At 67.8% G+C, this 41,985-nt stretch carries 50 protein-coding genes; 18 read left to right on the plus strand and 32 right to left on the minus strand.

The window, feature by feature from the left end:
* Positions 1-18: 18 nt before the first annotated feature.
* From KZI27_RS00835 to KZI27_RS00845, 3 genes are read left to right on the plus strand one after another with little or no spacing between them, the layout of a single operon-like run.
* Positions 19-945, plus strand: coding sequence for a ParA family protein (locus tag KZI27_RS00835; protein ID WP_261783855.1), 927 nt, complete (start codon positions 19-21; stop codon positions 943-945).
* Positions 942-1,331, plus strand: coding sequence for a ParB family protein (locus KZI27_RS00840; protein ID WP_222657575.1), 390 nt, complete (start codon positions 942-944; stop codon positions 1,329-1,331). The genes KZI27_RS00835 and KZI27_RS00840 overlap by 4 nt, the downstream gene beginning before the upstream one ends.
* Positions 1,331-2,179, plus strand: coding sequence for a TetR/AcrR family transcriptional regulator (locus tag KZI27_RS00845; RefSeq protein WP_222657576.1), 849 nt, complete (start codon positions 1,331-1,333; stop codon positions 2,177-2,179). Before KZI27_RS00840 ends, KZI27_RS00845 begins: the two co-directional genes overlap by 1 nt.
* An 86-nt stretch (positions 2,180-2,265) precedes the next feature.
* Here KZI27_RS00845 and KZI27_RS00850 read toward each other — a convergent pair whose 3' ends face one another.
* Together KZI27_RS00850 and KZI27_RS00855 are read right to left on the minus strand one after the other, a co-directional pair.
* Positions 2,266-2,460 carry a hypothetical protein gene (locus KZI27_RS00850; RefSeq protein WP_222657577.1) on the minus strand — a complete coding sequence of 65 codons (195 nt, stop codon included), beginning with the start codon at positions 2,458-2,460 and terminating at the stop codon, positions 2,266-2,268.
* A 22-nt stretch (positions 2,461-2,482) separates the two neighbouring features.
* Complete coding sequence (locus tag KZI27_RS00855; RefSeq protein WP_222657578.1) at positions 2,483-2,626, minus strand: hypothetical protein; 144 nt, start codon at positions 2,624-2,626, stop codon at positions 2,483-2,485.
* Between the two features lie 47 nt (positions 2,627-2,673).
* On the opposite strand from KZI27_RS00855, the gene KZI27_RS00860 reads away from it, so the two are divergent.
* Entirely contained in the window at positions 2,674-2,826 is a 153-nt protein-coding gene (locus KZI27_RS00860) for a hypothetical protein (protein ID WP_222657579.1), read from the plus strand.
* Between the two features lie 185 nt (positions 2,827-3,011).
* Here KZI27_RS00860 and KZI27_RS00865 read toward each other — a convergent pair whose 3' ends face one another.
* A complete protein-coding gene (locus tag KZI27_RS00865) occupies positions 3,012-3,269 on the minus strand; it encodes a hypothetical protein (protein WP_222657580.1) in 258 nt (85 codons plus the stop codon).
* A gap of 22 nt (positions 3,270-3,291) precedes the next feature.
* Positions 3,292-3,891, minus strand: coding sequence for a hypothetical protein (locus KZI27_RS00870; protein WP_222657581.1), 600 nt, complete (start codon positions 3,889-3,891; stop codon positions 3,292-3,294).
* A 491-nt stretch (positions 3,892-4,382) separates the two neighbouring features.
* On the opposite strand from KZI27_RS00870, the gene KZI27_RS00875 reads away from it, so the two are divergent.
* The gene (locus KZI27_RS00875) at positions 4,383-4,952 is read left to right on the plus strand and encodes a recombinase family protein (RefSeq protein WP_222657582.1); all 570 of its coding nucleotides are present in this window, start codon (positions 4,383-4,385) and stop codon (positions 4,950-4,952) included.
* 28 nt (positions 4,953-4,980) lie between these two features.
* Positions 4,981-5,604 carry a hypothetical protein gene (locus KZI27_RS00880; protein ID WP_222657583.1) on the plus strand — a complete coding sequence of 208 codons (624 nt, stop codon included), beginning with the start codon at positions 4,981-4,983 and terminating at the stop codon, positions 5,602-5,604.
* 542 nt (positions 5,605-6,146) lie between these two features.
* Here the strand turns inward: KZI27_RS00880 and KZI27_RS00885 are convergent.
* The 3 genes from KZI27_RS00885 to KZI27_RS00895 all read right to left on the minus strand — a co-directional run bounded on the left by KZI27_RS00885 (position 6,147) and on the right by KZI27_RS00895 (position 9,927).
* Positions 6,147-7,913 (minus strand): hypothetical protein, encoded by a 1,767-nt coding sequence (locus KZI27_RS00885; RefSeq protein ID WP_222657584.1) that lies wholly within the window; start codon positions 7,911-7,913, stop codon positions 6,147-6,149.
* A gap of 196 nt (positions 7,914-8,109) precedes the next feature.
* Positions 8,110-9,063 (minus strand): manganese catalase family protein, encoded by a 954-nt coding sequence (locus tag KZI27_RS00890; RefSeq protein ID WP_222657585.1) that lies wholly within the window; start codon positions 9,061-9,063, stop codon positions 8,110-8,112.
* A gap of 423 nt (positions 9,064-9,486) precedes the next feature.
* The gene (locus KZI27_RS00895) at positions 9,487-9,927 is read right to left on the minus strand and encodes a hypothetical protein (RefSeq protein ID WP_222657586.1); all 441 of its coding nucleotides are present in this window, start codon (positions 9,925-9,927) and stop codon (positions 9,487-9,489) included.
* Positions 9,928-10,184: 257 nt separating this feature from the next.
* Here KZI27_RS00895 and KZI27_RS00900 point away from each other — a divergent pair, with 257 nt between their 5' ends.
* The 6 genes from KZI27_RS00900 to KZI27_RS00925 all read left to right on the plus strand — a co-directional run bounded on the left by KZI27_RS00900 (position 10,185) and on the right by KZI27_RS00925 (position 12,843).
* Positions 10,185-10,373: a hypothetical protein gene (locus tag KZI27_RS00900; RefSeq protein ID WP_222657587.1), complete on the plus strand. Its 189-nt coding sequence runs from the start codon at positions 10,185-10,187 to the stop codon at positions 10,371-10,373.
* The gene (locus KZI27_RS00905; protein ID WP_222657588.1) at positions 10,373-10,816 is read left to right on the plus strand and encodes a hypothetical protein; all 444 of its coding nucleotides are present in this window, start codon (positions 10,373-10,375) and stop codon (positions 10,814-10,816) included. The genes KZI27_RS00900 and KZI27_RS00905 overlap by 1 nt, the downstream gene beginning before the upstream one ends.
* Before the next feature lie 79 nt (positions 10,817-10,895).
* Positions 10,896-11,432, plus strand: coding sequence for a hypothetical protein (locus KZI27_RS00910; RefSeq protein ID WP_222657589.1), 537 nt, complete (start codon positions 10,896-10,898; stop codon positions 11,430-11,432).
* Positions 11,433-11,717 (plus strand): hypothetical protein, encoded by a 285-nt coding sequence (locus KZI27_RS00915; RefSeq protein WP_222657590.1) that lies wholly within the window; start codon positions 11,433-11,435, stop codon positions 11,715-11,717.
* A 94-nt stretch (positions 11,718-11,811) separates the two neighbouring features.
* Positions 11,812-12,015, plus strand: coding sequence for a hypothetical protein (locus KZI27_RS00920; protein ID WP_222657591.1), 204 nt, complete (start codon positions 11,812-11,814; stop codon positions 12,013-12,015).
* A 3-nt stretch (positions 12,016-12,018) separates the two neighbouring features.
* Positions 12,019-12,843 (plus strand): Fic/DOC family protein, encoded by an 825-nt coding sequence (locus tag KZI27_RS00925; RefSeq protein WP_222657592.1) that lies wholly within the window; start codon positions 12,019-12,021, stop codon positions 12,841-12,843.
* 5 nt (positions 12,844-12,848) lie between these two features.
* On the opposite strand, the gene KZI27_RS00930 is transcribed toward KZI27_RS00925, so the two are convergent.
* Positions 12,849-13,241: a hypothetical protein gene (locus KZI27_RS00930; RefSeq protein ID WP_222657593.1), complete on the minus strand. Its 393-nt coding sequence runs from the start codon at positions 13,239-13,241 to the stop codon at positions 12,849-12,851.
* 29 nt (positions 13,242-13,270) lie between these two features.
* Here KZI27_RS00930 and KZI27_RS00935 point away from each other — a divergent pair, with 29 nt between their 5' ends.
* Positions 13,271-13,771, plus strand: coding sequence for a hypothetical protein (locus KZI27_RS00935; RefSeq protein WP_222657594.1), 501 nt, complete (start codon positions 13,271-13,273; stop codon positions 13,769-13,771).
* Between the two features lie 22 nt (positions 13,772-13,793).
* Here the strand turns inward: KZI27_RS00935 and KZI27_RS00940 are convergent, their stop codons facing one another.
* Both KZI27_RS00940 and KZI27_RS00945 read right to left on the minus strand, forming a co-directional pair.
* A complete protein-coding gene (locus tag KZI27_RS00940; protein ID WP_222657595.1) occupies positions 13,794-13,997 on the minus strand; it encodes a hypothetical protein in 204 nt (67 codons plus the stop codon).
* A gap of 34 nt (positions 13,998-14,031) precedes the next feature.
* Positions 14,032-14,487: a hypothetical protein gene (locus tag KZI27_RS00945; RefSeq protein WP_222657596.1), complete on the minus strand. Its 456-nt coding sequence runs from the start codon at positions 14,485-14,487 to the stop codon at positions 14,032-14,034.
* A 365-nt stretch (positions 14,488-14,852) separates the two neighbouring features.
* Between KZI27_RS00945 and mobF the strand changes: the two genes are divergently transcribed.
* Complete coding sequence (mobF, locus tag KZI27_RS00950; RefSeq protein WP_222657597.1) at positions 14,853-18,638, plus strand: MobF family relaxase; 3,786 nt, start codon at positions 14,853-14,855, stop codon at positions 18,636-18,638.
* Between the two features lie 45 nt (positions 18,639-18,683).
* On the opposite strand, the gene KZI27_RS00955 is transcribed toward mobF, so the two are convergent.
* From KZI27_RS00955 to KZI27_RS01050, 20 genes are all read right to left on the minus strand, one after another.
* Positions 18,684-19,841 carry a hypothetical protein gene (locus KZI27_RS00955; RefSeq protein WP_222657598.1) on the minus strand — a complete coding sequence of 386 codons (1,158 nt, stop codon included), beginning with the start codon at positions 19,839-19,841 and terminating at the stop codon, positions 18,684-18,686.
* Between the two features lie 102 nt (positions 19,842-19,943).
* A complete protein-coding gene (locus KZI27_RS00960) occupies positions 19,944-20,462 on the minus strand; it encodes a hypothetical protein (protein WP_222657599.1) in 519 nt (172 codons plus the stop codon).
* Complete coding sequence (locus KZI27_RS00965; RefSeq protein WP_222657600.1) at positions 20,459-22,156, minus strand: type IV secretory system conjugative DNA transfer family protein; 1,698 nt, start codon at positions 22,154-22,156, stop codon at positions 20,459-20,461. The genes KZI27_RS00960 and KZI27_RS00965 overlap by 4 nt, the downstream gene beginning before the upstream one ends.
* Before the next feature lie 13 nt (positions 22,157-22,169).
* Positions 22,170-23,726, minus strand: coding sequence for a hypothetical protein (locus tag KZI27_RS00970; protein WP_222657551.1), 1,557 nt, complete (start codon positions 23,724-23,726; stop codon positions 22,170-22,172).
* A gap of 124 nt (positions 23,727-23,850) precedes the next feature.
* A complete protein-coding gene (locus KZI27_RS00975; RefSeq protein ID WP_222657552.1) occupies positions 23,851-24,354 on the minus strand; it encodes a hypothetical protein in 504 nt (167 codons plus the stop codon).
* A gap of 2 nt (positions 24,355-24,356) precedes the next feature.
* Entirely contained in the window at positions 24,357-25,751 is a 1,395-nt protein-coding gene (locus KZI27_RS00980; RefSeq protein ID WP_222657553.1) for a hypothetical protein, read from the minus strand.
* On the minus strand, positions 25,744-26,046 hold the full coding sequence (locus KZI27_RS00985) for a hypothetical protein (RefSeq protein ID WP_222657554.1): 303 nt from the start codon (positions 26,044-26,046) through the stop codon (positions 25,744-25,746). The genes KZI27_RS00980 and KZI27_RS00985 overlap by 8 nt, the downstream gene beginning before the upstream one ends.
* Before the next feature lie 121 nt (positions 26,047-26,167).
* Positions 26,168-26,500 (minus strand): hypothetical protein, encoded by a 333-nt coding sequence (locus tag KZI27_RS00990; protein ID WP_222657555.1) that lies wholly within the window; start codon positions 26,498-26,500, stop codon positions 26,168-26,170.
* Positions 26,493-26,957 (minus strand): hypothetical protein, encoded by a 465-nt coding sequence (locus tag KZI27_RS00995; protein WP_222657556.1) that lies wholly within the window; start codon positions 26,955-26,957, stop codon positions 26,493-26,495. Before KZI27_RS00995 ends, KZI27_RS00990 begins: the two co-directional genes overlap by 8 nt.
* Positions 26,954-27,175, minus strand: a complete 222-nt coding sequence (locus tag KZI27_RS01000; RefSeq protein ID WP_222657557.1) for a hypothetical protein — start codon at positions 27,173-27,175, stop codon at positions 26,954-26,956. Before KZI27_RS01000 ends, KZI27_RS00995 begins: the two co-directional genes overlap by 4 nt.
* Entirely contained in the window at positions 27,172-28,284 is a 1,113-nt protein-coding gene (locus tag KZI27_RS01005; RefSeq protein WP_222657558.1) for a hypothetical protein, read from the minus strand. The genes KZI27_RS01000 and KZI27_RS01005 overlap by 4 nt, the downstream gene beginning before the upstream one ends.
* A gap of 13 nt (positions 28,285-28,297) precedes the next feature.
* Positions 28,298-28,849, minus strand: a complete 552-nt coding sequence (locus KZI27_RS01010) for a hypothetical protein (RefSeq protein WP_222657559.1) — start codon at positions 28,847-28,849, stop codon at positions 28,298-28,300.
* Positions 28,846-30,705 carry a hypothetical protein gene (locus KZI27_RS01015; RefSeq protein ID WP_222657560.1) on the minus strand — a complete coding sequence of 620 codons (1,860 nt, stop codon included), beginning with the start codon at positions 30,703-30,705 and terminating at the stop codon, positions 28,846-28,848. The genes KZI27_RS01010 and KZI27_RS01015 overlap by 4 nt, the downstream gene beginning before the upstream one ends.
* Positions 30,702-30,980, minus strand: coding sequence for a hypothetical protein (locus KZI27_RS01020; protein ID WP_222657561.1), 279 nt, complete (start codon positions 30,978-30,980; stop codon positions 30,702-30,704). The genes KZI27_RS01015 and KZI27_RS01020 overlap by 4 nt, the downstream gene beginning before the upstream one ends.
* A complete protein-coding gene (locus KZI27_RS01025) occupies positions 30,977-32,593 on the minus strand; it encodes a hypothetical protein (protein ID WP_222657562.1) in 1,617 nt (538 codons plus the stop codon). The genes KZI27_RS01020 and KZI27_RS01025 overlap by 4 nt, the downstream gene beginning before the upstream one ends.
* On the minus strand, positions 32,593-33,000 hold the full coding sequence (locus KZI27_RS01030) for a hypothetical protein (RefSeq protein WP_222657563.1): 408 nt from the start codon (positions 32,998-33,000) through the stop codon (positions 32,593-32,595). Before KZI27_RS01030 ends, KZI27_RS01025 begins: the two co-directional genes overlap by 1 nt.
* Before the next feature lie 30 nt (positions 33,001-33,030).
* Positions 33,031-34,449 carry a hypothetical protein gene (locus KZI27_RS01035; RefSeq protein WP_222657564.1) on the minus strand — a complete coding sequence of 473 codons (1,419 nt, stop codon included), beginning with the start codon at positions 34,447-34,449 and terminating at the stop codon, positions 33,031-33,033.
* Complete coding sequence (locus KZI27_RS01040; protein ID WP_222657565.1) at positions 34,449-35,186, minus strand: hypothetical protein; 738 nt, start codon at positions 35,184-35,186, stop codon at positions 34,449-34,451. The genes KZI27_RS01035 and KZI27_RS01040 overlap by 1 nt, the downstream gene beginning before the upstream one ends.
* Positions 35,186-35,542: a hypothetical protein gene (locus tag KZI27_RS01045; protein ID WP_222657566.1), complete on the minus strand. Its 357-nt coding sequence runs from the start codon at positions 35,540-35,542 to the stop codon at positions 35,186-35,188. Before KZI27_RS01045 ends, KZI27_RS01040 begins: the two co-directional genes overlap by 1 nt.
* An 18-nt stretch (positions 35,543-35,560) precedes the next feature.
* Positions 35,561-36,961, minus strand: a complete 1,401-nt coding sequence (locus tag KZI27_RS01050) for a MinD/ParA family protein (RefSeq protein WP_222657567.1) — start codon at positions 36,959-36,961, stop codon at positions 35,561-35,563.
* Between the two features lie 156 nt (positions 36,962-37,117).
* On the opposite strand from KZI27_RS01050, the gene KZI27_RS01055 reads away from it, so the two are divergent.
* Positions 37,118-37,450: an ArsR/SmtB family transcription factor gene (locus tag KZI27_RS01055; protein WP_222657568.1), complete on the plus strand. Its 333-nt coding sequence runs from the start codon at positions 37,118-37,120 to the stop codon at positions 37,448-37,450.
* Here the strand turns inward: KZI27_RS01055 and KZI27_RS01060 are convergent.
* Positions 37,447-38,184: a hypothetical protein gene (locus KZI27_RS01060; RefSeq protein WP_222657569.1), complete on the minus strand. Its 738-nt coding sequence runs from the start codon at positions 38,182-38,184 to the stop codon at positions 37,447-37,449. The genes KZI27_RS01055 and KZI27_RS01060 overlap by 4 nt on opposite strands.
* A gap of 4 nt (positions 38,185-38,188) precedes the next feature.
* A complete protein-coding gene (locus KZI27_RS01065; RefSeq protein ID WP_222657570.1) occupies positions 38,189-38,908 on the minus strand; it encodes a hypothetical protein in 720 nt (239 codons plus the stop codon).
* A 265-nt stretch (positions 38,909-39,173) separates the two neighbouring features.
* On the opposite strand from KZI27_RS01065, the gene KZI27_RS01070 reads away from it, so the two are divergent.
* The 3 genes from KZI27_RS01070 to KZI27_RS01080 all read left to right on the plus strand — a co-directional run bounded on the left by KZI27_RS01070 (position 39,174) and on the right by KZI27_RS01080 (position 41,794).
* Entirely contained in the window at positions 39,174-39,473 is a 300-nt protein-coding gene (locus KZI27_RS01070) for a hypothetical protein (RefSeq protein WP_222657571.1), read from the plus strand.
* A 240-nt stretch (positions 39,474-39,713) separates the two neighbouring features.
* Entirely contained in the window at positions 39,714-41,609 is a 1,896-nt protein-coding gene (locus tag KZI27_RS01075) for a hypothetical protein (protein WP_222657572.1), read from the plus strand.
* 20 nt (positions 41,610-41,629) lie between these two features.
* Positions 41,630-41,794, plus strand: a complete 165-nt coding sequence (locus tag KZI27_RS01080; protein WP_222657573.1) for a hypothetical protein — start codon at positions 41,630-41,632, stop codon at positions 41,792-41,794.
* The last annotated feature ends 191 nt before the right edge of the window (positions 41,795-41,985 follow it).

Raw genomic sequence — 41,985 nt, forward strand, 5'->3', positions numbered from 1 at the left:
ATGGAAGTAGGAGGCATCGTGAAACTGACAGACGAAGAGCGCTCGTCGCTCGACCGAGTCATCGTTTGCATCAACGGCAAGGGGGGAGTGTTGAAGACCACCCTGGTCGCCAACATCTCGGGGCTGCTCGCCGCAAGCGGGTACCGCGTTCTTGCGGTCGACCTCGACCCGCAAGGCAACCTTGCGGAGGACTTCGGCTACACGGGTGACGCTCGGGACGATGACGGACGCTCACTGGCGCAGACTCTGTTGTTCGGTGGTGTCGCTCAGCCGGTGCGCGACGTGCGCCCGGGGCTCGACGTCCTGGTCGGTGGAAGCGCACTGGATCAGGCCACGGCCGGCCTTGCTGCGCGAGCGAACAAGGACCCGAACGGGGCAAAGCTCGCGCTAGCGAACGTGCTGGCCTCTATAGCGAGCGACTACGACATGATCCTGCTGGACTGCCCGCCGGGTGACGAGATGCTGCAGACGGCCGCTGTCGCGGCTGCCCGGTGGGCGCTGGTGCCGGTGAAGACGGACAAGTCGAGTCGGAAAGGACTATCCGCGGTCGCAGCCCGCTTGGATGCTGTCCTCGACATCAATCCAACGCTCGATCTCCTCGGCGTTGTCCTCACCGCGGTCGGTTCGGGATCCACCAATGTGGAGCGCCGAGCACGTGGTCTTGTCGCGGAGATGCTCAACTCCGAGGAGGACATCGTCTTTGAGCCGACGGTGCGGCACTCGGAGGCCACGGCTCAGGCGACCCGCGAGCGGGGCCTCCTGGTGCACGAGCTCGACGCGCAGGTCCAGGACGGGCCGAAGTGGTACGAGATCCGCCGTGGCACCGCAGAGGCGCAGGTACTCGCCCCACAGACCGCCTCGTCTGTTGCCGATGACCTGCACGCCCTCACCACGGCGCTGGTAGAGCGCATCAGTCAGTCCGAACACGAAGGAGCCGACGCATGACCGAGACACCCGAGCGGAAGGTGACGGGCCTCGCCCCCCGCGGCACCAGCACACCAGACGTCTCTCGGCTGATAGCGCGAAACCGGCCTCCGGCTCCGGACGATGAGGCCGCCAACTCGTCTGCGAAACCTCCGGCGGTTCCCGCAACGGAGCGAGCCGACGTCGACGACACCACGGTGTCCGTCACGTTCTACATGCGCCGCGCTGTCCGAGCGCGAGCGAAAGCAGTCTTCCGCGCGACCCGGTACATCGAGCAGGACGACTCGTGGTCTGCCTTCCTCGAAGGCGCAATCTTGGCGGAGGTACGAAGAAGAGAAGGGGTGTACAACGAGGGACGCCCCTACCCCGGCGACGACCGCCGACTCTCGCCCGGACGGAGCATCTGATGTTGGACGAAGCTGCATCGGCGCCGGAGCTCTCGCCGATGCTGTTGCGCGTCGTCACAGCTCACTCCGAGGCGGCGCGCGAGGCCGCCAACGGCAACACCAAGCGATTGCACGTGGATGCGCGCGACGCGGCGCTCCGTCGAGCCGCCGAGGTCCACCCGGCCGAGACGCTTAGCGACGTGGCCGGCCTCAGCTCCGGTGAGCTTGCTACTGCACTCCGCCGAGACACCCGGCGACCGAAGCCCCCACCCTCGACCGACCCGCTGCTCCGAGACATCCCCGCCGCGGAGCGTCGGCTCTTGGAGACCGTGGAACTGCTGTTCTACACGCACGGGATCCGTGCCGTTGGCGTCGACCAGATCATCTCGAAAGCGTCCGTGACCAAGGCCACGTTCTACAAGTATTTCGCCGGCCGCTTCTGGCTGGAGGCGACCTACGCCCACTTCCAGCACCGCCGCCGGGTAGAAGCGCTGCTCGACGCCGCGTCATGCGCGAGCACACCACTGGACACCATTGAGGCAGCCGCCGGGGTCTTCGTCGTCGCCGTTCGCACCCCAGGGTTCCGCGGTGACGCTCTGATGCTCGCCGCGGCCGAGTTCCCGGACCCTGAGCACCCCGTGCGTCAGGTCGTCAGCGACCACCACACCTGGGAGCGGAAGTGGTTCACTTCTCTGTTCGCTGCCGCCAGCATCGATGAGCCCGAAGCTGCGGCGATACAGCTCGAGCTCGCCGCTGCCGGCCTAGCGGCGCACGCGGCCCTCGCCCCGGCCGAACCAGCCGTTGCAGCGTTCAACCGCGCGGTCCGCACGCTAACTGAACCCAGCTCACTCGTCGCGACGAGGAGGTGACCCCGGGCCGTTCATGCCGTTCCTCCTAAACTGGGCCGTGGAACGTCAAGTGGCAGGGCTGCCTGCGCCTGGACCCGGAGCGGCGGCTAGGAGTCGAGTGCTGCTTGCGCTGCGCGATAGGTGGGGCGCCAGTCGACGTCGTCTGTTGAGCAGTCCCACCCGTACGATTCCGTATGGCCGCGGGCGCCGTGGTAGCTGACCGCGTTGGTGCCGATCAGGGCGAGCTTTTCGCCGCACTGGTGGCCATCGCAGGTGAGCACGATCGCGGGGTGGATTGTCATGCCGTCTCGTCTCTCGCCGGCGTCAGGCGTCGACCGTGATGCCCAGGCTGATCCACCCGCCGGGGATCGGCTGCCGGTACGCCGCCAGCGTGGCGTCGTAGTTCGGCCCGGACGCTTCGTGCTGTTGGATCTCGGTCGACCTGGCGACGGCCGGTGCCGTTGCCAACGAGCAGCGCTCCGCCGGCACCGCGCCGTGGTTGCCCTCGGCGTGAGGTGACGGTCCCGTTCAGCACCCGCCGCGCACTCGATGTACAGGACCTGATCGACGCCGCGGTCGACGACGGCGAGGGAACGATCCAGAACGTGGTGGAAGCGGCGATCCGCGAAAAGTGGGGACAGCAGTACGGCACAGGGGATCAGCGCTGATCCCCTGACGCGACTGAGCAGAGCGGATGGCGGTACCCCGCTCCCAGGTATCCCCGCCTCGGCTCCCGCTTAATAAAGCGGTTCGACCCATTAGCGTTGTGGTGTCGGCGAGCGGAGGGGAGCGCGTAGAAAAACAAGTGGACGGGTGAACCTCATCAGAGGCGACCCGCCCACTTGTCTCCGGATTATGCTCTGGGATTACGCCGACTACTTGCAAATTCCCAGGCCCACATCGCTGCGAATCCGAAAGTGAAAACAAATCCGATCCCCGCCGCCGCTCCAAGAATGAGGAACGCCTTGTTTCCGCCGAGGGTTGCGAGTTGAGAGCCGGATAGTGAATCAACAAGTGACATAACTAGTGTCCACCATATAGCCAGGCCAATGACGCCGAACACTGCACCGATGATGCGGCTGATGGCGGAATGCTCCGGCGTTTTGGTCATGGACTAAGTATACCGATTTTTCTCAGCTGTAGCTAGCGAGGGTTGAGTTGACGTTACACAGGGGCGTCTTGTCCTGCTTCTTGGCAGTCGCGCTAGACCAGATCTTCGTGTTCAGGTTCGCCTTAGCGGTCGTGCCGCTCAAGGAGGTAGAGCTGGTCTGCTGGATGACTTGTCCCACCTTCATCGCAGGGCACCCCTTCTTGCCCAGGTCGAACGCGTCCGCGAACGAGCTGTAGATGCCCCAGCCGAGCGCTGTGCGGCCAACGATCTTGAGGACACGCGATGAGGGAGCGAACGACAGTACGACCGCCGGGACCTTGGAGGCGATGACGTTCGCGGCAAGGAGCTTCTTCGTCACGGTGATGGTGTTCGTGTGTGAACCCGGCGCGACGAGGCGGTAGTAGTTGTGCGTCTCGTAATTCTGGGGCACGTTGAGGGTGAATGCGACGCGTACCGGCATGATGTTTGTAGGCACGCCAGTGAACTTGACGGTCGTTTTCCCCTTGCCGCCAGAGATGTACTTCTTCTGGTGTGCCGTATTGTCGCGTGATGCTTTTGGCAGGTACCACGCAATCGCCAGGTTCGCCTGGCTTGGAACTGTCTTTTTCTTAGTGTAGGTCACGCTGACTGATTGGTCGCTATTGACCGTTACTGCGTTCACGGTTACGTAGCCATCGATGATTGGCGATGAGCTCGCAGCGGACGCGGCTGATGCGTTGCTGACCCCGAGACCGACGGCAAGTGCAACCGCAATGGTTCCGGCCGCGAGCCGAGTGACGAGTGTTCCACGTTGAGTGCGCATTTCTCCCCATTCTGAGCGAATGTTATCGCTCAGGGGAAACGTAGCCGCCCGGCATAGTGATCGAAAACAATGCATATTCACACGAAGTTCGCATCCGCTTAGGGATGTATTTATGTTCGCGTGTTGCTGTAGAAGATCGATCTTGAGGTGGTTGCCGCTTGCTGGGGCAGTGTGCACGGTTGGGGTACACCCCAACTGGGCGTCAGACGTGACGTCGGAAAAGTGTCCGATTAGGGTCTTATTTCGGTTTGTCTGACACCTGCTCTCGGAGGTCTTAGACTCCAACTGGACAAATAGGGGTCGGAGGCGTCGTGTCGGGTCAGCGGGTCGGGTACGTGCGGGTGAGCACGTTGGATCAGAGCACAGTCCGTCAGCTCGACGGCGTCGCGCTGGATCGGGTGTTCGAGGACAAGGCGTCGGGGAAGGACGTGGACCGTCCGCAGCTCGAGGCGATGATCGGGTTCGTCCGTGACGGTGACACGGTGTTGGTGCACTCGATGGACCGGCTCGCGCGGAACCTCGAAGATCTCCGCCGGCTCGTGCGCCGGCTGACGGATAAGAAGGTCCGGGTGGAGTTCGTCAAGGAGCAGCTGGCCTTCACGGGGGAGGACAGCGCGATGGCGAACCTGCTGCTGAACATGATGGGTGCGTTCGCGGAGTTCGAACGCGAGCTGATCCGAGAACGCCAACGCGAGGGGATCGCGTTGGCGAAGCAGCGTGGCGTGTACCGCGGTAGGGCGCGATCGCTTGGTGCAGTGCAGATCGCGGAGTTGATCGGTCGCGCCGGTGCCGGCGTTCCGAAGACGGTGTTGGCGAGGGAGTACGGCGTCAGCCGGGAGACGGTCTACGCGTACATCCGCGCAGCGGGTGCTCCGGAGTGAGGCGCAGCCGGTCTCCTACGCTGAGGCGATGGTGACGAAAATCGTCGGGCGTGTGGAGCGTGTTGGTGTGATCGGGATCGCGGCAGCGTTCGTGCTGGCTCTGGCTGCTTGCTCCAGTCAGAGCCTCGACACGGCGGTACCGTCCGTGCCAACTTCGTCGCGCCCGAGCACTCCGGTGCCTCGCCCCTCGAGCACCCCGACGTCTCCTGAGATCTGGACAGGCGTTACGGACGGCACATGGGACTGGGGTGACGCGAGCTTTGACCAGCCGGTCGGAGCTCCATCCCAGCAGTACACCGTCGCGGTCACCGGCCCTCCGACGCTGACCGCGTACAACGGGCGCACCGTCCAGATGACGAGCCCGCTGTTCGTCGCGCACGTAAAGGATGGCGGTTTCGGCGGCCCAATCCCGGAGGCTGTCAGTGTCTTTTTCTCTCCGGGCCCCGGAGACACGACCCACACGATGGACGAGTCGTACGGGACGCAGACGACCATCGTGTGCGAGGACGACGAACCACGAGTCGGCGAGGCAGCGGACTGCATCGTGTCGTTCGTCGCCGACGTTGCCGGCGTGCAGGACTCCTACTGGGACGTACAGGGCAAGCGGGCTGCTGCGTGGCCAAGCCAGAAGGCCACCCGGGGCGCGAGCTGACCGCAGCGTCCCCCACGGGTGTGTCAAGAAGCGTGAACAAATCCGTGCAACCGAGCTTGACTAGTCGCACCGGGGATCTCGACGACGTCTGCAGGCGTCTGCAGTGCGTGCGGTAGCCGACCTCATCTGCTCTTGAGCGGTGTTGATCGCGGCGCCGCTCTGCGGTGTCGTCGCGGTGCAAGCTCCGTCGAGCAGCGCCGAGGTCGGGAAGGGGGCGAATTTCAGCGGAGCCTCTTGCCGCCGTGCCCGGAGGGTGCGGCGCGGCCCACGGACACCAGGACGACCCGATGGGACACCCGCGGGCCGAGGTGAGACGGCGTGGGGGCCTGCTGACTGCGGCCCCCACGCGGGTGCAGCTACTCGGTAGCCGTGTCCGCTTCGGCGTTCTCGGTGGCCTCAGTGGCTCGTCGTCGGTGGGGCTGCGTCGTCAGCGGATGCCACATGTCCGGCCTTCTCGGGTCGCTTCCGCGCCCACTCGGCCGCGGTTGATGATCCGTGCACGATGGGAGCCGGGCGATCCCCAGTTCCCATCGGTGTCTTCCTCAGTTGTACGACGCGAGTCGGTTTGGTGCGGTGTTGCCCGCCGGTGTGGGAACCGCGCCGCCGACCCCGTTGATGATGCTCGAGATGGTGCCCGTGTCGCCGAGCGAGACCGTGACGAGCCCCTGGGCGCGGACGCCGGCGGTCTGCGGGACCTCGAACGCCCGGTCGGCGTGCACGGACGGGTTTGTTTTGAATAAGGCGTAGACGCCGCCGCCCCAGATCTCGTGCTTCGTGACCGAGGACGTCACCTTGTAGGCGGCGTAGCCCGCGCCGGTCGGGCTCTGCCAGGATGCGTTGTCGGGGACGTCGTACGGCATCTCGTTCTGGAAGAAGATCGTCCTGCCGTTCTCACCGTTCCAGAGCACTTCGTACTTCTGGTAGTGCTCGACGAAGAGCCCGGTGGCGAGCACGTCGTTGCCGTTCACCTCGACGCCGGTCGCGCCGGTGTTGACGTTCCAGCCCGTCGGCGCGCCGCCGTGGTCGGCCCGCCAGGCCCAGATGTGGTCGATGAGCGTGTCGTCGGCGTTCACCTGCAGGGTGGTCGTCGCCTTGCCCTGCACGCTCGATCCGACGCGGAAGAAGACGTCCTGGATGCTCTGCGGGTCGCCGGCGTGGTCGACGTGCGACCCGGACGCGCCGAGGCGGACCAACTGCGCGCTGTTCTGCGTGCCCGCATCGACCACGAGGTTCGAGACGTTCACCCCCGCGACGTCGGTCGAGGTCAGGACGGCGTTGCCCTTGGTCGGCACGAGCGTCGGGAAGCCGATGCCCGTCACGACGGTGTCCGCGCGGGTGACGTTGATCGCCGCGTCGAGCTGGTAGGTGCCCGGTGTGAAGAACAGGTTCAGCCCCTGGGCCAGCGCGCTGTTGATGGTCGCCGCCGAGTCGCCCGGGTGGGCGACGTAGAAGTTCCGCATCGGGATGTCGGTGCCGCCGGTGTTCGGCCACGTGACACCGCTCGAGTTCTGCCGCAGCGACGGGACGAACACGTGGTACTTGTTCGACGAGTCGACGTACAGGTACGGCTTCTCCCGCGTCGTCGGGGTCGTGGCGAGCGTGGTGTAGCTCTTCGAGAAGTCGTTCGCCGGGGCGCCGTTCACCCCTGAGAACGTCATGTTCCAGTTGCCGCCCTGCCACGAGCCGATCGTGGAGTTCCGGGTGTACCACTGCTGCTGCGACCCGGAGGTCACCGTGCCGTCGACCTTGGTGTCGGCGATGTAGCCGCCCGACGAGTACCCCTGGCCGCCGTCCTGGTTGGACGGCCCCATCGTCAGGTTCCCCTTGATGTGCACCCGACGCATCGGCGCGGCCTGGGACACCGCCCACCGGTCGGTGCCGCCTTCGGGGACGATCGCCACGTTCTCGACCGACCGCCAGAAGTTCTGCGTCGCGTTCTTCTCGTCGCCGGCGTTCCACCCGGAGTCGACGTTGACCGCGCCGTTGATCGTGACGTCGTCGGGGTTCTTGCCGAGCCCGGCGACCGACGTGTAGAAGCCGAGGTTCGCCCAGACCCGGCCGTAGTTGCCGGGCTTGAACAGGAAGACGTGCCGCTGCGTGCCGAACTGCGCCGTCGTGCTGCGGAGTTGGCTGGTGAACGCCGCGTCGACGTCGGCCTGGATGGTCGACGCCGGCACCGTGGGGTCGTAGATCTTCACGTTGCTGCCGAAGTCCGGGGTGTCGCTCGTGGCGACTGCCTGGGCCGAGATCGCCGGAGCCAGTGCCCCCACGACACCGACGCTCAGGGCGAGCGCGAGGATTCGCTTCATCCGTCGTTGCATGATGCTCGATTCGTCATCGTGCGGCGTCGTTGCCGCACGGGACAGACCGTAGACCCGTTGCCGCGCTCGGACAGTCGGGACAAAGGGGACAAGTACTGTCTGCGCACAGATACCCGCCCTGCACGAGACACTAGGAGGACAGTGTGAGCATCTTCGCCCGGTGTCGCGTCTTCAAGCTTCGCGTCTACTTGGTGGGTCCGTAGAGCGGTGTCTCCGCCTGGTCGAGCTCGAGCTCGGCGGTCTGCTGGATGAGGGCGAGCAGGTCGGCGTCGAGCCCCGGTGCGAACTCCTCGAGTCGCTCCGGAGCGATGAACGACGGCACGCCGGCGGGGGCCTGCTCGGTAGCGGACAGGTCGGTGCCGTCCTTCGACGGAGACGCTCCACGGAAGATCTTGCCCGCCTCGGACGCCCCGTCGAGATCGAAGCTGTACTGCTTGCTCTGCAGTCCGAGGTCGACGAGTTCCTTCACCTCGGGGAAGCGCTCGGCGTTCGTCTTCGGGATCGGCAGCAGGGTCTTCCAGTCGACGCCGAGGGTCTCGAGCGCCTTCGCGTAGGCGTTCTCGTGCGCCTGGTCGCGGACGATCAGGTACGCGATCGTGCTGCGCGCGGTCGGGTTGTCGGTCATCTCGTAGATCCGGCACTTCTGCAGCCGGCCGGTGGACTCGAGCATCAGGTTGTAGAGCAGGTCGAGCGGCAGGTTGCCGGAGTTGTAGACGTAGCTGCCACTCCACGGGTTGCCGGCCGCATCGACGGGCAGGGCACCCTGCGCACCGACCAGGTAGTGGTGGATGTTGCTCGTGTCGAGCGCGATGTTGAGCGGCGTCGCACCCTTCGCACCGGGCTTGTCCAGCGGGTCGGTGAGCTTGCCGGTGTACTCGGGCGAGCCGTCGAGCAGGCGGGAGATCGTGGTGCCGATGAGCTCGACGTGACTGATCTCCTCGGTCCCGACACCCTGGATGAGGTCACGGTAGGGCTTCGCCGCCGGACCCCGGAAGTTCATCGCCTGGAACAGGTACTGCATCATCGTGCGCATCTCGCCGAACTGGCCGCCGAGTCCCTCCTGCAGGGCGTTGGCGGCGGCGGGGTCGGGCTCGCCGTCGGCGATCTCGTTGATCCAGGTCTGTGCGTGGAAGTACATAGGTCCTCCTCAATGTCAGCGATGACACCCTGCCATCGCCCCCTACCTTGCTCTTCGCCACTTCGTTCAGAACGCAGACTCCCAGCAAACCCTGCAGCTCACTCCCGCCGGCATACGCACATGCCACCGCACGACGACCGCGTCGGCCCACACCGTCGCCTGAGTTCTCGTGCTGGTGCTGTTCTGCATCGCGCCGGTCCAACATGCCGCACCTGATATGCATGTGCATTGTTTGGCACCAGGGCATGACGTTTACGAACGTGCGGCTGGGGCATCGACAACAGCGGGAGGGCTGGGAATCCCCAGGAGCATTGAACCGGTAATGCAATCACCGGAAGCCATGAGGAATAGCGGGCTGCGCATTCCCCAACTGTGTCGCACCGGCGCTTTTACCATCTCGCCGACCGCTACCGCCCCGGCGGGTCAGCTCGTGGCGGGGTGCGTGGTGCTAGTCGCGGTGGTGGCCACGGTGATGTCGTCGTGGTCGCACTCCCAGAACGCGGAGCGGATCTCGTCGGCGATCGCGTCGGGCAGCTGCTCGTTCGTCCACGCCGTCGACGGGAACGAGACCGTGACGGTGACCGTGGTCATGGGCGCGGTGGAGGACGGGCCGTGGCCGGCGCCGCCCCACTCGTACTGCCACGCGAACGCCACTTCGCCGGTGGGTCCGCCGCCGTGCACGTCGAACGCGGCGCGGTGCTCGTCATCGGTGTGGCCGGGACGACGGGTGCAGCGCCATTCGAGGCCACCGACGTCGTACGTCGTCGCGGCACACTCGGCGCCGGTCGGGTCGAGGTCCGCGGCGGGTGCTCCCGGGTCGATCTGCTCGCCGATGGTCGTGGGCCGTTCATAGGTGATGTGCATGAGGGGTGCTCTTCTCTAGGCTGCGGTGTGGGTACCCGCCTTGGTCAGCGGGTGCTCCCGTGGGAAAAAGGGCCGCGCCGCCGTCGTTATCGGCGGCGCGGCCTGCCCGTCTAACTGCGGACGCGGGTCGGGGTGAGGTCGGTGTGCTGCAGCAGGAACTGCACCGCGGACCAGGCGGACAGCTGCGGGCGGTCCCAGGCGTGGTAGCCGTCGTTGAACTCGCAGCCCTGCCCGCCGGTGATGTCACCACCCTCGGCATGAACGCCCCCATCGTCGTCACCGACACCGACACCGACACCGACACCGACACCGACACCGACACCGACACCGACACCGACACCGACACCGACACCGACACCGACACCGACACCGGGTCCTGGAGCGGGTTCCGCCCCGACAAGATCGACGCCGTCGCTGCGCTCATCGAGACGGGGAAGGCTGCGTGATGACGATGACGCTCGAACGTCCGACCACCGTCCGTCCCGACGTCGTCCAGCAGCCGACCCGCGATGCCGTCGACGAGCTCTACGCCGGCGACACCGTCGCAGCCTTCCGCGCGATCGACCAGGCATGCGCCGACCCGACCGAGAGCGTTCGCGAGTGGGAACTCACCGACGAGCAGCGGCAGGTCTACGAGGCCGGCTACATGGTCGGGTTCCAGATGGCCGCCCCAGCGCTCATGGCCGAGGTCCTCGAGTTGCGGGCCCGCCTCGAGCAGGCCGAGCACGACGCTGACCGGTACTACGCCGAGATGTGCCGCCGACCCGCCCCGGCCGAGCCGGACCGTTCTACGTTCGCGGAGATCGCCCGCGCCCGCGGCGAGGATGACCGCGCCGCGCGCCACGAAGCGACGATGGACCGGATGTTCCCCCAGTACGCCAGCGCCTGAGCTGGACGGAGCGGTGTCTGTCCCGTCTGCTACTCATGAGGCCGGTTGTTCCGGCACTGCACGATCGAAAGGATGAGTCATGGCTTGGCTCAAACGACACGAGCGCACACGCACCGTCGACGACGTCGTGGCGTTGCTGCACTCCGATCAGGAAGATGACCGCGCGGCCGGGATCCTCGACTCCGCCGTCCCGCCGGTAGAGGTCTTGGCGCTCGCGTCGCGGCCGGGTAACGGGTACCGGGTGCGTGCAGCCCTTGCCCTGTGCGGGGCACTGCCGGCGGACATGCGAGTGCAGATCCTCCGCGACGAGTACGCCGCCGCGACCCGCAAGCACGCCATGCCCGGGTTCTTCTTCCTGCAGCTGGAGACCTACGGCCGCCAGCTCGCACGCCGGGACGACCTCGACGACGATGCTCGTGCTGCGATCGCCGCGGCACGCACCATGTTCACCCGGTGGGAACGTGCCACCGGCGGCATCCCGCAGGACTCGTCGATGTCGGGCGTGACTGTCTTCGGTCTCTGCCTCTGCCTGATGGTCTCCGCGACCTTCGTCTACTTGGCGTTGGCGGGCTTCATCCACGTCCCCGAGTTCCCCGTCCCGGGGTTGGGGGAGTAGATGTTGACCTGGCTGTGGGTGCTGTTCCTCGCCGGCGGCGTTGCGACGATCATCGTCGGTGCTCGCCGTGCGACGGACGCCGATGGGCGCATTCCGCGCGGGCGTGAGCCGTGGCGTGCAGTGTTCATCGGGCTTGGGTTGTTCGCGATAGGTCAGGTGTTCCTGATCGTCGATGGCGCCATGCACGGCGACGTCGGCCGGTCGGTGTCGGGCGCGGTTGCGTTCCTGCTGCCTGTGGCCACCGCTGTGTACGTGGTCCGCAGAAACCGGAAGCGGCAGAAGTGAGCGCCGGCGTCCAGCGGCTGTTGGGTCCCAATCGGCAGAACTCTGACGGCCGCCTAGATGCGGCGGTAGAATTGATCGCAGGAGGACCGCGACTATGAGCATCACGACACCGCGCACCGGACAGGTGTCCCCGGCTGAAGTAGACCGCCGTGTGGACTTCGCTGACGCTGCCCTCGGCGCCGCAGGCCACCAGGTCACCGACCCGATCCTCCGCGAGTACAGCCGCCGCGTCGCCGAGGGGACCATGACGGCCGAAGCTGCGATCGCTGCCGGGATGGCGCACCTCGACGCACGCTGAGCCGTGCCAACCACCTTCCGTGCCTGGGATGACTACTTCATCCCGGGCACGACTGTTCTCCGGAACAAGCTCGGTGCCACCGACGCCGCGGACCTCGCAGCGCGTGAGGAGTTCGCCGCGCAGGTGCGACTCGTCGAGCTCGCCGAGGATCCAGTGCGTGGCGGGTTCGACTACGACCACATGAAGGAGATCCACCGGCGGATCTTCCAAGACGTCTACGAGTGGGCCGGGCAGGAGCGCGTCGGACCGGACACCCGGATGACGAAGGACGGCCCCGACGTCGTCAACTACGCCCTCGGTGACCCGGCCGCCCCGACGGTGGCATATGGCTACTACCCGGGGCCGGGCATCTCGTCGGCGGCCGAGCACCAGTACCGGCTCCTCGAGCGGGAGCAGCACCTCACCGGGCTTCCGCGGGAGCAGTTTGTGGAACGTCTCGCAGAGCACTGGGGGGAGCTGAACACGATTCACGCGTTCCGGGAGGGCAACACCCGGGCGCAGTTCGTGTTCTTCTCCGAGCTCACCGACAACGCCGGCTACCGCCTCGACGCCGGCCAGTTCCACGTCGGCGCTCCGCTGCGCGACGCGTTCGTCGCTGCCCGCTTCTACAATCAGGCCACCGGTCGCTCCGACCGTCTCGCCGAGGTACTGAACCAGGCAGTCACTCGGCGTGACGTGCGGCCACCGAAGCGACCGGGAGGCTCGAGCATCGAACGGCTGCAGCAGCGCGTCGACGAACAACGTGCACGCCGGCGGGACCAGTTCCGTCCCGGCGGGTTCAGCACTGACGATGGCCGTAGCGGCCCACAGCGTGGACCCCAGCGGTGAGACGGCTAGACCAGCCGCCAGCCGTTGCCGGCACGCTCCGTGAGTGCGAGGTAGCAGAACCCGGCGATGCCGACGGGGATCGCCAGGACCCACAGGTAGACGTACACGTTGAACCGGACGAGCAGCACCAGCAGTGCGAGCGGACCCGACAGGAACCACCCGCCCATGCCCTCGCGCATCGGTTGGGTGACTCGGAAGTAGCTCTCCCGGGCCAGCGGGTACGCGAGAGCCTGCACCATCACGAACACGATCGCGGCGGTGAAGGCGAACCAGTCGGCACTGGCGGCCGCGCGGGTCGCGAGGTAGATGAAGAAGATGCCGGGCAGGAGTCCGAGCACGATGCTCGACGGCAGCCGTGTGTACCGTCGGTTGATCCATGCCCCCAGTACGAATCGCATGGGCTGATCCTCGCAGGAAGGGCCGACAGATGAACAGCGCCGCGACGTCGACCGCTCCGGAGCGGTTCTGGTCGCACGTGGTGCAGGGGCCGGCGCCGACGGACTGTTGGATTTGGACCGGCGCGATCGGTGACGACGGGTACGGCCGGTTCTGGGTGCCGCAACCGGACGGCGGGCAACGCGCGATGCGCCCGCAGCGGTGGCTGTACGAGCACCTGACCGGTGTCGCGCTCCTGCCCGACGTGTTACTGCTGCACGCGTGCGACGTGCCGCTGTGTGTGCACGTCGACGTCGACGAAGCCCGGTCGCACCTGGCCACGGGATCGCACCGGGGGAACATGCTCGAACGGGTGCAGCGTGGTCGGCACCGGAACGGGTCCACCGCGATTCGTACCGCCGGGCTCGCGCGTGCCGAGCGTGTGCGGTTGTCGCGTGAGCTCCGGGAGGCGTTCCGCGATCACGGGTGGGATCCCGCTGCGATCGCAGCGCACAAGACGGGGATCCAACCGGACACCCCAACGCTCTGGTGAGGTGTCCGCCGAACAGCGTCGGCTAAGTGATGCCAGGTGTTTCCGTGTGGGCCGGACACAGGTCGGTGTAGCTGCGGGACGTGTCCGCGGTCGTCCACCCGTGCTCGCGTGCGAAGGTGCGCGCCTCGGCGCGGCTGCTGTTGTCGTCGGCGACCGCGACCGGGATGATGACCCGATCACAGCCGAACGCATCGCAGCTGACGATGAACGCTGAACGGGCGGCCATGACGGGACCTACGCGGCCCGGCGGTGGGACGGGATCACGCGGCCGCGTGCTCGTCGTAGTGGATGTCAGCGTGCTCGTCGACGTCACCTGACTGGCTGTCGTTCCGCTGCTCGCCGGTGGTGCCCGCCTGGGTGGGCTGAGCGTCAGCGTCCGCGGCGCGCTTCACACGCTTGACGTCCTTGAGCGGGATCCCGAGGCGTGCTGCGACCTCGTCGCGAGAGACCTTCGTGTCGAGCATCCGGCCGACGATGCCGGCCGCCTCCGCACGGGACGCTGCGACCTTCCGCTCGGTCTCTGCGCGGATCGCGGCGATGCGCTCTTCTGCGTCCGCCTCGATGCCCTCAACGGCGTCGACGGCGACGAAGTATGAAGCGGCGAGCTCCTCGAGCTGGTCCTGCCGACGGCGGGACTCCGCCGCTCGTTCCGCGGCGCGCTCACGTGCGGCCTTCCGGGCGGCGGCCTGCGTTGCTGACTTCCGGTTCTCTGCCATGTCGATCCCTCCCGATCGTGCTTGGCCGCCCATGCGACCTAACGGTTACAAACCCGACCGCGGGGCGGTCGGGAACGGACCGGGCGAGCCGGGCCGTGTTCATCCGAGCCACAGCCGTGTCCGGCTCTGGCTCGGATGCTGTCCTCGACGCACTCCCAACCAGATGCAACGACATCCTTCGTTCCTCAGTCGTCGAAGCATCTGGTCTTCGTGGTCTCAACCAGCATCCGCGCTCACTATAGCTCGCGTGCCAGTTCCCCTCACCCTTCGGTCCACTAGCTGTCACACCATTGGCATTACGAATGAGTGGGGTACCCTTGCCGCATGTTCGCCGCCGCAGACCGTCCCGCTCTGGGGGTCTGCTGATGACGATGAGCCTGCACGTGCTGTCCACCGGCGACGGGTACACGTACTACACGTCGGAGGTCGCGACCGGCGACGTGCGGCGTGCGCAGGGGCGGGAGATCGGCGACTACTACACCGTCGAGGGGAACCCTCCGGGGCAGTGGGTCGGCGGTGGGATCGGCCTCCTCGGCATGTCGGGTGAGGTGACCGAGGAGCAGATGAAGGCGCTCTTCGGTGAGGGACTGCACCCGAACGCGGAAGCGATGATCGCCGCGTCGATGGAGGCCGGGAAGAGCTACGAGGACGCGGAGAAGGAGGCCCGGCTCGGGCGGGCGCCGCACCGCATGTCGGCGTCGTCGACGAAGCTCGCAGCGGCGATGAAGGAGGCCGAGGACCGCTTCGAGCGCACCCGCCACCGCGAGCCGGACGCGTCGGAACGTGCGCAGTTGCGGACTGCTGTCGGTGCGCAGGCGTTCCGTGAGGCGAACGGCCGGCCGCCGGTGGACGGGGAGGAACTTGGGAAGTTCATCACCGCCGCGACCCGGTCGGACCGCAACACCGTGTCGGGGATCGACCTCACGTTCTCGCCGCCGAAGTCTGTGTCGATCGCGTGGGCTGCGGCCATTGCTCAGGACGACCACGCGACAGCTCGGCTGATCGAGCAGGCGCAGGAACGTGCCATTGCGGACTCGATCGCGTGGCTCGAGGAGAACGCGATCGCGACTCGCGCCGGCGTGAACGGGGTCCGTCAGCTGGACGTCGAGGGCGGCCTGATTGCGACGAAGTTCCGCCACCACGACTCCCGCTCCGGGGACCCGCAGCTCCACGATCACGTGGTCGTCGCGAACCGTGTCCTCGGCTCGGACGGGAAGTGGCGGACGCTGGATTCGAAGCTGCTGCACCGGCAGGCGATGGCCGCCGCGGCGATCCACAATCGTGCCGTCATGGACTACGTCTGCGAACTCACCGGCGCCACCACCCGCGCCCGTGTGCTTCGCGCCGGGGACCCGCCAGTGGTCGAGCTTGCCGGTGTCAGCGATGACCTGATCGCCGAATCGTCGACCCGTTCCCGTGACTCTCGGAAGGTCGCCGCTGAGCTCGAGCGGGACTACCGACGTGACCACGGACGCTCCCCCGACCGTGCCACGAGGCGGAAGATCGCCCAGCAAGCGGTGCTCGCGACGCGGCCGAAGAAGGAACACATCCGCCCCATCGCAGAGGTCGCGAAGACCTGGTTCGACGCCGCCCGCCCCAACACACCACGCCGTGAGCTCGACGTCGGCGTGCTCCTCGGCCGGGGGCTCGGCTCTGACCTGGACACTCCGTTTGACCCGGAGGACGCCGCACGGACGATCCTCGCGAAGGTGTCCGAGGATCGATCCACGTGGGGCGTCAACAACGTCCAGATCGCCGCCGAGCAGTGGGTGAACGAACACCGCGGCATGCCCGGCCTGAACACCAAGACTGGCGCGGACCTCATCACGAAGACCGTCATCGACGGCCACTCCATCCGGCTCACGCCTCCGCCGGCGCACGGCACGTTCCAGCCGGTCGCGATGCGCGACGGCTCGTCGCCGTACGTGTCCAAGGGCGCCGTGGTGTTCTCCTCGCAGGCCGTGTTCGACGCCGAGCGGATCATCCTCGACGCCGCGAAGGACCGAACCCTCGGCCCCGTGCGCGCGGAGACGTTCTCCGCTGCGAAGGCGGAGCACGGCGCCCATCTGGACGCCGGCCAAGCCGCTCTCGCCGCCGCGTTCGCGTGTGACCCGGTGCGCGTCATGGTCGGGGTCGGGCCCGCCGGCACCGGGAAGACGACCGCGTTGAAGGTCGCCGCCCGTGCGATTGAAGCGGAGGGTGGGCGCATGATCGGGCTGACCCCGTCCGCCGCGGCGGCCGCGGTCATGTCCGACGCTGTCGGCATCAAGGCCGTGACCCTCGACAAGTTCCTCTTCGGCAGTGACCTTGAGCAGCTGCTCGAGGCGAAGTCGATCACGGGTGACATCGACCTCCGTCGCGGGGACGTGATCGTGGTCGACGAAGCCGGCATGGCCGGCACCGTGAACCTCGCCAAGGTCGTCCGCATCGCGGAGCTCACCGGTGCGCACGTGCGCTTCATCGGTGACGACAAGCAGCTCGACGCGGTTGCCTCCGGCGGCATGCTGCGCCTGCTCGAGCACGAGGTCGGCGCGACCTACCTCGACGAGCTCCACCGGTTCAGCAACCCCGACGAAGCCGCGGCGACCCTGCTCCTGCGCGACCCCACGGTGAAGGACCCGTGGGCATGGCACCTTGCCAACGGCCGTGTCGTCGGCGGTGACGCGGACAAGATGGCCGACTACATCTTCAACGGCTGGCAGCAGGACATCGACCAGGGCCTCGATGCCCTGATGGCCGCACCCACCCGTGCGCAGATCGCCGAGCTCAACGCCCGTGCCCAGGCGTACCGGTTCACCACCGGCGAGGTCCACGGACCCCGCGGCGCGGCCCTCATGGACGGCTTCGACGCGCACGTCGGCGACCGGATCGTCACCCGGAAGAACGACTACAAGCAGCGCATGCACCGCGGCCGGGAGTTCGTGAAGAACGGCGACCGGTGGACCGTGAAACGAGTCCACGACGACGGTTCCCTCGACGTCGTACACGCTGGCCACGGCGGGAAGCTGCGCCTTCCCGCCGAGTACGTCAAGGACCACACGCAGCTCGGCTACGCCCGCACCACCCACGGCGAGCAGGGCAACACCGGCGACACCATGTGGCAGATGGCCGACAAGAACACCAGCAGGAACGCCGCCTACGTCGGCGGCACCCGCGGCCGCCACCGGAACACGTTCGCCGTCATCACCGAGCCCGGCCAGGACATGCGCGACGTCCTCGCGAAGATCGCCGCCAACGTCGACCCGAACCTCACCGCCCACGAGCAGCTCCGCATCGCCCAGCAGGAAGCCGGACAGGTCACCCGCCTCGCGGACGAGTACGCCGACCTGGTGCAGCAGCTCGACGACCGCCGGTTCGCGGCCGCCGCCGAGACCGCGCTCGGCGACGTCGCCGCAGCCGCCATCACCGGCGAGTCCACCTGGGCTGTCACCAAGGCATCCCTCCGCCAGGCGGAGAGCGCCGGCCTCGAGCCCGCCGACGTGCTCTACCAGGCCTGGACGGACAAGCCGCTCGAGCAGGTGGAGAACGTCCCGGCCGCCCTCGCCGGCCGGATCAAGGACGCCACCGCTGCGTGGGCTGCCGAGCACCCCACGGACGACGTCGCACCCGTCCCGACGTGGATCGCAGATCGGCGGTCCCTGCACGCTCCCGGCATCGACCCGGAGTGGCGCACAGAGCTGCAGAGCCGCTACGACTACATCGAGACCCGGCTCCTCGAGCGCGGCCACCAGGTCGCTGCCGAACAGCCCGCGTGGGCGTCCAAGCTCGGTGCAGTCCCGGAGGACCCGGAACTCCGTGAGGCATGGGTGCGTCTCGCCGGCGAGGTCGACACGTTCCGCTCCCGACACAACATCGAGTTTGACCAGGTCGACGCCGTTCCGAGGTCGCTGCGAGACCACCCCGTCGGGCGCGATCTCCACGCCCGGGTCGTCGCCACCCACAAGTCGTCCGTGCTCCGGGAGCAGGCCGCCGACCGGAAGGAGTCGTCCATCGATCGGCTTCGCCTCCGTCGCGGCGGCAACCGACCCGATGCTGCCAACGGAGACGTGTTCGACCGGCTCAAGGCCCGCCGGCAGCAGGCATCAACGCTTCCGTCGAAGAGCGATCCGCCTGCTGCCGACGGCCCGGACCGGCGCGGCCCGCACCAGTAACGCAGCCGGACGGCTACCCGCCGTGGTGTGTCCTGCCGCCGGAATCTAGTCCGCGCGGGTCACCTGGTCGCTGTCGACATTCACCACGTTTCGGAGCAGCTCTGCGAGCTCCACCGGACCCATCACGGCGCGCCCGTCGTTCTCGTTGCGCTCGAGGGTGTCGGCGATCGCGGTGACCGTTTCCCAATTGGCCTCCACGATCTGAGTGGCGGTCGCGTGCGCTTCTGTGATCCACCCGGCCGGCCCATCCTCGGGACTGCTGCCGTTGATCTCGGCGCCGTGCAGGTAGAGCAGTTGCGCGCTCCGAGCCGCGTAAAACCAGTCGTTGAGGCTGCCCGAGGAGAGGTACCTACTCCGCTGGTAGTTCTCTGCCACCTGTCCGGCGACCGAGACGACCAGGTCGCGCCACGTGCCTTGTTCCGACTCATGTGCTGGAGCGAGCGTGTACCCGGTCTCGGGAGCACCGGTGACGGCATCTCCAGGCCGGCGCACCAGGATGTAGAACGCACGCTGCCCGAGCACCGTGTACGCGACGGCATGGCCGGCCTCGTGCAAGGCCGTTTTCCTGAACGTCGAGTCCGGCAGGTACTGACCTAGGAGATCCGGCTCATGCACCTGCACGCGCTGTAGCTGCCGGGCGCGCCCGCGCCGGGTGGCAGCTAGTGCGACGGGCTTGCCGGCGGCGTGCAGCTGCAGCAGCTTGATCGTCGCCAAGCTCATCCCATCGCCGGCCCGCAGCACTTGTCGGACTGTTTTCGGTGACAGGTCCGGGATTTCCTCCACCAGCTTCGCCACGATCGCTTCCTGATCGCGCTCCTCAGCTTGCCGCTTTCGCCACCACTTCAGCACCGCCGACTCCCAGGGGCCGCCGACCGCGAGCAGCAGCAAACCTCCAGCGAGTAGGACGAGGCAGAGGGTGAAGAGGATCCAATCCCCGGGAGTGCGTTGCCAATGCAGCGCCCAGCCCTGGTCCCACGGTTGCGTCACCCAGTCGGGCACCAGTCCCAAGCTGGTGTTCGCGATCAGGAACGCCACGATGACTGCGGCCGTTCGTCGCGCAGCACGCCGGCTCTTCCAGGTGATCTGGCGGAAGTCTTTGTCCCGGTAGCTCCGCACAGCCGATGCGATCACGTGTGCCGTCGCCGCCACCAACATCAGATCGATGAACAGCCCTCCGGCCACAGCATTCAGGTGATGGGTCACGCTGCCCCTTTCGCTCTCGTTGCAGAACGTATCGTCTACCTCCGGCCGATAGGGGTGTGGCCCGGTCAGCAATGCCGACCGGGCCACGCCCCTCAGAGCCGTTCACTCTGCGATTGCTGCGACGGGTTCGTCGTCCTCCAGGGGTGATTCCACGTGCGTTCGAAGGCCCTCGTCGAGGAATGCCGCGAACCCTTGGTCGTCGGTGCCGACGCTGCGGGACGGGGTGCGGACTGCGTTGTTGTGGAACACCTTCACGTCGCGCAGTCGCTCAAGCGTGGGGAACAGGCACCGTTCGTGCCACTCCACGAGCGCGAACGATGGCTCGACCTGCGCGGCGCTGTACGCCGCGCGATGCGCGACCATGAGCGCGGTGAGCAGTTCCACGGCGACGGGGCTTTCGAACCAGGTCGGGGGTAGCGGGTACACCTCGCTGCCGAGGAAGCGCAGGTACCTCTCCTGCAGCCAGCCGACGAACTCGTGCAGTTCCGCCCAGAGGTCCGAGCGGTTCGCTCCGCGGAGCGTCCGCCAGGTCCACGGTCCGTCGGGTTGTCCCTCGAGGAGTTCGCCGAGAAACTCGACCTTCCCCTCGAGCTCGTCGAGCCGTTCTTCCGCCGGCTTCATGCTGCAGCCTCCGCCGGCGACGGGACCAAGCCCTCACGCTGCAGCGTCCACTGGATGGAGTCCGTGCATGACTTCTTCGCGTCGGTCTCCCACCATCCCGGCAGACGCACCACCGAGGCGGCGAGCTCCCGGTAGAACAGCAGCCCTTGCCCCTCCGGAATCTGCCGGATCTCTGACGCCGGCAGGATCCGCTCCTGCGTCCACGACGTCGTATCGGACAGGCCGCTGCCGGACCTGGTCGACGACTGCCGTTCGACGAGGCGGTCGCCGATCAGCCGGGACATGTCCTCGGCGAAGTCGGCGTCCTTGCTGCCGCCGAGAACGATCAGCGCGGTTGCCGATTCGATGATCGTTCCGGCGCCTTCCTTGCCCCACCGCTGGCGGAGCTGGTCGCGGGTCTGCGCGATCACCCACGGCAGGATCCCGCGGCCGCCTCCGTCTGTCATCAGCGACGGCAACGACGGGATCGGCGCCACGTTCGCGACCTCGTCGAGCACGAGCGTCATCGGTGGGTCCAGCCGTCCCTCCACAGTCCGGGTGGACTGCTTCCGCGCCGCACGCTCAATCGACGCGACCAACGCGGTGATGACCGGCGCGCATATCGACGTCTCACCGGACTGGGTCAGGAGGTAGATCGTGTCCGTGGTCGACCAGAACCGGGCCGGGTCGAACGTCTGTGCGCCCGGCCGCGGGCACACGGCGTTCAGCACGGACCGGGTGCCGAACGCCTTCAGCGCCAGGCCCAGGGTCATGTCGGTGCTGGCGACGGTCTCCTCAGCCTTCGCGCGGCAGAACTTCCGCAGGTCATCGACCCAGCCCTCCATCGCCTCCGGGTGGGTGGTGAGGATCTCATATGGGGTGTCATCGTTGAAGTCCCGGGTCCACGCAAGCACGTCGCGCATGTTCCGGCCACTGAGCGCCGCGGCGTGCAGGAGGCAGCGGAGCACGGTGTCGGCGGATTCGGTGAAGAACTCGCTGTTCCCGCCACCCTTGAGCGGGCGGGCGTTCACGATCGCCTTCGCCCTGGCGGTGGCCTCTTCCTCGTCCTGACAGCCGGCGACGATGTCCCACGACGTCGTGTCGGGCCACATCGACACCCCTTCCGGGTCGAACACGTGGACGGTGCCCTTCCCGGCCCGGATCTTCGCCGTGGTGCGGAGCACGTCCGGCTTGGTGCCGGTCACCACGCACGCGGCCGGCGCGTCCGTAATCCGCTTGATCGCGATGCGCGCGGTCTTCCCCATGCGCGGCGGCGCGACCACCAGGGCGGTGTCCTCGGCGCGGGCGATGATCGGCGTCCGCCCGAGGTACGCGAACGGCGTCATCCCGACCAGCAGCTTGCCGGTGCCAACGCGCTTCCTGATCGCGCGGCCAGTGCTGAGCCCGTGTTGCTTCTTCGCGCCGAACAGCTTCCGCACCAGCAACCACACACCAACCCACAGCACCGCTGCGATCGCGGCATAGACGATCCACCACGTGATGAACGCCGTCCCGGTGGGCAGTGTGATCCCGGTAGGAGGACCGGACTGGAACACCAGTCGGATCAGCACCATGAGGCTCAGGAACACGTCGAACGGGCCGATGCCCGTCGCCGTGGTCGCCAGCGACGCTTGCGCGGTGGCCGCCAGGAGCGCGATCAGCAGCCAGAGTGGCCACTCCTCGCGGAACCGGTTCGAAGTACTCGTATCCGTCATCGTCGGCTCCCGTTCACTTGATGGTCTGCGCCTGCTGCGGCGCGGTCCTCTGGCGGCCTGGATCGGTCAGAGACGCCGTCTGGACGCGCCGTTCGTCGCGGCGTTCCCGCAGCCGCTCGAACAGCCCCGCGCGGTCCTGAGCGGGTGCTGACGCGGTCACGGCGCGGGCTGCGCGCATCGTGTTGTCCCGCTCGATCTGCGGCAGCGCGCGTTGGGCGCGCTGCGCGTCCGGGTCCAGGTAGTTGAAAAGGGCGTCGCGTGGGTCGCCGGCGTATACCGACGGTGCGTGCGTCACCTCGAGCGTGCGGCTGTCGATGCTCGCGATCAGGTCGTCCGCGCCGGCATCGAGCCCCGCCCAGCGGCCGGCGAGGTTCGCGCTGCGCTCGAGGGCGGCGTCCGCGGCCGCGGTCAGCGGTTGATCCGCGACGCCCTCCTCGTAGAACCGCTCCATCCCGGGCAATTCAGCGTCGAGGGTCCGCGTCAGCCTGCCGAGCTCGTCGCAGGCGAGGACCTTCGCGGTGAGCACTTCCGCGCCCACCCGCTCCTTCCCCGCCTCGTCCGCATCGTCATAGGCGAGGCCGGTCCGGATCCGCTCGTCGTACCCGTCGAGGTACGCCTGCTCCATCCGCGCCTGCAGCGTCGGCGACTCCACCCGCAGCTGCTCGCGCTCGGCCCGCCACCACTCCGGCTGAGGCGGCAACTGCTCGCCGCGGTCCACCAGGGCGTCCCACACCTGCGGTGCCAGACGCAGCGCCTCGGCACGGTTCGCGGCAGTCACCTCGGGCAGCTCCTCGCCGACCGTCCGGGCCTCCGCGATCTCGTAGCTGAGGACCTCCACGAACCGCCGGGACTCGATCGTCTCCTGCACCGGCCGACGCAGCGCGACGCTCACAAACGGCGCCAGCTCCTCACCGCTTTCCCGATCCGGCCAGTCCGATTCATCCCACAGGTCCGCCCGGGCACCGCTCTGGATCTGCGCGGCGATCCGCGACGGGTCGAGCTGAGGCGCACGCTGCCCAACGTCGACGGATGGGCGGTCAGCGAACCGATACAACGCCACGTCGATTGTCTCGGTCCGTGTGCCTCCGGTCTCGGCGATGCGCTCCCGTGCGGCGTCGGCGAGGTACGCCTGGTCCATGCGGGCAGTTGGGGTGAGCTGGGTCGCCTCCAACGGCCCACGAGGGTCGACGAGAGTGCCGGTGAGGCCGTAGTCCTGGACAGCGCCGATGACGTCCGCCCGCCACTCGTCGACGTCGTCGGCCCCTGCCGCGACTGCCTCCGCGTATCGGTCCGCCATCCTCGCGATCGCCTGGAGCTGCCCGGTTCGGCGCTCGTGCTCCCCGAGCGTGTGCAGCGTTTCCGTATCGATGGTTCTGCTCGGAACGAGTTCGCCGGCCTCGGGGTCCCAGCTCGTCCCCGTCAGACCTTCCCGCGTCAGGAACGCCTCCAGCGCACGGCGGGCGAGTTCGGCGCCCGTGCGCGCGAACGCGACCCAATCGACCTCCGGTGCCTGGGCCACCGCAGCGGCCGCTCGTGTCACCGCGTCGGCGTTGATGCTGTCTTCAGCCATGATCCGTGTCCTTCCGTGCTGCTTCAGTGGGCGGACGCGGCTGCGCCGCCGTCGGTGTCGGCGGGCTCGTGCCAACCAGTCGTCATCGGCACGGTCACGCCGGGAGCGGAGGCCGTGGACACGCTCATGCGACGTTCTCCGTCGAGGCGCCGGCGTCGATGGTGCCCGGGTCAGCGAGGAGCTCCGGGAGGTCCGCCGCGTCGGCGTCCTTGTTGTCGATCCACCAGCGGGCTTGGTCGAGCGGCCGCGCCAAGGCGAGGACCTGCTCCTCGAACTCCGCGTCGCTGAGCTCGCCCTCCTGGACGAGCGTTTCGTACGCGCCGCGGATCAGCTCCGCGCGGATCCGCAGCGCCCACGGCACCTGCTTTTCCGTGCCGACGAGATCCAGCGGCAGGCCGTCACGTTCGGCGTCCTCACGGATCTGCTTCGCTTCCCCCTTGTGGCGGGCGTCGCGGTCGGCGTAGGACTCGCCGGTGCCGTTCTGCTGCTTGAAGCAGCGGCCGCACACGAGGTGCTCACCGAACCACTTCGCGGATGCGGCCCGCTTGCCGGCGGGCTTGTCGGACAGGTCGCGGTTCTCGATGTGCCCGCACGTGTATTCCACGGGCCAGATCGTCTTGACGGGCATGGTTATCGGTCCTTCCGGCGCGTGCGCGCGTTTCGTACAGTGAGCGGATGGCGGGTATTTGGGAGGCGCGTCCCCCGCAGGGTGGGGCGCCGGTCACGGCGGCGTCGGTGTGGGAGTACGACCTCGTACACGGGATGAAGCCGCACCCGTGGTGGCTGTGCCCCACGCACGACTGCCCGGTGGTGCTGCATCACCGCAACGGCACCGATTCCCGGGCATCGTCGTTCGTGCATCCCCGTCGCACGGAGGACGCCCCAGAGCAACGGCACGTCATTGGTTGCGACTACGACTTCGCGGCGGTCGCCGCGAGACTGCGCGACAAGCACGGCGACGTCGTCAACATCCGTCACGGGCGCGACCCGAACCGTGTCGGCCTCGACCTGCACGTCGGTGTTCCCAAGAACAGCCACAGCCCTGCGAGTTACCGCCGCGAGGTGCTTCGCGGTGCGGCCTCGATCGCAGCGTTCATTGCGAGGCACCGGCACGAGCCGTTGGTCCTCGCACGATTCCGGGCACATGTCGGCAGCCGGTACATCCCGTGGGAGCAGTTCTCCTACGGCCCCTCCGTAGGGTCGTTGCGGCGACTGCACCAGGCCGCCGTGAACGGCCTTGACCATCCGGTGTTCCTGCGCACGGTCCTCGCGCACAACGTTCGTGAGGAGTTCCGGAACAAGAAGGGCGGCTACTCCGTCCGGGTGCAACCCGCCGACGCGGATGACACCATCGCGTGGGTGCATACGCCACCGACAGTCACGGCTCTCGTCGGGCGTGCACGCCGCGGCGTTGCGGTGCTGTCCGACACTGTCGGCATCCACGACGGTTTGCTCACCGTCGGCGTGGGAAGCGACAGCGACATCCTGGTCGTCGACCGCTGAGGTCGCCGCCTGCTGATGGCGGTCCCGGAGCGCTCCGAGGATTTGGAACACGCCTGGTTCCCTGGTGTTCGCGGCAGTGACCTGCTTCGTGCGTCGTCGGTTCTCGTCCGGATCGGTGTCGACGACCCAGATGTAGAAGCAGCCGTGGGTGTCGCCGGCGGGGAACTGGTCGTGTGCTTCCCACAGCGTCGACGCGACGACCCACACGATCCGTGCGGACGGCCACACGACCCGGATCGCGGTTTCGGTGGCGTCGAGGAGCCCGGCCACGGTGGGCTGCGGGCCGATCGTCGCGACCGGGGCGCTGCGGTCCCAGTCGGTGAGGAGCGTCCACTCGTGGGTGGTGTCGGCGGCATCGCGCCGCCATTCCAGTAAGTAGTCCGGTGTTCCGAGGGGGAGGAGCTCGTCGGCGAGTTCCACGAGCGGCAGGAACGACACCGGGATGCCGTGCCACACCGTCCCTGCGGCGGTGGCTGTGGCCGGGATCCCGTCGACCCGCGGGTCGTGGACCGTGTTACCCATGCGCGGTCATTCCCAGGGATGCGAGCGCGGCCGCTGCGGCTGCCCGCAACGTCGCCTCGGACGATGTGACTGGTGCGGTGAAGCAGCACACCGGCTGCTGCATGCGGTCCCACGTGGCGACCCCCCACAGCGCGAGGGCTGGGTCGTGTCGGAGCCCAGCGATCAGGGTGACGCCCCACTGTTCGTCGGCTTCGTCGTCGAAGCTGATGGGGAGCCAGCCGGTGAGGTCGCAGGCGATCGTCCCGCCGAGATCCGCTTCGGTGAACACTGCGGCGTGCGCGTCGGTGTCAGACATGATGCGTTCTCCTTCAGTGGTGCGGGTCAGATCGGGGTGACGTCGAAGTGCGAAACGTCGTGGCCGAACAGCATGGCCACAACGGCTGCGATCGCGGCGATCCCGAGGACGCATGCGCCGATCACGACCGCGTCGCGCCGGCGCATCGGCTGCCGTGGACGCGGTATCGCGGACAACGCTGGGCTGCGTGTGCGGTCAGCCGGCGGGGGCTCGCGCCGACGGGGGCGAGGAAGCACACCACCGGCTCCGCTGGCCGGTCGCGCACGGTGACACACCAGATCGCGAGGGTGGGATCGTGGTCGACGCCGGTGATGAGGGTCGCGACCCACTGCTCCTGGTTGCCGTCTCGGAACGGGTCGATGCTGATCCAGCCGGTGGGTGTGCAGTCGATCGTGCCGCCGAGCAGGTCGCCGGTGAATGTTGGCTGTTCCTCGGCCGGCTGCCGGTCACGCATCAGCGTCCGCCTCGTCGGAGTCAGCGATGTCGAGGTCGATCGCGTCGACGATGATGCTCATCGCGCCGCGGCTGGTGTCCACCTCGCCGAGGGCGGAGAGCATCCCATCGTCGGGGAGGCCATCGACGAGCGCTTCGTACTTCACCCAGATGGGTTCGCACGTGACGCAGCCGCGCAGGTGTGCGATCCGGTCGACGGCGACGATCAGGTCCCGCCCGTCTGTGAGGGTCACGACCGCTGCGGGACGGCCGTTGTAGGGGTGAGCGAGGGTCTCCACGGAAGCGGCGAAGATCGACCGGACCACCGGGGACGCGGCCGGATCGCCTTTCGGGTGGTGTCCGACGCTGACGTAGGGCAGGACCGCGTCGACGTCGCTGTCGACGAGGTGCCGGACCTGCGTCACTGCGGCGTCGACGGTGCTGATGGTCGTCGACGGTTCGGTCTGCTGGATAGTCATGCGGGTTGCCCTCCGTGAGTGGTGGTGCGGTTGCGGTTGGTGACGAGTTGCTGGATGCGGGACATCGACAGTCCCGACGCTTCCGCGGCGGCTTCCCGGCCGACGGCGATCGCGGCGTCCGCGATCGCGTCATCCCGCGCCTGCCGCGACGCCTGATAGGCGGCGACGGCGCGGCGGACCTGGTCGATCGGGTCCGGGTGCGGCTGGGTGGCAGTCATGAGCGGGGCTTCCCCTTCGCCGCGGACAGGGTGAGTTTCTCGGTGGTGCTGCCGAGGTCGACGTGCTGATGCGAGCACGGGTCCTCGAACTGGCGGAAGTTCGACAGGGGCGTGTTCGGCCGGCACTGCACCTGCCCGACCTGCGAGCCCTTCGGCATGATCGTGTTCAACCAGGTCAGGAACTCGATGTCCTGCGGGCCCGAGCCGAGGAGCGGTTTCCCACCGACAGAGTTGAAGTCCACGGCCACGGCCGGGTTCTTGCAGTGCAGCGACCCCGAGGAGCAGTGCGTGCCGATCCCGACACAGGGCCGGTTCATGTCGGAGATCTGCACGGACCCGTACTTGTTGAGTGCGGCGACGAGGATCTGCAGGATGCGAGTGTCGACCTGGCAGCCGGGCTTGGTGGTGCCAGAGGTGATCGGGAGGATCTCCTGCTCCACCATCTGCGGGTGGTACGTGTCGGTGAAGGTGCCCTTCTTCCACGCAGCCGCCAGCACCGACGCGAGCTCCTTCTGATCCCCGGAGACGTCGCAGCCCGACGTCGTCGCTGTCCCGGTGAGCGCCTTCACGACGTCCTGGGCTTGGGAGAAGAACTCGGCGTAGTGGTACGGGTCGGCGTTGCCCTGCACGGCGTGCGCGGCAAGAGTCGGCTCCATCGACTCCCACCCGTCGACCTGCAGCAGCTTCGTCAGGAACGCCTTCGCAGCGGTGGGGATGTCGAGCCGCTGGTCGCGGGTGCCGTAGGCGGCGTTCTGCTGGAGCACGCCGATGGTGGTGTTATCGACCGCGTCACCGTGGTTCGGGTTCGACAGCGACGATTCCCCCATCGCGGTCATCACGACGATCGTGGTGGCCTGCTGGTTCACCTGCATCTGCTCCGCAGCACCGATCAGCTGCGCGGCCACCGTCAGCTGGTCGTGGCCCCACTGCCCGACCTTGTCCGGCACCGTCGCGGTCACCGTCCCGGTTGTCCCGGACGCGGTGCCGCATGCGGCGGCGGCCGCGGCGGGCGGGTTCGATGACGCGGCGACGGCGAAGTAGATCCCGCCGACGATCAGCAGAATCGGGGCGAGGATCAGCGCGATCACCGCGAGGATGCCGCCCTTCACTGCCCGGCCCCGTTCACTGAGTGCTCCTGGGCAGTTGCGCGGAGACCACCAGCCACCGGCCGCCCTGCTGCTGCAGGTTGACCGTGTACCGGCCGGCGTCGGTGGGGACGGTGACGATCGCGGGCACCGGATCGGACTCGCCGTCATCGTCCGCACTACCCGGCACGGGAGCCGCGGAGGCGCCCGCGATGACGACCGCCTTCCCCGTCACCCGGGTCCCGGGCACCTGGGTCCGGTCCGTGCCGGCGTACGCGGTTTTCGCCTGTTCGGTGAGGTAGTCGCTGTATGTCTTCTGCCACGCGTCAACCGGGACCTGGTGGTCCGTGAATGCGGTCACGAAGCCGGCGGCCGCCGACTCCGGCGTGTCCGACGGCGCCGACGTCGGTACGGGTGCCGTCGACGCTGTCGTGGTCGGTGTGGCCGCGGCCTGTTCCGGTGCGGGCACCGACGTCTGCCGCGCGAGTCCGAGGGCGAGTCCTGCGCCGAGGATGATCGCGACGGCGCCGAATGCGGCCGTGAACACCGCCCACGTCGGGAGGCCCTTGTCGTCCTGTCGGGCGTTCATGCCGCCACCAGGCTCGGCAGCTGCGCGTTCTCGTCCTCGAGCATCCCCATCGCGTAGTTCGTCTCGGTGATCTTCTTCTCCAGGCTCGAGCGGATGTGCGCCACCCGGGTTTCGGCGTCGATGCCGACCTTCTTGAAGTGGTGTCCCTGCGGCAGCGTCATGAGGTAGTCCGACGCCCCGGTGCGCAGGCCCGCGATCGCGGCCGCCTGCTGCGCGTCGTCCTGCCGGGCCTGCCGGAACAGGTGCAGGGTGCCGGCTTCCTTAATGAAGGAGATCGCGGGGTCGTCGGTGGGGATGTCGGCCACGTGGTGGATGTTCACCACGTTCGACAGGCCCAGCGCGCGGGACAGTTTCGAGTTCGACCGGATCACGGCGCCCATCGGCCCGCCCACGAGGAACCAGCCTTCGTCGACGCAGAAGTTCGTCTGCTGCTGCTCCGTGGAGGTGCGGATCGCGCCGATGGTCCACGCGTTGGCGAGCATCATCCCGATCGACCGGGCGGGCCCGTCCTCGGGCAGCTGGCTGAAGTCGAAGAACGTCGCCTTGTCATCCAGCGCCACGCTCGAGGAGGTGTCGCCGTCGAACAGGCCGGGCATCTCTTCCGGGATCCGCTCGAGCAGGATCCGGGCGCCGTAGCCGGCGAGCTCCTGGTGGTCCTTGACGAACGAGCTCAGCCCGGCGTACTCGGGGACGTCCATGTCCCCGATCCGCTCGAGCACGTCGAGGATGTTCGCCGACCGCCCCTTGTCCTCGGCCGAGCGGAGCGCGTGCAGGACGGCGACGCGGACGGCTTTCTTCTCGAACCGGTTCAGCTCGATGTTGTCGTTGAGGACCGCGGCGGCCTGCTGCACCATCTGCACCATGCCGGTGGGGCCGGGCACGAGCTGTGTCTGCAGCAGCCGCTTGTCGAGCAGGTTCAACGTCACGCCCTCACGGGCGGCGGAGGTGGACGTGTCAGCGATGATGAACCGAATCGGATCGACCCCGATCGCTGCAGCGACGGGGGTGTACTCCCCGAACCCGGAGTCACCGGTGAACGGCTTGATGTCGATGACCACCACCCGGCGGCCCTTCAACACCAGCGGGCGGAGCACGTAGTCGCACTTCATCAGCGTCGACTTCCCCACCCCGACGTCGCCAATCGTGCACACGTTCGCACTGGTGACCTTCCCTGCGCGGAACGCCGCGAACTGGTCGTTCGTCGCCGGCGTCGACGACAACGTCTCGATGCCCGACAGCAGCCCCTGGAACTCCATCGGCGACGCGATCGGTGCCGGGTTGAGGATCTCCACCTGCCGGGTCGTCGACGGCGCCCCCTTCACCAGGGGGCCGTAGTAGCCCATCCGGGTCAGCAGCTTCCGCCGCTTCGGCTGGTAACCGCCGTCCGCGGCTACAGGGAACCCGTTGGCGTCCTTCCCTGGGGCGAGCTCGTCGGTGACGTCGTCGACTGCGACCGGCGCGGACCGGATGCTCCGCTTGACCCGCTGCTTCGCGGACAGCAGTCCTGCGCGCCGAGCACGACGGGTCGGCTCGTACGGCTCGTCCGTCTCGTTCGGGCTGTTCGTCGTCGCGCTCATCGAGTTGGTCCTGCTCTGTTCGAGGTTGGTGGTGGTGAGCTGCCGGATGCGGCGCCGGAGCAGCCACGCAGCGAGGGCTGTCACAGCGATCAGCAGCACGCCGGCGAGCGGGGTGATCGCGGAGCCGAGGGCGAGGCCAGCGACACCGAGCACGCCCCAGCCCATTCCGGCCCAGGCGTGCCGGTTCGATCGGCGGGCTGCGCCGCGGTAGATGGTGATGATCGCGAGAGCGAACGTCGCCTGCACGGCGATGATCAACGACCAGCCGATGACGATCACAGCGACTCCGCCGCTTCCTGGTCATCGGTGTGGCGCAGCAGGCGGCGGGTCGCCCGGCGGGACCACCCGTACAGCACGGCCAGCGGGAGCAGCACCAACACGCAGATTCCCGCGACCGGACCGACCAGGGTCGCGGCCGGCATGCTGAGCGCGATCGCGGTGAGGAACGTGATCGCGGCGCCCATGGTCGGTCGCACCGCCGACAGCAGCGCTGTTCCGAACGCGAGGAAGAACACCGCGCCGAACACGGCGAAGAAGATCTGATCGAGGGTCACAGCGATTCCTTCGCTTCCTTGCCGGCTGCGAGCTTCTCCACGCGGGTGCCGATGGACGCGTTCGAGGAGGCGATGCCGCGGCCGACGGGCCATGTGTATGCGGCGGCGGTCTGCTGGTGCGGGTCGAGCCAGGTCAGCTTGCTGATCCCGGCGTTCGATGCTGCGGCGGTGATCTCTTCGACGGCGTCGGAGAGCTCCTGCCGGCTCCCGGCGGTGACGGTGATGTAGCCGACCCAGTTCGCGCCGGCGTACCCGGTGCCGGGGGTGAGGTCGGCGATGCGCCGTTTCGCGGCTTCCTGCTCGACGGTGAGGGTGGTGTCCTCGATGCCGCCGCCGCGGGCCCGCCGGTTCGCGTCCGCGATGTCGGACACGCGGTCCTTTTCCGCCAGGAACAGGGCGTGGTCCTGCGGGGTCAGCTCGAGGTGGAAGCTGATCGTTCGCACGACTTGGTGTTCCATCTCGCCGAGCATCGGTGCCATCCACAGCGACGTGCGGTGCGAGATCTTCACGTCCTTCGCCGTCACCCGGCAGGTGCGCGACAGCGACTGCGACAGCTGCCCCTCGGGGGCGCCGACGTAGGTCATGTAGGACCAGTCCTCTTGCGAGGGCAGCCATGCCCGGTCCGGGGTGATGTCCCCGGCTTGGTCCATCGGGAACCCGGGGTGCTGCAGGTGCCGCAGGACCGCGGCGGTCTGCCGCGCCGTCAACGCACGCACGTTCCGGAACCGGGCCGCCGTGAACGCCGCCGTCACGGACCGGATTTCCCGGTCCATGACCGCCAGCCAGCCGTCGATGCCGTCGCCGGCGCGTTCGGCGCGGGCGACGAACCGGTCCGTGACGGGCCAGCAGACGACGAACATGGGCCGGTTCACCAGCTGCGCTGCGGAGATGTCGTCGACGACTTCCCGGTAGGACTCGTGGATTTCGTCCGGGATCGAGTCGTCACCGTGCTCGGCGAGCCACGCCTCGTGCGGGGCCGGGTCGGAGGGCAGGATCCGGGAGATCGTCTGCACCCGGTTCGGGAGCGTCAGTGCTGCACCGAACTGGGCGAGCACCTGCTCGTAGCCGGCGGCGGAGGCGTCGAAGACGGCGTCGGATTCGATGCCCTCGACCTGCCCGGTGGTGCTGAACACCACGGCGAGGTATTCCTGCCCGAACGACGGACGGTGCCACTGAATGCCGGGCATCCGGTTCCGCTCGCGGAGCCACAGCATCCCCTCGACCCCGTCGGGTGTGAGCCGCATCGCGTGCATCTGTCGCTCCGCCGCACGGCGCGCCCTCCGGCCGCGGGCGGACGACCACGCGTCGGTGAGCGCGTCCCAGCCGTCTTTGTCGTACGGGACGAACGTTGTCAGACCACGCTGCACACGGTCGCGGTAGGAGCGCTTGTCGATGTTCCGCTGCAGGACGGTGTTGTTCTCGGTGTCGATGGTCACGAACCACGCCACCAACGGCAGCACCGCCAACGCGATCAGGCCCCACAGCTGCCAGAACGCGGCCGCCGTGAACCCGGCAACCAGCGCAACGCTCAACGTCCAGACCCGAGTCTTGGAGATCCGTCCGCCGAAGAGGCCACGGTGGGTGACGTCACCGCCGATCAGTGAGGTCCGCATCAGCGCACCGCCCCTGCCTGCGGCACCCCACGAGGGTCATCGACGCTGAACCGCCCCCACCCGACAACGAGCAGCGACACGAACACGGCCATGACGGAACCGGCGATCAGATGGATGTCGAGGGTGGTCATCTGCTGCCCAGCACGGGCAGCAGTCCACCCGAAGACGCCGGCGATGTATCCGACCGAGAGCAACAGCACCAGGTCGGTCACCTTCCGCCGTACCGCCCGCAACGACGGCGTCTCGAGGAACACGGCAGTCCAGGTCGGGCCGGTGAACCGGCCCGTACGCTGCCGCCACCCCTGCCCTTCACCCCACAGGCCCCAGCCGTCGGACGCGACGACGGTGCCGGGGGCGACGGTGGATGGGTCCGGCAGATTCGCCGGGTAACGCTTCCAGGTACGCATCAGGAGCACTCCTTCAGAGGTCAGAGCGGGTTAGTCGTGGGAGCCGGCGTCGCCGGCCTGCTCGGCGGCCTGGTGGCCGGCACGCACCGCGGACGCGGCTGCCTTGAGGGCGGCGTTGGCGAGAACCGCGGCGACGGCGACGGGGGCGCCGACACCGGTCGCTGCGGTGCCGGCGGTCGCGGTCTTGCCGGCGGCGGTGGTGGCGCCCTTCTGCGCGGCCGCCTGCGCGGTCTTCCGTCCGCCGGACTGCGCCGCCTGATTCGCTGCACCTCCAGCCCCGGCGCCGCTGCCGCCGGTGGCGTTGATCGTCGTAGACCCACCACCGCTGGATTGTGCAGGCTGCGTCGACGGGGTCCACCCCTTGCCGCCGCCGCTGCCGTTCTGCGCGGCGTCGTTCGGACTCTGCGGCCCCGCCCCGCCTCCGCCGCCACGACCACCACCGCTGGTGGGGACCTGCGGAACGGAGCCGGCGTTGGGGCTGTTCAGCCCGCCGTCGCGGGACTGCCCGCCGCCGCCGAGTGCGGCGGCGGCTGGGGAGGCGATCTTCATCAGCGCCATCGGGGCGAAGATCATCATGCAGATCAGCACTGCCGGGAGGGCGAGGTTGACGAACACGGCGAAGTCGCCGGCGTCACCGTTCATGGCCTTCATCTGCAGGCCACCGACGGCGCGGAACACGATGCCGACGAGGAGGATCAGTAGGGCGTGGGCGAAGTTCAACGCGATCCACACCGTCGGGCCGATCTTTCCCAGGTGCCGGGTGCGGGCGTTGATCAGCCACACCAGGAACAGCGACATCAGCGCACCGGTGAGGTACATCGTGGCGAGCTGGATCAGCAGCACGAACACCACCACGATCATCCCGAGCAGCAACCCGATGAGGGTGATCTGCGAGATCAGCGCCGTCCCCCACAACGCTTGCGCGTTGTCGGACGCTGCGGCGTCGCCGAGGCTGGTGAAGTAGTCCTTCGTCGACGACGACACCGACCACAACGCGATCGAGTCCTCGAGCTGGACGAACACCTTCCCGACCAGCTGCCCGACCAGGGGCCCGAACGCAGCGGATATGACGAACCCAGGCAGCGCCACGAACAGGGTCTCGGCGAGCTCCTTGCCGGAGTTCTTGCCCTTCTGCGTCTGCACGAACGAGATCACCAGCAGCACCGCCGCGACGAGGAACGCCATCCCGAACGACACCCGGTACGACGAGATCCACCACTTCGCCGTGTAGTCGGGGTGCAGCGCGTCGATCATCGGCGGGACCAGCTTCGTCGCCACCACGTACACGCCCTGCTGCAACAGCGACGTGATGTACCCGGCGGGGTCCTTCGTGAACTCCACCGCCTTCACCACGTCGGATGCTGCTTTCGCACCGTGACCGACGATCCCGGCGACGATGCCCGTCAACCCGCTAGCGAGGTTCGCGCCGGCGTCCTGCCACCAAGCCATCAGCACCCCTCCGTGAACGTGGTGCCGGTCTGGGTGGCGTTCTGCCGCCAGTCACCGTCACCGGACGCACCCGACACGACCCAACCGCCGGCCGTGGCGGTGAGCGTGAACTGACCACCCGTGTAGTTGGTCTGCCCGTTCCGGACGTCGGCCTTCCCGTCGGTGGTCGTCGGCGCGGCGATGTCGATCGTCACCGTGTGGGTGGTGAGGTCGACCACCTTGAACGCACCCTTTGCCAGGTCGGCGGTGTGCTGTTGTGCGTCCGCGTAGGGGGTGCCCTCGTCGATCTGGTTCTGCAGCAGGTCGTGCGCTGCACCGGTGGTGGCGATGTTCACCACCTGATCGATTCCGGACCGCCACTCCGGGTCGGCCGCGGACGTGACCTGCAGGAACCCGCCGAGGAACTCCGCGGCGCCCTCGACGGTGAAGTCCTTCGTCCGCCGCAGCTGCAGCAGATCCTCTCCCGTGATCCCGGCCCCGGCAACGCACCCCGATACGGTGCGCCGCTCCGAGGTACCGAGACTGTCCACTGTTGGCGCCGAACCCGGCGTCGCAGACGACGTCGCCAGTGCTGAGGCGGACGCTGCGGGCGTGCTCGTCGGGCGCGGCAGCAGGGCCACGACGATCAGCACCACCAGGGCGGCGGCGACCACCGCGGCGGCGAAGATCAGCACCGCCTTCCGGACGCTGACCCGCTTCCGCTGTCCGGTGCTTTCGTGCTGGTCGGGGGCGCTCATCAGGCGCCTCGCTGCGCGGCGGTCGTGATCGCCACGAACAGGGTCGGGGCGAGGATCACGCCCGCGATCGCCAGCCCGGTCCCGAACGCGACGTTCCGGGCGTGCTCGGCCTCGTTCGGCTTCTTCGCATCGAGCGCCTTCCGCAGACCCAGCAGGGCCTTGATGAAGAAGAACGCCAGGATGATCAGCGCGATCCCGAGCGCACCGCCGAGGGCTGGCACCCACACGGCGTTGAAGCCGTCACCGAGCCAGTCGAAGTTCGGCGTCACCCCGCAGAACGGGTTCGTGTTGTTCCCCGAGCACGCCGCGACGACACGCGTCGGCACCGGGGCGGTGGAGATGGGCAGAACAGACATGGAGAGTCCTTTCGTGGGTTACGCCGACGCCCGGCCGGAGCCGTCGTCGTCGTCGGTTTCGGGGTCGTCGGTGGGGACGAGAGGGAGCGCACGCAGCTGCTCGGGGAGGTCTTCCGCAGGCTCGGCGTACCCGGACGCGCGACGGGCGCGGCCGTAGAAGCGCTGCAGGTTGACCGTGTCGGTGAGCTGGTGCCGGCAGAACGCGCAGTACGACGCCTGCGGCGTCTGCTTGCCGCACTCCGGGCACGTCACCCAGTCCTCACGCGGATCCGGCGCCACCGTCGGTACGACCGGCGCCTGCGGCGCCGCGGATGCTGACACCGGCTGCGGTGTGGCCGCTTCGGGCTCGGGCTCGGACGCCGCGTCGAGGCCGTCGTCGTCCGGCCCGGACGCAGGCACCGCTTCGCTCGGCCGGGACGCCGACGCCGTGCTAGGTGCCTCGCCGCGCACCACGCGGACGATCTCCGCGGCCGCGAACGTGAACGCATCCTGCGTCGCCTGGGACACCTTCGCCCACGTGATGTCACGCCGTTCCGCGATGTGTGCGTCGAACGGGATGTCGAACTGTCGTGCTCCGCCGCGCTCCTCGAGGTAGCGCACGACGTCGTCACGGTCGGCGCTGTTCTCAGGACGGCCATCCGTCATCCGCAGGATCACGGCGTTCCGAGCCAGCTCGGCCGCGTGGCCGCCAGCGGCAATCAGACCGTCGAGCATCTCGATCGCCTTCAACCCGGAGTCGCGGGCCATCATCACCGGCACGACCAGAACGTCCGCGACGTCGATCGCACCGAGGAACGGCCCCGTCGTGACGACGTTGCCGGAGTCCATGAACCGGAACCGGTAGTACTCATCGATCACCCGAGAGACACCTACGACGTCGTCCGCCGTCAGCGCCGGCCGGGACTCCCCCGGCCGGGATCCGAATACGTCGACGAACGAGGACTGCTGCACGGCGTAGCCAGCGAGCTGCCCCGACGACCGGATCGACGCGATGTCACGCACCAGGTCACCGAGATCCAGCTGCGGGGTGCCCTCCGCCCGGAGCGCCAGCGTGCCAGAGTCATCCGCGACCTCGAGCGCGCAGATGCCATTGCCCTTGACGGCAGCGAACGCAGACGCGAGCCCCAGCGTCGCCGGCGTCTTCCCGGACGTGCCCTTCGGGTTCGCGATCAGCACACCGACGGGTCGCGTGAACGCGCTGTGCAGGATCACCGCCCGCGCGCTCTCGAGCGCCGCGCCGCGCTCCCGCGCCTGCTGTTCCGCGGCGCCGGGCCGCAGCTTGAACCCGAAACGGTTCAGGGCGCCGCGGAAGCCGCTCTGTGCCACCTCACTGGTGGAGACCTCCGCTTCGCTCGAACGAAACAGGCTATGGACAGGGTCGGGGGTACGGTGCCCCTCGATGTGGTGCTGAGTCTCCAAGAGAGCCCTCCAACTTAATAAGTTGTGGGTCCCCTGCCACAGCGGAGGTTGAACCTTGACGGTCAGCAGAAGACCCTCTTCCGAGGGTAATACTAACTCAGTTTGTCAAAACCAGGTAGTGAGACAGTGTGACGGGTGCTACGCCACACTTAGGGCGTGCCGAGACCCCAGGACCCGCTAGACCCAACGGAGCCCGACCTCGACGTCGCCAGCGCGATCATGGGCAATCGAACGAAGGCCCTCGTCGTGCGCTACCTCTGGCTGAACGGTTCGACAACAGCGTCAGAGCTTGTTCGAGAGCTCGGCATCCTCCAGGGCACCATCAGTGCTTCGATGCAACAGCTTGAGCAGTGGGCTGTCGTCTCGACCGATGTGCCTGCCGACCGCCGGCACGGCCGCTCGGTCACCTACACGCTTGACCGCGAGCGTCTGCAGCAGCTCATTGACCTCTGGCGGGCATTCGTCACTGACGGAGACTGGGGCTCCTAATCGACGCTGAGTGCCGACCTACGGACGCTGTTGTACTTCTGCGTGCCCATCTCGCGGTAGGCCAAGATAAAACCCACGACGACGCAGATGGCCGCAATGCCGTTGATCACCTGATCCAGGCGGTACGTCGACGTTGACCCCGCAAAAACGGGAAGCAGAACTGTGCCGACGACACTCATGAGGAAGCCGACAGTGACGAGCGTCGCGTTGCGACGTCGTTTCGCCGATGCACCCGTGTCTCGGATCGTCGCGAGCAGGTGCGGCGCTAGCGCTACACCGATCACTGCCGGATAAGCGTTCGCCAGCGTGTTGTACCAGACGACCAGCGGATCGCTCCGGTATGCCTCGAGGGCCGGGCTCGACGCGTGGGCGCCGATGAGTGCCAGCATCATCGCCAGTGCGATCATGAACGATCCGAAGATGGCCCACCCCAGACCGCCATTCATGCGACGCGCGAGCCGTGGTGCGCCGTTGGCGTCCGCGAGGTCTACGCACACGATGTTGAGGGAGAGGAAGAGGACCCCCTTGATGACAAGGTCCAGGGCGTTGTTATCACCGACATCGAGTGCCGTGTAGATCCCCGGGATCATCAGCGCGAACGACGCCGATAGCAGCAGGAACGCGCTGATTGCGCGGAGGTTGCGGCGTCGGCTCCACTGTGGAAGCCGCGTCACAGCCAACAGCGCAGCCGGGATAGCCACCGCGGCCATGATGATTGTCAATGTGAAGTCCACGTGCTCACCCCAGGGTCTTCCAGTAGTTCGCTTCCACAAGATCCGCCCGGATCTTTCTGCGCAGCGTCCTCAATCGGGCGTCGGCGAGGTCGATGAGGTCGGTGTCCGAGCACTCGATGAGCGCGGTGTCACGTACGGTCGGAGCCCACCCCGCCTCCGCAGCCGACACCAGGCCGATGATGACCAGCCCCACTGTCGGCGTCCCACCGGCCATGACGGCTGCGGTCACGGCCTGCTCCGGACTCAGCGTGTTCGCGCTGATAGCCCGTGAGAGGGAAGTCTTGTCAAGGGTAGTTGCCTCGACAAGCCTGCCTCGAAGGGTTCCGTTGGCGTCCATGGCATCGAACCAGTAGCGGGTGGATTCTTCGAACGGGAAGGCTTGTAGCTCGTACCCCGCAGCGCCAACCATCCTGGCGATCTCCGACCGGCGCCGCTTCGAGATCTCCAACAAGACATCCTCGACCTGCACCTGGCTGAGCGCTTCTCGCGATGTTGGCTGGACCACGTCCACCGCAGCGAACACGGGGAATCCCTGGAGATCCCGAACAGGGTTTCTACCCAGAGCGCGACTCACCGCGACCACGACCGACCACGACACGCGTGAGCGAAGTCGCTGCGCTCTGATCTTGGCGACGTTCTCCCCGATCAGAGACGCCAGCTCACCGGACCGCGACGGCGCACCTACCATCGCCAGCCACGCCGCGAACGCATCTTCCGAGAGCATGCTCTAGAGTACCATTCGACAACAACTTACCCTGGTTGACAATCTGCTCACGAGACCCGACTCGCAGCCCGGAACTACCGGAGGTCATCATGACTACTCGTAGCAAAGCACAAGTGACCGTCTCTGCTTGCGACACTACCCCAGAGCTCATCTGGCGCTCCGGCCCCGCCCGGGAGTTCGCGACATTCCGATCCGCCAGCGCCGACGAGTTCAACGCAGCGGTCGAGGGCTGGTTGCCCGGTTACACCCGGTGGACAAACGCAGCGTGACCGCGAACCACCGGCGCGCCTGCGCGCCTAACCGCTTGTTAACACGACAGACTGCGGGCATGGGTGTGAACGCTGGAACTCGACGCAACCGGCTGCCGCGTGGGCAGAAGGCCGTATACGACCATGTTTCCTTCGCCCCGACCACGGCAGAGGACTTTGGTCAGGCCGCACGTGCGTCCGGCAACCTCTCCCTGTCGATGTACCTCGAGCGCCTGGCGCTCCTGGTCAAGACCGAGCACGGCGCACTGCCGTTGCTAACTGATGACACCACGGAGGCGCTCAAACAGACCGCTTAACGACAGAACCCCCGCCGAAGCGGGGGTCCGGGGCATAGCCCCAAGTCATGTATCTCAGCACCTGGCACAGCCGCCAAGCAGATCAGGTCCTGAGGTTCCGAGAGAAGAAGCCCGGTTGGAGCCGGGAGCCTTCGCCGTACCGCCACCCCGAGAGGAGGAGGTGACCCCATCATAGCCTTATCTGCCTCAGATCTATTAGGTAATTCGACGAGCGTGTCCGGAGCGGACAATGCGTGGGCTTTGACGCAGGCGATCGCGGTCCGTCCGCAGGTCCAGTGCATGATTCGTGATGCGCACGGGGAACTGTCGTCGTCGTACCCGGCGCGCCGGTGGGTGCGGGATCCGCGGCCGCCGTCGGCGCCGTGGACGGTGCACCTCGCGGATGCGGAGGGCCGGTTCTGGTTCGCGGTGTTCGACCTGGACGCGAAGAAGCCGGAAGATCACCCGGCCGCGGCTGAGGAGCTCGGTGTGCTGGTGCGGGTGCTCGAGGGTGAGAACGTCCCGCATGTGGTGCTGCGCTCCTCCCCCGGCGGCGGCTATCACGTGTGGGTGCCGACGGCCGCGTTGCCGCTGGGTCTGATGGAGCAGCTGTCAGCGGCAGCGAAAGCGGTCCTGTCGGAGACCCTGGACCGCGGCATGCTCCACAACGCCACCAGCGGCGCTGTACGTCCGCCACTGTCACCGCACCCCGCCGGTGGGACGTCACAGCTGATGGCTGGGGATCTCGCGATGCTGCACCGGGATGCTCCAGGCCGTGTTGACGCGGAGCGGATGCTGCGGCTGATCGCCGCGTTTCGGCAGCTCCGCCCCGCCGACTCCCCCGAGCAGGAGCAGCCCATGGGCCGGCTCGTTCCTGGCTACCGGCCCCGCAAGCCGTTGTCGCCGCATGGCGAGCGGAGCATGGCTGTCGCCGGCGGCGGCGCGAACCCGTCGCACAACGGCTACCTGTGCCTGCTCGCGGCCGCCCGTGCGGGCTGGTCGTTCGATGACGTCCGCCATGCCGCGCAGACGGCGCCGGGGATGGAGCACTACCGCACCAAGCGCCTCCCCTCCGGGCGCCGGCGTCGCCTGCAGTCGGCGGAAGCCGAGGCGCGGATGCACAAACAGTGGGAACGCGCCCTGGATCACGTCGTCACGGACAGCGTCCGCCCCGACTGGACCGCGCCGAAGGACCTCTCCGAGCTCGCCGCGCTCGTCGACGACGTCGACGCCGTGATGACGGCACTGCGGGTCTCCCCCGGCCGGTGGGCGGTCACGGAACACGGCCTCCACGATGCCACGGTGCTCCGCGCGATCGCGTGGCTCACCCTCACCAGCGGCTCCCGCACTGTCGCGGCCGCGAAACGCTCCGTGGCCACCCTTACCGGGATACCCGCTCCGACCGCTGGCAGGACCCTCTTGCGGCTCGTCAAGGCGGGCCACCTGGCCAAGCGGCGCGCACACGACGACGACCACGCGGCCGTCTACGCCCTCGGGAACACGTTCTCCACAGCCCAGAAACATGTCGAACCACTTCACAATATGAACGCCCGCCCCCCGGGGCAGCTTTTTGACACCCGTACCGTTCTGCTCGACCAACTGACCGACGAGCTCGAAGCCGGCCGACACGACGTCTTCACCCGTAATGGCCTCGGTTCCACCGCCCGTCGCGCGTACGAAGCCCTGCAGCGCGATGCTCGTACACCGCAGCAAGTCGCCGACCGTGCGGGACTTCCCGTAGGACGGGTCCGTGCGTCGCTGAGGATCCTCCGCCGGTACTCCCTCGCAACCCGTGTACCCGGCGGCTGGCGCCGCCGCGTACACGACCACCGACGACGGATCGCCGCAGCACTCGGCGTCGACGGTCTGCTCAAGCGCCGCAACGCGCTCTACGCGGCCGAACGAGAGATGTGGGCCTGGTGGAAGGAACACCTCTCCACCCGAGGCGGCCGACAGCCACGCACCCGACATCAACGAGACCCCCGCTCCCCCAAGACCATGCCCGTCCGATTCGTCCTCACCGACGCGCGCGGCGGCCCAGACGCCTTTCCGGAGTACCCGACGCATCCCGACGGCCTTGGCGACCACACAACGGCGTACCGCGTAGTCACCACCATCGGCCTCCAAGCCCTCCGCGACCTCGAGCTCTCCGCCTAGGTGGCGCTAGCCTGCACCGTATGAGCCCAGAGCGTCGTTCCTCCGACCCTGACGGCGTCACCGAACACAGCAAGCGTGAGTGGACGGCCGAAGGCGGGCTTCTCGACACGATTACCGGCGCTGGACTCGGAGTGAGCTTTTGCGTGCTGCTTGTCGTCGCGATGGTCCACAGCCTGACGCACTGACCTCGGCTGCCTGCAATGAAGAGCAACCGATACCGGCATTACTTGCAGCCCAAGTAGTGCACTCTATGCCAGCCGTACCCGTACTACTTGGGATGTCGGCGATGCTTGCATTACCAGTAAAGCGGGTATATCTTAGATCGCAACCACCGCTTGTCTTGCTGGCAAAACAGGCATCATCAGTAATACTGGTA

This window comes from Curtobacterium sp. TC1 (assembly GCF_019844075.1).
GTDB lineage: Bacteria > Actinomycetota > Actinomycetes > Actinomycetales > Microbacteriaceae > Curtobacterium.

What these genes read in the sequence shown, in the direction of transcription:
- mobF (WP_222657597.1), top strand. Translation starts at nt 14,853, where the DNA reads ATGACGATGAGCCTGCACGTGCTGTCCACCGGCGACGGGTACACGTAC.
- KZI27_RS01065 (WP_222657570.1), bottom strand. Translation starts at nt 38,908, where the DNA reads ATGCTCTCGGAAGATGCGTTCGCGGCGTGGCTGGCGATGGTAGGTGCG.
- KZI27_RS00995 (WP_222657556.1), bottom strand. Translation starts at nt 26,957, where the DNA reads ATGACTATCCAGCAGACCGAACCGTCGACGACCATCAGCACCGTCGAC.
- KZI27_RS00910 (WP_222657589.1), top strand. Translation starts at nt 10,896, where the DNA reads ATGGCTTGGCTCAAACGACACGAGCGCACACGCACCGTCGACGACGTC.
- KZI27_RS00840 (WP_222657575.1), top strand. Translation starts at nt 942, where the DNA reads ATGACCGAGACACCCGAGCGGAAGGTGACGGGCCTCGCCCCCCGCGGC.
- KZI27_RS00960 (WP_222657599.1), bottom strand. Translation starts at nt 20,462, where the DNA reads ATGAAGCCGGCGGAAGAACGGCTCGACGAGCTCGAGGGGAAGGTCGAG.
- KZI27_RS01030 (WP_222657563.1), bottom strand. Translation starts at nt 33,000, where the DNA reads ATGCGTACCTGGAAGCGTTACCCGGCGAATCTGCCGGACCCATCCACC.
- KZI27_RS00890 (WP_222657585.1), bottom strand. Translation starts at nt 9,063, where the DNA reads ATGTACTTCCACGCACAGACCTGGATCAACGAGATCGCCGACGGCGAG.
- KZI27_RS00865 (WP_222657580.1), bottom strand. Translation starts at nt 3,269, where the DNA reads ATGACCAAAACGCCGGAGCATTCCGCCATCAGCCGCATCATCGGTGCA.
- KZI27_RS00895 (WP_222657586.1), bottom strand. Translation starts at nt 9,927, where the DNA reads ATGCACATCACCTATGAACGGCCCACGACCATCGGCGAGCAGATCGAC.
- KZI27_RS01045 (WP_222657566.1), bottom strand. Translation starts at nt 35,542, where the DNA reads ATGTCTGTTCTGCCCATCTCCACCGCCCCGGTGCCGACGCGTGTCGTC.
- KZI27_RS00975 (WP_222657552.1), bottom strand. Translation starts at nt 24,354, where the DNA reads ATGCCCGTCAAGACGATCTGGCCCGTGGAATACACGTGCGGGCACATC.
- KZI27_RS00980 (WP_222657553.1), bottom strand. Translation starts at nt 25,751, where the DNA reads ATGGGTAACACGGTCCACGACCCGCGGGTCGACGGGATCCCGGCCACA.
- KZI27_RS00880 (WP_222657583.1), top strand. Translation starts at nt 4,981, where the DNA reads ATGGTGACGAAAATCGTCGGGCGTGTGGAGCGTGTTGGTGTGATCGGG.
- KZI27_RS00915 (WP_222657590.1), top strand. Translation starts at nt 11,433, where the DNA reads ATGTTGACCTGGCTGTGGGTGCTGTTCCTCGCCGGCGGCGTTGCGACG.
- KZI27_RS00885 (WP_222657584.1), bottom strand. Translation starts at nt 7,913, where the DNA reads ATGAAGCGAATCCTCGCGCTCGCCCTGAGCGTCGGTGTCGTGGGGGCA.
- KZI27_RS00900 (WP_222657587.1), top strand. Translation starts at nt 10,185, where the DNA reads ATGAACGCCCCCATCGTCGTCACCGACACCGACACCGACACCGACACC.
- KZI27_RS01000 (WP_222657557.1), bottom strand. Translation starts at nt 27,175, where the DNA reads ATGACTGCCACCCAGCCGCACCCGGACCCGATCGACCAGGTCCGCCGC.
- KZI27_RS00945 (WP_222657596.1), bottom strand. Translation starts at nt 14,487, where the DNA reads ATGGCAGAGAACCGGAAGTCAGCAACGCAGGCCGCCGCCCGGAAGGCC.
- KZI27_RS00935 (WP_222657594.1), top strand. Translation starts at nt 13,271, where the DNA reads ATGAACAGCGCCGCGACGTCGACCGCTCCGGAGCGGTTCTGGTCGCAC.
- KZI27_RS01025 (WP_222657562.1), bottom strand. Translation starts at nt 32,593, where the DNA reads ATGCGGACCTCACTGATCGGCGGTGACGTCACCCACCGTGGCCTCTTC.
- KZI27_RS01080 (WP_222657573.1), top strand. Translation starts at nt 41,630, where the DNA reads ATGAGCCCAGAGCGTCGTTCCTCCGACCCTGACGGCGTCACCGAACAC.
- KZI27_RS01010 (WP_222657559.1), bottom strand. Translation starts at nt 28,849, where the DNA reads ATGAACGCCCGACAGGACGACAAGGGCCTCCCGACGTGGGCGGTGTTC.
- KZI27_RS00850 (WP_222657577.1), bottom strand. Translation starts at nt 2,460, where the DNA reads ATGACAATCCACCCCGCGATCGTGCTCACCTGCGATGGCCACCAGTGC.
- KZI27_RS00920 (WP_222657591.1), top strand. Translation starts at nt 11,812, where the DNA reads ATGAGCATCACGACACCGCGCACCGGACAGGTGTCCCCGGCTGAAGTA.
- KZI27_RS00940 (WP_222657595.1), bottom strand. Translation starts at nt 13,997, where the DNA reads ATGGCCGCCCGTTCAGCGTTCATCGTCAGCTGCGATGCGTTCGGCTGT.
- KZI27_RS00970 (WP_222657551.1), bottom strand. Translation starts at nt 23,726, where the DNA reads ATGGCTGAAGACAGCATCAACGCCGACGCGGTGACACGAGCGGCCGCT.
- KZI27_RS00845 (WP_222657576.1), top strand. Translation starts at nt 1,331, where the DNA reads ATGTTGGACGAAGCTGCATCGGCGCCGGAGCTCTCGCCGATGCTGTTG.
- KZI27_RS01035 (WP_222657564.1), bottom strand. Translation starts at nt 34,449, where the DNA reads ATGGCTTGGTGGCAGGACGCCGGCGCGAACCTCGCTAGCGGGTTGACG.
- KZI27_RS00965 (WP_222657600.1), bottom strand. Translation starts at nt 22,156, where the DNA reads ATGACGGATACGAGTACTTCGAACCGGTTCCGCGAGGAGTGGCCACTC.
- KZI27_RS00985 (WP_222657554.1), bottom strand. Translation starts at nt 26,046, where the DNA reads ATGTCTGACACCGACGCGCACGCCGCAGTGTTCACCGAAGCGGATCTC.
- KZI27_RS01040 (WP_222657565.1), bottom strand. Translation starts at nt 35,186, where the DNA reads ATGAGCGCCCCCGACCAGCACGAAAGCACCGGACAGCGGAAGCGGGTC.
- KZI27_RS00905 (WP_222657588.1), top strand. Translation starts at nt 10,373, where the DNA reads ATGACGATGACGCTCGAACGTCCGACCACCGTCCGTCCCGACGTCGTC.
- KZI27_RS00930 (WP_222657593.1), bottom strand. Translation starts at nt 13,241, where the DNA reads ATGCGATTCGTACTGGGGGCATGGATCAACCGACGGTACACACGGCTG.
- KZI27_RS00990 (WP_222657555.1), bottom strand. Translation starts at nt 26,500, where the DNA reads ATGCGTGACCGGCAGCCGGCCGAGGAACAGCCAACATTCACCGGCGAC.